The sequence below is a fragment of the Leucobacter faecis genome, assembly GCF_054456635.2.
In genome coordinates this window covers 1-57,671 of record NZ_JBTJEP020000004.1, presented here as the reverse complement: position 1 = coordinate 57,671, position 57,671 = coordinate 1, and the positions used below count along the sequence as shown (strand labels likewise).

Below are 57,671 nucleotides of genomic sequence, written 5' to 3'. Positions count from 1 at the left end.
GGGTTCGCCGGGTCAACAACCTCTCGCCAGTCTTGGAGCCGCAGGGCGACCGGTCGTTTGGGCGCCAGCTCGCGCTCGCGTACATCCATAAATCCATGCGGGTCAGCCACGGGTTGCCTCCAAAATCTCTGTCCATACTGTGCCGCCATCAGGATCGATTCCCGCGGCGTGTGCCCGCTCACGCACCTCGATGACGCGGGCATAACCGCGCGGCACAATGTGGGTAAAGCGAGCGAGGGTGCCTGCGCGATCGCGAGGGAGCTGAGTGAGCAGCGCGCGTGCTGCTGCGGATCCGGTTTGTTCAAGGTGCCGCGTGAGGAGGCCCGCGACGCGCGCCGCGAGGGCCCCATCCCCGCGAGCCTCCAGCTGCGCGAGGTTTCTGAGCCAGAGGGATCCGGATCCAAGCTCTTGGGCATTCACGTGCGTCTCGTCTAGGTCGAGCACCACGGCCTCACCACCCGACATACCCGCGCCGAGGTTGCGGCCAGTTGCCCCGAGGATGAGAGCGAACCCGCCCGTAAAGTATTCGAGGGCGTGGTCACCGACCCCTTCCACGACCGCGGTCGCGCCCGATCCTCGCACGAGGAATCGTTCACCGACTTCGCCTGAGATCCACAGGTGGCCGCTCGTGGCGCCGTAGCCGATCACGTTACCCGCGATCGTGCCTGCCGCGCCGTTCGCTGCCTCCGCGGGGTGCGGCCTGATGACGATCTCACCGCCCGAGAGGCCCTTGCCCACATAGTCGTTGGCATCGCCGGTCAGCCGCAGGGTAATACCGGCGGGCAGAAACGCGCCGAGCGACTGGCCAGCCGACCCGGTGAGTGAGATGTCGATGGTTTCTGGCGCTAAACCCTGAGCGCCCCACCGCCTCGTCACCTCCGATCCCAGCAGCGTGCCGACCGCGCGGTCAGTGTTGCCGACCGGCAGGTCGAAGATGCGTGGCTCACCCCGCTCGAGCGCGCCCGCGCAGTCTGCGAGCAAGCCAGCGTCAAAGTGCTGCTCGACGTCGTGTTCTTGCGCCACTCGAAACCGGCGGCCTGCGGCGCCCGTGTCTGGGCCGTGCAGCAGCGGTGTCAGGTCGAGGCCGTCTGCCTTCCAGTGCCGCACCGCTTCGTTGACGTCAAGGGCGGCCGTGTCACCCACCGCCTCGTCGAGCGTGCGGTAGCCGAGGTCGGCGAGCAGCTCCCGCACCTCCTCAGCTAGGAACATGAAGAAGTTGACGATGTGGTCGGCTTGGCCGGTGAACCGCGAGCGCAGCTCGGGATTCTGCGTGGCGACGCCCACCGGGCAGGTATCGAGGTGGCAGGCGCGCATCATGATGCAGCCCGAGACGACAAGCGGGGCGGTGGCGAAGCCAAACTCTTCGGCGCCGAGCAGCGCCGCGATGACGACGTCGCGGCCGGTCTTGAGCTGCCCGTCAACCTGCAACACGACACGCTCGCGCAGCCCGTTGAGCATGAGCGTCTGCTGGGCCTCGACGAGGCCGAGCTCCCACGGTGAACCCGCGTGCTTCAACGAGTTCATCGGGCTCGCACCCGTACCGCCGTCGTGGCCCGACACCAAGATCACGTCCGAGAGCGCCTTCGCGACTCCCGCGGCGACGGGGCCGATGCCCGATTGTGACACGAGCTTCGTTGAAATGCGTGCGGCCGGGTTTGCGCGCTTCAGGTCGTAGATCAGCTGCTTCAGGTCTTCGATCGAGTAGATGTCGTGGTGCGGGGGCGGCGAGATCAGCCCGACGCCGGGGGTCGCGTGCCTGGTACGCGCGATCCAGGGGTACATCTTTGTGGGCGGTAGTTGCCCGCCCTCCCCCGGCTTCGCGCCCTGCGCGAGTTTAATCTGAATCTCTTCGGCGCTGACGAGATAGGCGCTGGTGACCCCGAACCGGCCGGAGGCGACCTGTTTGATCTTGCTGCAGCGTTCGGGGTCTTCGAGGCGCTCGGGCGTTTCACCGCCCTCGCCCGTGTTGGACTTACCGCCTATTCGGTTCATCGCGATCGCGAGCGTTTCGTGCGCCTCGGGCGAGATCGAACCGTAGCTCATGGCACCCGTGGCAAACCGCTGAACGATCTCGGTCGCGGGTTCGACCTCAGAGATGTCGACCGCGGGGCGCTGCGGTGAGAACGTGAGCAGCCCGCGCAGCGTCATGAGCTTCGACGCTTGGTCGTTGACGCGCGCCGTGTACTGCGCAAACAGGTCGCGCCGCCCCGTGCTGGTCGCGTGCTGCAGCTTGAAGATCGTCTCGGGGTCGAACAGGTGGGGCGCTTCGCCGCGCCGAAACCGGTACTCGCCGCCCGTTTCGAGCCGCTTGTGAGCAAGCGGGGCGGCATCGTCGGGGTAGGCGGCGCGGTGGCGCGCTGCAACCTCGGCCGCGAGCACGTCGAGGCCGACGCCACCGAGCTTCGTCGCGGTGCCCGCGAAATAGCGTTCGACGATCTCGCTGTTCAGCCCGATCGCTTCAAATGCCTGGGCTCCGCAGTACGACGCCACGGTGGAGATGCCCATCTTGCTCATAATCTTGAGCATGCCCTTGCCGAGGGCCCGGATCAGGCGCGCGGTAGCCTCGGCCTCGGTGAGCCCCTCGATCACCCCGTCGCGCACGGCGAGCCCCACGGTTTCCATCGCGAGGTAGGGGTTCACCGCCGCCGCACCGTAGGCGATGAGCGCGGCCACGTGGTGCACTTCGCGCACGTCGCCCGCCTCCGCGATGAGCGCGACCCGCATACGCTCACCCGTGCGGATCAGGTGGTGGTGCACGGCCGACACCGCGAGCAGCGACGGGATGGGCGCGAGGTCTTTGTTCGAGTCACGGTCTGAGATCACCACGAACTCGGCGCCCGCGGCCACGGCCGCGCTCGCCTCCCGGCACATCTCTTCCACGCGCTCGGCCAGCCCCCGTGAACCGTAATCGACGGGGTACAGTCCCCGAATCGTGACGGTGCGCTCGGTGAGCGGGTCCTCCCCAAAGTGTTGAATGCGGGCGAGCAGGTCACCGTCGATCACGGGAAAGTCGAGGACCACCTGGCGTGCGTGCTCGGCCGACTGGGTGAGCAGGTTCAGTTGCGGCCCCATTCCGGCGCGTAGGCTCGTCACAAGCTCCTCGCGCAGGGCGTCGAGCGGCGGGTTCGTGACCTGCGCAAACTGCTGCACGAAGTAGTCGAACAGCAGCCGGGGGCGCTCGGCCAACACCGCGATGGGGGTGTCGGTGCCCATGGCGGCGATCGGTTCTATGCCGGTGCGCGCCATCGGTTCGATGAGCAACCGCACCTCTTCTTCTGTGTAGCCAAACGTGCGCTGGCGGCGCACAATCGACGCCTGTGGGTGCATGAGCGGCTCACGCTCGGGTTCATCGGCGAGCCGGATCCGTCCCTCACTCAGCCAGGACCCCCAGGGCGCCTGGGCCGCAAGCTCGGCCTTCACCTCGGCGTCTTCTCGTACCCGGCCGGTCTCGAGCTGTACTGCCAGCATGCGGCCCGGGCGCAACCGGCCGCGGCGCGCTACGCGCTCGGGCGCGATGTCGAGCACTCCGGTCTCGCTTGCGATGACGAGCAGTCCGTCGTGCGTTTCGAGTGTGCGGCCGGGGCGCAACCCGTTGCGGTCGGTCAACGCGACGAGCTCTTCGCCGTCGGTGGCGACCATCGCCGCGGGGCCGTCCCACGGCTCCATCACGAGCGAGTGGTACTCAAGGAAATCGACGAGGCCCGGGTCGAGGCTCGGCTCGTTCTCCCACGCTTCGGGCACCATCATTGCGAGCGCGTGTGGCAGCGACCGCCCCGCGCGTACCAGCAGTTCGAGTACTTCGTCGAAGCTCGCCGAGTCGCTGCCGCCTTCTGAACAGATGGGCAGCAACTGGCGTACATCGCCCAGCACTTCAGACTCAAGCTGAGCCTCACGTGCCCGCATCCAGTTGCGGTTGCCGCGTACGGTGTTGATCTCGCCGTTGTGCGCCACCATACGCAACGGCTGTGCGAGGTGCCACGACGGAAACGTGTTGGTTGAGTACCGCGAGTGCACGATGGCGAATCGACTGGTGAATCGCTCGTCAGTGAGATCGGGGTAAAACACGGGCAGCTGCAGCGTCGTCACCATGCCCTTGTACACGATCGTGCGCGCACCAAGCGACGGCAGATAGCAGCCGGTCTCGTGGCCAATGCGCTTACGCGCACGAAACGCTCGACGCTCTAGAGCAGCTTCGCCCGGCGGCGCACCCTCGGGCGCAAGAATCAGTTGCGAGATGTGCGGGGCCGCCCCGGCCGCCGCAACACCAAGCCCTTCGGGCCGCGTAGGCACCTCACGCCAGGCGACGAGGCTCAGCCCCTCCTCGGCGGCGATCGCCTCGATCCGGTATCGCATCGCGCGGCGCTCTGCCGCGCCCTGCGGCAGAAACGCGAGACCCGCGAGGTAGCCACGCGCGGGCGGCAGGGTGGCACCGGGGTGGTGGAGTGCAAGCTCGCTCCGGATCAGTGCGTCAGGGACGTCGGCGAGAATGCCAGCGCCGTCTCCGGTGCCCGCGTCGGAGCCCACGGCTCCGCGGTGCTCGAGGTGTTCAAGGGCCGAGAGCGCGAGCCGCACCGTCTCGTGCGATGCTGCGCCCGTGAGCGATACGACTGCCGCAAGCCCACAGGCATCTCGCTCGTCGTGCGGGTCATACAGGCCTTGGCGCGCCCCCGGTTGACGCGGCGTTCGTGCTGGGTCGACAGTCATCGCCGTCCCCCTTCTGGTGGTGGGACTGCGGCGGCCCGGTGTGGGGCTGGCGCGGCGCTCAGGACGTCGGTGTCGCGGCGAGGCGCGTCAGCGGGAATGCCACAGTAACACCAGAAAATTCGGCCGGTTGACCACTTTTGCCAACGATCGCGCATTAAAGGCGCGAAGCCTTTGTTTATGTGAAGATTGTTCGACGATTGACGTCGTGAGCCGAACGGCGCTCAAAACTGTAACGACCCCGAAACACTCCTGGCGTGTTCTCGAAACCTTCGAGAACACGCCAGGAGCGGGTCGCCACACCCATCTCGGTGGGCGGGCTGCGCCGAAGGATTACTCGGCGACGCCGAAGCTCGCCACATCGCCAACGAGGCGGGTATTGTCTGCGGGCACCGGCTCAACCGCGGCGAGAGCAACCTCGGCGGCAAACTCGGCCACGTTGTACAGTCGACCAGCCTGCGCACGTCGGTCTTCAATCGCGCCGGGGCTGAGGCGATTCAGCAGGGTCGCGGTGACCGTGCCCTCGATCATGTCGCCCGACACGACCACGAGGTCGATGCCGCGCTCTGCGAGCGCGGGGATCCGCTCTCGCAGCGCGTCTTCGCCCGCGCGCTTCGAGCGGGCGACGGGCTCGTACTCGGGCATCGTGGGGGTCGTGTTAATAAAGTGAGCCTGGTGGCTCGTGACGAACACGACGCGCCCACCCTCGCTCATGAGCGGCAGCGCAGCGTCGAGCACAGCGAGCTGCGCATCACGGTTGAGCTTGAGGGCGTAGTCCTCAGCCATGCCGCCCTCCATGCCTCCCGATGCGTTGAGCACGAGGATATCGAGACCGCCGAAGGCCTCGCGCACCGCGCCCATCATCCCGTCGAGCGACGCGGCATCGGTCAGGTCCGCCCCCTGCACCAGGGCTTCGACGCCAAGCTCACGCAGCTGCGTGGCGAGCTTCTCGGCCCGGGGGGCCTTATTGCGAAAGTTCACGACGACGTTTGCGCCGGCCTCGGCAAAGTAGCGCACGGTGTCGGCGCCCACTCCGCGGGATGACCCCGTGACGAGGGCACGCTTGCCAGCGAGACTGCCAGCTTCAAGAATCTGTGTCACCGAAAACTCCTCATTTTTTTGGTTCACGTCGCTTCAAGACTAGTGGACGGCGCATGCCAGCATCCCTGGCCGACGCCTGGGGCCTACCGCTTCTGCGTCGATGCGAGTACGCTGCAACAAACGGCAAAGGACGCACACCGCGTCCGAGGCGAGGAGGTCCGACATGGCCGATCGTACGCTTCGAGGTTCACGCATAGGCGCGACGAGTCTGCAGGGAGAGGAGGGCGTCAAGCTTTCTCCGCGTCGCGGCGTCGAGTACCTCACCGAGCGCGGCGTGAGATTCACCGTGATGTTTGACGCCGATGCTGAGCCCCCCGCAGAGTGGTACGAGCAGAAGTCGGGCGAGCTCGGGTTTCTTGATGACGATGCGGGCCGCACTGCACGCGCCGAGTTTGAAGATAAGGCTGCTTCACATCGCACCCCGTGGGACATGCTGATCGAACGCCGCTCGATCGAGGAGCTCGAAGAGCTGCTCGAAGAGAGACTAAAACTGCTGCGTGCCCGGCGCGGCTCCAAGAAGTAGCGCACCGGGCACGCCTGCTACTCGGCGCTCGCGGCCACGGCCGCGGGCGCCGGTTTTATTGATTCGCGCCATCGCCTCTTCGTACCGGCACTCAACCTCAGCCACGAGCGGTCGCGAATGAAGATCGCGTCAATCGCGATCATCGTGAGCGAGAACCAGGGCAGACCCATCACCACACCGATCGCGATGTGAAAACTCAAGATCCCCGCGAGCGCCACAAGCCGTGTCGGGCGCGTGAGCAGCATCAGCGGAAATCCGATCTGAATGAGAATCGAGCCCCACGCGGCGATCGTAACCGCGGGCCCCCACGTGGTCAGCAGGTCAGAGAGGATCGGCCAGGTGCCAAACCGCATGGTGTGCAGCGGGTCATAGACCGCCCAGCCGCCCGCCCACGGTGCGCCCTGCGCTTTGTAGAGCCCACCAGAAACGTAAACGAACGACACCTGCGCGACAAGTGCGACGAGCGCGAGATTGTGCAGCGCAGTGCCAAGCTGCTTGGGGCCGGATCCTTGCGGGAACCACTCCCCCCGCTTCGCCCTGCGGCGAGCGTCAAGCGACCAGCGCGCGGCGGGGTCAGCAAACAAGAGCAGGATCATAGCGATGCGCTGCATGTTGTCGCTCTGGTCACCCACCATGTCATTCATCTCGATGAAGCTCACCCAGCCGATGAAGAACAGCGGTAGCACGATGCGCACCCGCCAGCCGAGAATAAACAGCACAGCGAGGCCGATCAGCACGAGATAGCACGTAGTGAACAGGGCGTCGTTTGCCGCCACCTTGTTAAACAGACTGAACAACCAGATGTTGGGAAAGTCGCTGATCGGCTGAGCAATCTCGCCGTTCCAGGCGGAGCCCGACCCGAACGTGTACAGCCGCGTGCCAAAGTTTGACAGCAGCAGCCCGAGCATAGCGAGACCGAACACGATACGAGTGACTGCGAGACCGTAGAGTGCCTTCTTGCCGTCAAAGAGCCACTTGTCACACCACTCGATAGCGGCGCCCAGGCCGTCGAGTACCGCATTCCAGACCCCGCCAATCACGGAGCCCGCGAATACGCCCAGGCGAACGATGGGGTTATTTGTGCGTGGTGCGCTCACTGTGTGATCCTCTCGAACTGCGCACGGAAGGTGCGGCCGAAGTTCGCGTCGTTTTGCCCGGGCTCGGTGGTGAGCGCGCGTAGGCCAGACTCGGTCATCATGGGGGCCGGGCGCTCTGCCCCGGGCGTGTGCCGCTCGGCGAACGGAATGATGTTCTGTCGACTCACACGAAATTGCACCTGTTTCACTTCATCGCCCCAGATCGCTCGCGCGACCTGTGTGGCGTACGCCGTCGACAGATGCTCTTGCGCGATCAGTTCTTCGATCGCCGCCTCATCAGCATCATCGCCGAGCAGATCGGTGCCGTCTCCTTCGATCGAGCCAGCCAGCAGCGCTTCGCGCAGCTCGCTCTCCCAGTTCTCGCTCGTAAACGCGCTCGCCACCGTCTGCTTCTGCCCCTGGCCGAGAGCATCGTAGGCGCCCTTGTACTTTGACGCGACCTCAGACGACTGGATACCCGCGCGTGGCGGAAAAAGGTTGTATTCGATCATTGAGAGTTCAACATCGGTCGCACTCACCCAGCCGGTCTCGACGTCTTGGCCGTCTTCTTCGACGATGGCGCGTACGTTGAAGTGGTAGTCGCCGTTGATGGGTTCGGGAGCGAAGACACTCCACGACTGGCCAAAAAACGGAATCATGTACGACGTGAGCATGTTGCCCGGCACCACCTCGCGCAGCGGCGAGTAGGGTGCGATCCACAGGAACGAGGCGAACACCTGCCACGCGGTCAGCACTGTGGCGAGGCCAGCAACCACGCGCACCCACGGTTTCACGGTGCGTGCAGGCGCGATCTGCTGGGTCTCTTGGTTCGTCTCGGCCACCCCGGTGGACGCTGTTGTCGCTGCCGGATCTACCGGGTTCGCTGCACCTGCCCGCTCTACCGGATCTGCCGGTTCATCAATGGTTTCGGTCACCGTCCCTGGCGGCGCGGTCGCTGTGTCGTCGCTCATGGTTCCCCCTATCACTCGCTTCTCAGCCAGCGTACACAGCGCGCACAGCCCTCGCGCGCTAACCTGCGGCGTTGCGCAGCTTCGTCGCGACACTCGTCGCCGAAACCGCAAGGCCGGCTGCGCCGAGCACACACCACAGCGCCGCGATCAGACCGCCCAACTGTGACGCTGGGGTGTTGCCCTGTGTGAGCGGCACCTCAGCCACCATGGCGGCCGAGGTGAACGGGGTGAGCGAGGCCGCGTCGCTGCCGTCGGGCAGCACGATTGCACTCGTGCCGACCGTTGAAATGTTGACGAGCGCCCGGCCCGTCTCGACGGCGCGAAGCCGCGCGATCGCAAGCTGCTGCGCGCTCTCGTCGGTGCGCCCAAAGTCAGCGTTGTTGGTCTGCGCGAAGATCACCTCAGCGCCGTCATGCATCATCGCAACGGCCTGCTGGTCAAAGATAATGTCAAAACAGATCGCGAGGCCCGCCCGCACCGCGCCTGCCGCGGTATCGATGCTGAACGCCGCGGGCCGCTCGCCCGCCGAGTAGTCGAGCTGCACGAGGTCTACGAGCTCTGGCGCGAGCGCGCGAAAGAACTCGCGGTTGGGCATGTACTCGGCGAACGGCACCGGGTAGCGCTTGTCGTACCGCTGCTCAAGCGGCCCGTCTGCTTCCCACACGAGGGTGCTGTTGGTGTAGATCTCACCGGGGTCGCGCAGAATCGAGCCCACGACGATGGGTGCGTCAGCCCGCTTGGCTAGTTGCGCCACTCGTTGACTACCGAGCACGTTATCGCCGAGCGCAAACTCGGCGCTGTTCTCGGGCCAGACAATCACGTCGACCCGCTCATCTCGCGCTTCAAGCTCGTCAAGCAGCCGCTCGGTCGCTTCGATGTGGTCGGCGAGCACCGACCCCGATTCACGGTCATCGAAAATGGCCGACTTTGAGTTGCCCTGCACCGCAGCGACCCGCAGCTCTCCGTCACGTGCGGCGGGAGCCGGTGGCACGAAGGCGGCGAGCACAACGAGTGCGAGCGCGCCCGCACACCAGACGCCTGCGCGGCGGCGGGCGCGATCCGGCGCGAGAGCGCGCGCGTCACGCAGCCAGAACAGCGCGGCGCATGCGGCCGCGCACACGAACGCGACGAGACCCGTGAGCCCCGCGAATCCGAGCCACGAAACCGACTGCAGCAGCGGCCCGCTCGCCTGCGTGTGGGCGAGGCGTCCCCACGCAAAGCCGCCGTAGGGCACGAGACCCTGAAGCTGTTCGCGCGCAACCCACAGCCCCGCGACCGCGAGCGCTGGCCACGCGATGCCCGGCAGCTTGCGCGTCACGAACGAGGCGGCCGCCCCAAAGAGGCCGTACCAGGCGATCATCAGTGAGCTCAGGGCCAGCCAGGGCACCGGGCCGAGATAGAGCGTGAGCCACGAGATGTGCGGCAACCAGAACGCCGCCCCCGCGACCGCCCCAATACCGAGGGCGTCCCACGAGCGCTGGCGCCACAGCGCTGCAAGAATCAGGGTGACGGCCGGGAAAGCGGCCCACCACCAGGCGAGCCCCGGCGTCGCGGCGTCGAGCAGCAGCCCGCCCGCGAGCCCCGCGGGCCAGGCAAGCCACCAGCGCAGCGCGCCGCTGCTGCTCACGGCGCGGCTCACGGCGCCGGTCACGCGCCGCTCGAGGATTCGACGATGCCACGCCGGATCGACCGCTTCGCGGCCCGTGCCTGCGCACCAAGAGCGTGAAGCCTGTCGTAGTCCGCGCCCGTCGCGTTCTCGCAGGCCTGCGCAATCTGGTCGAGCAGGTCGATCGTCTGCTTCGCCCAGCGCACAAAATCGCCCGCGCCTATGCCCGCCGATTCGAGCAGCACTTCGATGGGCTGGCCGCTCGACCAACCGTGCATCGTCGCTGCGAGCCCGGTGTGCGGCATCTCGGTGCGCTGCAGCCGGTGGCGGTCTGCGAGGTCGTCGAGCCGCTCCCAAATCTCGAGTACCCGGTCGTAGGCGTGCGCGAACGGTGCGCCGCCCGGCAGCCTCGCTTCGCCCTCGTCGTCGCGGCGCGGCTCATAACTGAGCACGCAGCACATCGCCGCAAGGCCCGCCGTATCGAGACCGGCAAACGCGTCTTCGCGCAGCGCTTCGGCGACGAGCAGGTCACGGTCGCCGTAGATACGGCGCAGCAGCTGCCCCCACTCGGTGACCCGCGGATCTTGCGCCCGGCCCTCGAGGTAGCCGAGCTCGGTGAGCAGTGCGACCACACGGTCGAACGTGCGCGAGATAGTGCCCGTGCGGGCGGCGATCTGGCGCCTGCCGCGCTCAAGTTTGCGGCGCAGCTTGCGTGCGCGGTCTTCCCAACGCTTTTGATCGTTACCGTTTGCCCGTGCTGCGGCCGCGTCATAGCCGCTGAGGGAGTCCTGCATGGCACGCAGTTCGCGCGCCTCCCCCACAACAGCCCGGTCGGTCTGAAACTGCGCAAACGACAGCTCGAGCGTCTCGCGCACCTTCTCGGCGCTCATGCGCTCGAGCAGGTTCACCGCCATGTTGGGGGTGGGGCGAAAGCTCGAGCGCACCGGAAACGATCTAGCGCCGGCGAGGTGCGCGAGCTCATCGAGTTCGACCGCTTCGTGCCAGACCACCACCGCGTGCCCCTCGACGTCGATACCACGGCGGCCGGCGCGGCCAGTGAGCTGCGTGTACTCCCCCGAGGTGAGCGGCACGCGGCTTTCGCCGTTGAACTTGTCAAGCCGTTCGATGACGACCGCGCGCGCGGGCATGTTAATGCCGAGGGCGAGGGTTTCTGTCGCGAACACGAGCTTCACGAGGCGACGCTGAAACAGCTCTTCAACGACGGTCTTGAACGTGGGCAAGAGACCTGCGTGGTGGGCGGCGACACCGCGCTCGAGCCCCGCGAGCCACTCGCGCACACCAAGGACGCGGCGTTCTTCGTCACTCATATCGGCGACGGCTTCGCGGGCTCGGGCGCGAATCTCGGCGCGCTCCTCGCGGTTCGTCAGCGAGATCCCCTCAAACAGGCACTGGCGCACCGCCTGGTCGCAACCGTTGCGGCTAAACACGAACACGATCGCGGGCAGCAGGCTCGTCTCGTCGAGCGCGCGCGCGATGTCTGCGCGCGAAATGCGCCGCGTGCGGCGCACGGGGGGCCTACCCCGCGAGCGGTCGCCTCGGCCGCCGCGGCCGCGCCCGGCGCCCTCGAGCTGTCTCAGCTCGGGGTTAATTTTGCCTCGGGCGGCAATTTCACCGTCGCGGCCCACAAACAGGGGTGCCAGCTGCTTGCTCGTGAGCACGTGCTGGTAGAGCGGCACGGGCCGATGCTCTGACAGGATCACATCGGTGTCACCGCGCACCGCGTGCATCCAGTCGCCAAACTCCTCGGCGTTCGACACCGTCGCAGACAGCCCCACGAGGCGTACGTGGCGCGGCAGGTGCAAGATGATCTCCTCCCAGACCGCCCCGCGAAACCTGTCGCCCAGAAAGTGCACCTCGTCGAGCACCACAAAGTCAAGGTCTGCCAGCCGGCCCGTACGCTCGCCGCTGGCAGCGGCACCGCCTTGATCGCCGCTGAAGGCCTTGGCCGCATCTACACCGTCGGCGTAGATCATGTTGCGCAGCACCTCGGTCGTCATGACCACGATGGGGGCGTCGCCGCGCAGGTTGACGTCGCCCGTGAGCAGCCCCACCTCGTCTTCGCCGTACTGCGCGCACAGCTCGTGAAACTTCTGGTTCGACAGCGCCTTGATAGGGGCGGTGTAAATAATGCGGGCGTCTCTCTCGCGGCGCGCCAGAAACACCGCGAACTCTGCGATCGTCGTCTTGCCGGATCCGGTGGGGGCGGCCACGAGTACGCTGCGGCCCTCCTCCAAGCGCGCGCAGGCTTCACGCTGAAACGCGTCGAGACCGTAGGGCAGCCGACGTTCGAACTGTTCGAGTGCGGTTTGTGCGGGCGCGAGCGGCCCTGCTACCGGTGTGTCGCTCACGCTGTGCCCTCGGTTCGTGCGTCGTGTGCCTGCTCGTCGAGGTCGTACTCGGCGAGTTCCTTGGCCGCGCGCTTATCGGCCCGGCGATCATGCAGAATCGCGATACCCGCTGCGATGAAGTACAGCAGCACCATGGGGGCGGCCAGCAAGAACATGCTCATCAGGTCGGCGGCGGGCGTTGCGATGCCCGCGAACAAGATGATGCACAAGATAGCGACGCGCCAGCTCTTCAGAATCGACTGGCCTCGCAGCACTCCGATGAAGTTGAGCAACACGAGCAGCACGGGCATGACGAAGCCGATTCCTACGGCGAGAAGCAGTTTGATCGCAAAGTCTAGGTAGTTGCGCGCGTTCAAGAAGAACGCGTCTTGATCGGGCTGAAAGCTCGCCATGAGCCGCACGATGTTGGGCAGCACCATCCACCCTGCAAAGGCGCCGCCAAGAAACAGCGGCACGGCGGCGCCCAAGAAAGCGACGCCATACAGCTTCTCGCGTCGCGTCAGGCCCGGGGCCAAGAACGCCCAGACCTGGTATAGCCACACGGGCGACGCGATCAGGATCGCAATGAACAGCGAGATTTGCACCTTCGTGTCAAAGGCCCCGGTGATATCGCCGTAAGTGATCATTGCTTCGCGGCCCTGATCGCCAAGCTTCTCGATCGGCAGACGCAGCATGTCCCACACGAAGGGCGACAGCAGCCAGCCCGCCACGAGTGCCACCGCGATCGCGATCGCCGCGATCATGAGACGCTTACGCAGTTCAACAAGGTGCTGGCCGAGGCTCATGCGCCCCTCGGAATTGCGCCCCTGGCGCGCCTTAGTTGCCATTAGTTCAGTGTATCCCAGCGACCGGGGTGGCCACTGCAGGCTGCGCGATCATGCGTCGTATGCGGCGAGGGCGCGGCTGGCCCAATCGTGCACCGCCATACGAGCACGGGGCGGCGACTCGATCACGATGCGGCCCGGCGCGATGCGCATGAGCTGCAGCGGGAGCCCGCTGTGCCACGCGTCGATGGCCACCCGAAGCCTGCCCGCAGCGCTTTCTTCAATGACACGCGGGGCAAAGCTACTCAGGGCCGTAAGCGCCTCGCTTGGCACGGTGGCGATCAGCTCGTACGTGCCGGGAGAAGCGGTGCCTGGCGCGTTCGCTGGCGTCTGCCTTTGTGTAGTCTTCTCCCCTTCACCGGCGACACCCACCTCAGACATCTGCGCGACACGAAAGCTGCGCTCAGCCTGCCTCGTGAGGCAGAAGCCCCGCAGGTACCACGCATCGCCGTCTTGGTCGAGTGCAAGCGGCTTCACCACACGCTCTGAGACGTGGCCCGCTGCGTCGCGGTAACAAAAACGAAGCGTCGCTTCGTCGCGCAGCGCCTCAACGATGAGCGCCATGCGCGGATCTTGATGGTCTTGTTCGAGGGAGAGCGATGCGGCGGGCGTACCGAGAGCCTGAGCGAGCTTGTGCGAGAGCGTACGGGCACGTTCGGCGTCGGCCGCGGGCAGAACGGGTTCGAGCGCGTGCAGCCCCGCGATGAGCGCCGCGGTTTCTGCGGGTGCGAAGCGCGGCGCCTCGTCAACCGCGATCACGCGGGTGAGCCGCGCCTCGTCGCGCTCTTCGAGGGCGTCCCAGTCAATGTCAAAGAGGTCTTCGTGTTGATATCGCTCGGTGTCGCCCGGCACGCCCGCCGTGCCAAGAAACAGCATCAGCTCGCGCACCTCGGTCGGGGTGATCCCAAACCGCTTCGCGAGCTCTGCGACAGGCACAAAGTCGCGCTCACTCAGGTAACCGACGAGCGACAGCAGCATTACGACACGGTCAGCCGCTGTCGCGGCGGGCGGCGCAGTGGATTTCGTGTGTTTGCTGGGGCTCGCGGGCTTACCCGATCGTCTCGTGCTCACTCTGCGGCCCCTTTCTGGTGTGACGCGTCGCGTTGTGGCGTCGCCCCAGGCGTTCCAGCGTGCGCCGCGGTGATAGCGCGCAGTGCGTCAACAACGAGCGTGCGCAGCTCAGGGGGCGACACGACGGCAACGTCAGGCCCGTATTCGACCAGCTGAGCGGCAAGCAGGTGTGCATCAAGATACGGCACCTCGATCATTCGGTCGCGGGCTGGTTCAACAGGTTCGCCAGGTTCACCCGGTTCAAGCGCGCCATCGTCGCAGGTGCCGTCGCAGGTGCTGTCGCGGGCGCCCTGCAGGGCGCGGAGCCGGGCTTCGGCCACAGAGTCTGCCCGCACGCGCAACTGTGCCTGCTGCTTCGCGGCCAATTCGCCCAGCTCGGTGATCATGCGGGCCGTGATCTGGGTGCTCATCTCACGCAGGTGGGCACCGATCGCTGAACGCTCACGCCGCACCGGCCCCGAGATCCGGGCCAGCAAGAAGACCCGGGCGGCATCGCGCTCAATGTCCCAGCCGAGCAGGTGCCAGCGGCCGTGGGCGCGATGCAGCGCGAGCGGGGCGACGCGACGGGGGTGCGGGGCGTCGCGCCCCGGGTTCGTATAATCGAACGACACCGTACGCCCCGCATCGATTGCGCGCTGCAGGTCGCCAGCCCCCGGCTCGATCGGGCCCAGCTTGGGGGCGACGCCCAGGTGCCGCACATCGAGGCCTGCGCCCAGCGCCTCGAGTTTCACCACGGCGTGGCGCGAACCCTCGCTCATGCTGCCCTCGCTCCACGCGATCGCGGCGAGCCGCAGCAGGGTGAGCTCGTGCGCGTCGAATTGCAAACCGGCCGGAAACTGCAGCCTGTGCTTCGAAATGCGGTAGCGCGTGAGCTGGTTATTGCCTGGCTCGAGGGGCGAGTCGCGGGTCTCGACATGAATGCCGAGGGCGCGCAGTTGCTCCTTATCGCGCTCGAACTGCCGCTCGAGCGAGGCGTTTAACCCGCCAAACTCGTAGCGGTCGGCGTAACCGTGCACCGACCGCAGCAGGTCACGTTTGGTGACGCCAGAAGGGCTCACCACGAGCGCGAGCACGAGGCTAAATAGCCGTTGCTCGCTCGGCACCCGCTCGCGCGCCGACACTGTGGGGCCGCCTAGTTGACGCCGAGAATGTCGATGACGAGCACGCGGGGCGTGCCCTCTTCGAGGTTTTCGATGACGACGACCTGCGAGCCCACCTGCTGGCCGGTGAGAGCTGCGCGGTACGTGAAGCCAGACTGCGCGATCTGCTCTTCGTTGCCCAAGCCCATGAGGCCAGTCTCCCACGTGTTGGTACGTTCCTGGCCGTCCCAGCCAACCTCGAGCAGCTGCGCGATCACGTTGTTGTCTGCCGTGACCTCGGCGCCGGTGCCCGCGATGCGCACCGCCGACGTGGTGCCCTTGGGCGCCTCGCGCGGGGGCAGCACGACGCCCGGCCGACCCTCGTCGTTCGTAACGACAGCGGGGTAGCCGTTGGGCAGTCCCTGCGTCTTGCCCTGCACAGCGAGGGGGCTCACCGACTGCACGTCAACAATGCCGACGACGCTGCCCTGGCCGCTGCCGCCCAGCTGCGCCGAAAGCTGTGCGCCCTCGGCGGGACCCAGCGCGAGCACGGCGCGGTCGCCCGCGGCGAGGCAGCGCACCGACTCGCTCAGCGGGTTCGCCTGCGCTTCGTCCACGAGCAAAAACTCGGGCGAGGCGGCCGAACCAAATGCGGGGCTCTGGTAGATCTGCTCACCGGTCGCCGAATCAAAGAACGCCATGTTGACGCCCACGAGTGACTGCTCGCCCGCCACGACCGAGCGGTCGCTCGCCTCATCGATGACGGTGCGCTGCGACGTTTCGATGGTGATGTCACCCGGTACCTGCATCGCGGGTGCAGCGTCAAAACCACCGTCAACCGTCACATTGTCGCTCAGAGCGCCCGGTTGCATACCGGGGGTGCAGTCTGGCGCTGCCTGCTGCGCGCTACAACCGGTGATCCCGGCGATGAGCAGCGCAGACACTGCGGTGGCGGGAATGACTCGACGAAGCATGGGTACCTCTCGCAGAAACCTGTGGGAACTCGGCCATCCTATCGAACCGAGGCTGTGCAACATGACGGACTACTCGCCCGCGTCGGGATTCGTGGGCAGCGCCCCCCGCTCTTCGGCAAGCTTGACCGCTTCACGCGCCTTCTTGCGCAGAATCTTGTCGCTCTTCGACCACTGCCCGATGGCCTCGGGGGTCCAGGTGGCAGTTGCTTCTGCGCCGGGAGCGAGATCGGGCAGCCAGGTGCCCATATCTGCATCTGAGAACTCGGTCTTCGATGCGCGGCGCTTGAGCTGCGGCAGCTGTGTCCCCGGCGCGAGCCTGCGCGCGGTGATGAGAAAGCCCGTGTGCGCGACCATGCGATGGTCGGGTCGCACCGCGAGTCCTTCAACGTGCCATCCACGCACCATCGTCTCTGACGATTGTGGGTGGGTAAAGAGCCCGCTGCGCCGGATCTCTTCTGCCGTGCGCGACAACTGGGTGACCGTGGCGACATAGCAAATCAGCACACCGCCGGGCGCGAGGGCGTCGGCGGCGACGTCAACACACTCCCAGGGTGCGAGCATGTCGAGCACCACGCGGTCGATGCTGCCCGGCTCACACGAGCTCGGCAGAGTTTCTTGCAGGTCACCGACCGTCACCGACCAGTTCTTCGGCGCACCGCCCAAGAAGGCGGCTGCGTTGGCGCGCGCGACGTCGGCGAATTCTTCGCGGCGTTCGAACGAGAACAGGCGGCCCGTCTCACCGATGCCGCGCAGCAGGTGCAGTGAGAGTGCCCCCGACCCGACACCCGCCTCAACCACGCGGGCGCCAGGAAAAATGTCTGCGAGCGACAGAATCTGCGCAGCGTCCTTCGGGTATACGATCGCGGCGCCGCGCGGCATCGACATCACAAAGTCAGACAACAGCGGGCGCATCGCGAGGTATTCTTCGCCCGTGTTGTTGATGAGCACCGACGCGTCGGGCTTGCCCACGATCTCCTCGTGCTTAATCATGCCCTTGTGGCTGTGAAACTCGCCGCCGGGCACGAGCGTAATCGTGTTGAGCCTGCCCTTGGGGCCGGTCAGCTGCACGCGATCACCAAACCCGAGCGGGCCGCGCAGCGCGGGAATGCCCGCTGCCGCCTCGGGTGCTGCGGGCTTCTGGGCCGCCTCGGTGTTGGGGGTCTGGTCGCTCACGCGGTTTCTCCTGTCCCGGCGGGTGCGCCGGCGTTCAAAGGGTGGGTGTCGCGAACAGCGCGATAGCGCTGCGCAAGAGTGTGGGCAGAGTGGCCGTCGAGAGTGGGCCACACTTCGTGGGCGGGCGCGGCATCGAGCGCCAGCAGGTTGGGAATACCAATCGCAACGGCGCCCGAAGCGCGCGCCGAGGTGACGCCGGGCACCGAGTCTTCAAGCGCCACGCAGGCTTCAATGGGCACACCGAGTGCGCGAGCCCCCAGGTGGTAGGGCTCGGGGTGTGGTTTCTCGAACTTCACTTCGTCGCCCGCGATGACAGCTTCAAAGGTGCCCTCGGGCAGCAGCGCGATCACGGCGTCTGCGATGGGCCGCACCGACATGGTGACGAGCGCGCTGGGGATCCCCTGCTCACGTAGACTCGCCAGCAGCTCGACGGCTCCCGGGCGCCATTCGGGCTCGCTGGCTGCGAGGCCCGCGATGACACCGCGGGTCCACTCACCGATGATCTCGTCTTCGGTCATAGCGACGCCGAGCCCCTGAAACATGCGGGCGGCGGCGCGCAGCCCCGAACCGATGAGCTGGTTACGCACCTCTTCGGTCAGTTCAAGCCCAAAGCGGTCGAGCATCTCTACCTCGACATCGAGCCACAGCGGCTCGGAGTCGATCAGGGTGCCGTCCATGTCCCACAGCACCGCGGCGGGTGCGTCGTCAATGCTTGTCTTGATCATCCGCAACAGTCTACCGACCTCGGGCCGGTATCCTGGGTGCGGCCCCACACCCGATCGTGCGGGCTGCGACACCACCAAACTTCAGGAGCCTCGAGTGACAGATACCCTTCGCCCCACCCCGCGCGTGCTGCTCGCCGCATTTCAGGGCTGGGGTGATGCGGGAGAAGCCGCCACCGACACGCTGCAGCACCTAGCGGGGCTGCTCGGCGCCGAACCGCTGCACACCATTGGGGCTTCGGGATTCATTGACTTTCAGGCGCATCGCCCCAAGCTCACCCGGGCGCCTGGCGGGGCCAGGTCGCTCGAGTGGCCCGACACCCGCTTATTTGGGCCCGTCGCCCGCCCGGCTGACGACTGGCCCGTAGCGCAGCCGGCCGAACGGCCCGTCGACACAGCAGATGAGCCCACCGCGGAGCAGCCCGAGGAACCTGCCCAGAAACCCGCCGATGACGAGCGTGTGCGCCGCATTGACGGCTCACCGGTCACCGAGGTGTACCTGCTCGCCGGTTACGAGCCCGCCTACCACTGGCAGGATTTCGCCGAAGAAATCGTTGATTTGGTCGACACCTGGGCAATCGACACCGTGATTCTCATCGGGTCAATGTACGCAGAGGCGCCGCACTCGCGTCAGATCGCCACGACTATTACGTCTGAGAACGCCAAACTGCGCGAGGCAAGCGGCGCCGAGCTTAGCGGCTACGAGGGCCCCGTCGGCATTATGACGGTGATCGAGATGGCCCTCACTGCCGCAGACGTGCCGACGATGTCACTGTGGGCCCAGGTGCCCCACTACGTGCACTCGGCGCCCTCACCCAAGGCGACCCTCGCGCTGCTCGACAAGCTTGAAGAGCTGCTCGACGTTGTGATCCCCCGCGGCGAGCTGCTCGCCCAGTCCAACGACTGGGAGTCCCACATCAACCGCATCGCCGACGGTGACGAAGAAATGTCACAGTACATTCGCACGCTCGAACGCGCGCGCGACGAGGCGCTGGCCGCCGGCACCACGGGCGACGCCATCGCGCTCGAGTTCGAGAAGCTCTTGGGCGCGGTGCCCGGCGAGATCTTTCCCGGCGCCCCGCACCCCCGCGATGCCGCGGAGGGCCCCGATCCGGCTCGAGATCGGGGCCCCGATCCGGAGCAGGATCAGGGCCCCGAGGAGGCTGGGCCGCAGCCCTCGGGGCGCTAGAGCTCTACGCCCTCGGGGCGCTAGAGCTCGACGCCCAGCAGCGCGAGCACCGCGCTTCTGATGAGCGCGGGATCATCGACCCCGCGATCGAGCGCAGCATCGAGCGTCGCGAGCATCACGGTCGTGTCGAGGTCGTTCGCGAGGGCGGCACGCAGCTGCCCCAGCACCGTCGTAGCCTGCGCCGGATCGTCTCCCGTGCGCTCTAAGCCCGCGCGCCAGGCCTCGAGCCTGCGCGTGGCGGTGTCGAGGTCACTGTCGTGCCATTCCCACTCTGCACGGTAGTGGTGCGCGAGCAGCCCCAGGCGGATCGCGGACGGGCATGCGCCGCCGTCGAGCAGCTTCGACACGAAGACAAGGTTGCCGCGCGACTTTGACATCTTGTGGCCGTGGTACCCGACGAGGCCCGCGTGGCAGTAGGCGTGCGCGAGCGGCGTGCCCGACAGCGCGGTCGCGTGCGCGGCCGTGTACTCGTGGTGCGGAAAAATGAGGTCGCTACCGCCGCCCTGCACCGTGAACGCGCCGCCGAGCGCGCCCGTCGCGATGACCGAGCACTCAATGTGCCAGCCGGGGCGGCCTGCGCCCACCGGGCTCTCCCAGCTGGGTTCGCCCGCGCGTGCCGCGCGCCACAGCAGCGGGTCGAGGCCGCCGCGCTTACCCGGCCGCTGCGGGTCGCCGCCGCGCTCGGCACTCAGCTTGAGCATCTCGGCGTAGTCGTAGGGCGCCACATCACCCAGGCGCCACTGCGACTCGCGCTCGGCGGCGGCCGAGTCGAAGTACACGTCTTCGCTGCCCGCGTGGAGGGCGTCTGCGGTGGGTACGGTGTAGGCGAGACCGCGCTCTTGCAACTCGAATACGGCCTGCGCGATCTCGTCGATGTGTTCGGTGACCGCAATGTAGTGCTCGGGAGGAATCATGCCCATGCGGTGCATGTCAGAGCGGAATAGGCCGATCTGGTCGTCGGCGAGCTGGCGCCAATCGACGCCGGTGTCGTTCGCGCGCTCGAGCAGCGGGTCGTCGATGTCGGTGATGTTTTGCGCGTAGACGGTCTCGATGCCAGCGTCGCGCCAGGCGCGCTGCATGATGTCAAATGCGAGGTACGTGAAAGCGTGGCCGAGATGTGTCGCATCGTACGGTGTGATGCCGCACACGTAGAGCAGCGCACGCCCGTCGGCAATCGCGGGGTGTTCGAGCCGGCCGGTGGCCGTGTTGAACAGCTTGGGCACGGTGCCTACGCCGGGCAGCTCGGGAATCTCGGGCGGGGTCCAGGTTCTCACAGTGCGCCTCCAGCGGTTTGAGCGATAGCCGTGCCGCCCTCGGCGGTCAGCACGCCGGTGGCGAGCAGCACGATGATGACAATGCCGAGCAGCACGCGGTACACGACAAACGGCATGAAGCTGCGCTTCGAAATGTACTTCATGAACAGCCCGATCACGACGAGGGCGATGCCGAATGCGACAACCGTGGCGATAGCAGTGAGGCCCATGGGCGTCGTGTCGGTGGGCGACTTCAAGACCTTAAACAGCTGGTAGAAACCCGAGCCAAACACGGCCGGAATCGCAAGCAAGAACGAGTAGCGGGCGGCCGCCTCGCGCTTGTAACCCATGAGCAAGCCCGCGGTGATCGTGCCACCCGAACGCGAGACGCCAGGAATGAGGGCGAGCGCCTGCGCGAAGCCGTACGCCAGACCACGCTTCCACGTCAGATCCTTAATGTCGCGCTGCTTGCGACCAACACGGTCTGCGAGCCCCAGCAGCAGGCCGAACACGATGAGCGTGATCGCGGTAAACCAGAGCGAACGCAGGGTCGTCTCGATGTGGTCTTGAAACACGAGACCGAGCACAACGATGGGCACCGTACCCACGATGATCCACCAGCCCATCAGTGCGTCGGGGTCTTTGCGCGGTAGCTTGCCCGTGAGCGACTTGAACCAGGCACCGATGATGCGGGTAATGTCGCGCCAGAAGAACACCACGACGGCGGCCTCCGTGCCCAGCTGTGTGATCGCAGTGAACGCGGCGCCCGCGTCGCCAATGCCCATGAGTTCGCTCGCGACGCGCAGGTGCGCGCTCGACGAAACCGGCAAGAACTCGGTGAGCCCCTGAATGATGCCGAGGAGGATCGCCTCGAAGATTCCCATCGTGTCCTTTCAGCGCGCTGTGCACGCGTCGCCGCCTTCGTCCAGTGTGCGCAGGCGGCGTTTGGCTGGTGTTATGGCCGCGCACCAGACTAGCCCACCCGCGGCGGGCGCACACTGAACCGCGGGGTGTTCAGCAGGCCTGCGCCCGCGAGCTGCGCGACAAAATGCCTATGAGCTGCGCGACAAAATACCTAGTAGCTGCGCAGCAAATCGACGAGCACGTCGTGGCCAAAGTCGAGCGCGTCCAAGGGCACACGCTCGTCGACCCCGTGAAACATGCCGGGAAAGTCGAGGTCGGCGGGCAGCCTGAGCGGTGCGAAACCGTAACCCGTGATCCCGAGCCGCGAGAGCGACTTGTTATCGGTGCCGCCCGAGAGCAGGTAGGGCAACACGCGCGCTTCGGGGTCGTGCCGCTTGAGGCTCGCCGTCATCGCGTCGATCAGCTCGCCTTCAAAGGGCACCTCGAGTCCGACGTCGGAGTGCACGCGCTCGATCTCAATGTCGTCGCCCACAATCTGTTGTACGCGCTCGAGAATCGTGGCCTGCTCGCCCGGCAGCGACCGCACATCCACGAGCGCCTCGGCCGTGTCGGGAATCACATTGTGTTTGTACCCCGCGGTGAGCACCGTCGGGTTGCTCGTGTTGCGCAGGCTCGCCTGAATAAATCCACCGCCCTTACCCAGGCGCAGCACGAGTGTTTCGGGGTCGACGGTCTGCGGGTCTTCACCCAGAAGCTTCGCGAGCTCATCGATGAGGTCACGCGTTGTGTTGCACAGCGCGAGCGGCCACTCGTGTCGGCCGAGCGCAGCGATCGCCTCGGCGAGCCTGGTGACGGCGTTATCGTGCCACACGCGTGAACCGTGGGCGGCCGTACCGCGGGCCCGCAGCCTGATCCAGTCGAGCGCTTTCTCACCCGTCTGAATGAGGTAGGCGCGCTGCCCCTCAACGTCGATGGAGTAGCCGCCCACCTCGCTGATCGCGGTGCCAGCGCCTGCAAACAGCTCGGGGTGGTTGTCGACGAGGTAGCTTGACCCGTAGACCCCGCCCGCCTCTTCGTCTGCGAAGAACGCGAGGATCACGTCGCGGCGGGGCCTGTCGCCCGCCCGCAAAATCTCTGCCGTCGCGGTGAGGATCATGGCGTCCATGTCTTTCATGTCGACGGCGCCGCGCCCCCACAGCATCCCGTCTTTAATGACGCCCTCGAACGGGTCGACGCTCCACCCCTCGGGGTCTGCGGGTACGACGTCGAGGTGCCCGTGCAGCACAAGCGCTGGCAGCTCGGGCTGCGCGCCCGTAACACGTGCGACGACACTCGCGCGCCCCGGCGCCGACTCAAAGATCTGTGGCTCAAGGCCCAGGTTCTCGAGGTACGCGGCGACATACTCGGCCGCGGGCCTTTCGGGGTTCGCATCGCCCTCGCCGCGGTTGGAGGTGTCGATCCGGATCAAATCGCGCGCAATGCGCGCGGTCTCTGAGAGCTTCAGCGCGCTCGTGTCTTGGCTCATGCCTCCAGCGTAGCCGGATCCGTGCCTGTTTTTGCGGCAGCTGTGGCGCAGCACGACCCCATGAACCATAATTGACACGCGATTCAATTTTGTCGCGCTGTTTACGTCAGCGATAAGAAATGAGTGTCACCGATGACCACTGCCACTTCCACCCGCTCGTTTCCCCAGACCGGCCCCGAAGAGGTGCGGCTGCGCGTCGCGGGCGGCGTGGCAACGATCGAGCTTCGAGCGACCCAGCGCCGCAATTCGTTCACGACCCACTTCATGGACTGCCTACTTGAGGCCGTTGAAGCTGCGACGGGTGAGACGTCGGTGCGGGTGCTCATCGTCACCGGCGGCGATACCGTGTTTAGCGTGGGTGGCGACCTGCCCGAGTTTGCGGCGGGCGAGTTTGCCCCGGCCCACCTGAGCATCGAGGAGTCTGCCGCGGTGCTGAGACGGCACGCCCGCGTTTCGGAGCTGCTGCGCGGCAGCAGCCAGGTGTCCATCGCGGCCATCGCGGGCCCGTGCGCTGGGGCAGGGCTGTCGTTGGCCGCTGCCTGCGACCTGCGCGTCGCCGCGACTTCGGCCGTCTTTCGCACCGCCTTTCTTGACGCCGCGCTCGCGAGCGATTTTGGCGGGTTGTGGCTACTCACCGAGCTTCTGGGCGAGGCACGCGCGAAGTCCCTGTTTTTGCTCAACCCGAAAGTATCGGCCGAAGAAGCTCACGCGATAGGGCTGGTGTCACACGTGGTCTCCCCCGATGAGCTCGAGAGCCACACCGCAACGCTCGCAGCCTCACTGGCGTCGAAAGCACCGCTGGCGCTCGGCACGCTGAAACGCTTGACGATGCAGCGCGATCCCGATTTCTCGCGTGCCCTCGACCGCGAGTCACTCGCACAAAAGCGTTGCGCATATTCGGCCGATGCCCGGGAAGCGGCCGCCGCATTCGTCGAACGGCGCACACCTCGCTTCAGCGGCCGTTGAGCCGACGCGCGATCAAAAATAGTCGCGCCACGACGCGTGTTCTGCGCTACAATTTTTAATTGACCAACCAATCAGTTATGGGAGGTTGGACGCGTTCATCACTGATCAAGGAGGATCTATGACTTTCAATACGCGCTTCACCGAGACCTTTGGCATCGAGCACCCGATTGTGTGCGGCGGCATGACGGCCGTTGGCCGGGCTCCCCTCATCGCGGCCGTCGCAAATGCCGGTGCGCTGGGTTTTCTGTCTGCGCTCACGCAGCCCACACCAGAGGAGCTGACTCGCGAGATCGCGCGTACGCGTGACCTCACCGACAAGCCGTTCGGCGTGAACCTGACGATGCTACCGACGATCAACCCTGTCCCCTACGACGAGTACGCCGACGCGATCGTGCAGGCCGGAGTGCCGTTCGTCGAGACCGCTGGCAACAACCCCGAGCCTTTCCTCCCGGGGTTCAAGGCCGGCGGTGTCAAGGTGATCCACAAGGCAGTCACTGTGCGCCACGCACTCAAGGCACAGTCCATTGGCGTCGATGCCGTCTCAATTGACGGCTTTGAGTGCGCGGGTCACCCGGGCGAAGACGACATCGGCGGCCTCGTGCTGATCCCAGCGGCCGCCGACCAGCTGCACATTCCCATCATCGCGTCGGGCGGCATCGCCGATGCGCGCGGCCTCATCGCCGCACTCGCGCTCGGCGCCGACGCCGTCAACATGGGCACGCGTTTTGTGGCGACGGTAGAGTCTCCCGTGCACGAGAACATCAAGCAGCAGATCGTCGCAAACTCCGAGCGCTCGACCAACGTCGTGTTTCGTAAGTTCCGCAACTCGGCACGCGTGGCCAAGAACGCCGTCACCGACGAAATTATCGAGATTGAACAGCAAGATGGCACGACCTTCGCAGACATCGCGCACCTCGCTTCGGGAGCCCGGGGTCGCGAGCGCGCACTGCAAAACGGCGAGGTCGACGGCGGCGTCTGGTGGGCAGGCCAGACGCAGGGGCTCATCGGCGACGTGCCCACCACCGCCGAGCTGATAGAACGAATCGTACGCGAGGGCAGCGACATCGTACGCGACCGCCTGTCGTCGCTGCTTACCGTCTCGCAGCCGGCGTAGCGCAGCACCCAGCACACGCGAGGGGCGGTGCAGAGAATGTGTTCTCTGCACCGCCCCTCGCGTATTCTCGGCGCTAGTTGACCGGTGAGATTGGCGCACCCTGACTCGCGACGTGAGGCGTCCAGACATCGTGCGGCCAAAAGTGGGTGTTATCGGTCCTGATAACACCCACTTTTGGCCGCACGCCCACCCTCTCAACCGCAGACGCGGGCATGCGTTTCTCGCCCCGGGCGCGCGAGCACGGCGGAGTCCGAGGACCCCGCCGTGCTTACGTCCCATCCGCCGCTTCAAGTGCGGCGGATGCCCGGTGTCAGATCTGTGTCGACGATGTCGGCATAGAGAGCTACCGGGCGATGACTCATCGCGCGCTATCGCCGGTTTCTGGTACCAGGCGACTGTCTGCGGTCGCCCAGGTCATGAAGGCCTGCTCACCCTCGAGCGGTGCCTGGGTCGCGTGCGACAGCGGGAACCGGGCGACGATCGACTGACCCGACGCCGCGCGACCGTACACGACGACGTCGCTGCCCAGGTACACGCAGTTGTAGATCTTCACCGCAATCGAGTTGACACCGCCGCTCTCATACGCCACGCGCACGTGCTCGGGGCGCACCATCAGCAGGTCACCCGCACCCGCTGGGAGGTCAAACCGGTGCCCGTTCTCCTCCTCGAATCCACTACCTGCAGGCCGTCCCTTGAAGAGGTTCGACTCACCGATGAACTCGGCAACGTAGCGCGTTTGGGGGCTGTCATACAGTTCCTTCGGCGTACCGAGCTGCTCGATCCGGCCGTGCTTCAAGAGCGCGATGCGGTCTGACATTGTGAGCGCCTCGTGCTGATCGTGCGTCACGAAGATGAACGTGATGCCGAGCTCCTGGTGAATACGCCGAATCTCGAGCTGCATTTCTTCGCGCAGGAGCTTATCGAGCGCACCGAGCGGTTCGTCCATGAGTAGCACGCGCGGCTCAAACACGATTCCACGCGCGAGCGCGACGCGCTGCTGCTGGCCACCAGAAAGCTGATCGGGTTTGCGGTCGGCGAGGTGGCTCATCTGAATCATGCTGAGCACATCGTCGACACGCCGCTTCACCTCGTCCTTGGGGCGCCGCTGGCGGCGCAACCCAAACGCGACGTTCTCCCACACGTTCATGTGCGGAAACAGCGCGTAGTGCTGAAACACCATGCCGAGGCCCCGGCGGTGCGGCGGCTTGCGCGTAATGTCTTCGCCATCGACCTCGAGCCGGCCACCATCGGCCCGCGTGAAGCCAGACACAATATTCAGCAGCGTCGACTTACCCGAGCCGCTCGCGCCCAACAGGGTAATGAACTCACCAGCGTTAATATCGAGGCTCACACCGTCGAGCACCGTGAGGTTGCCGTAGGTCTTGCGCACATCAGACACCCGGATCGCGGCGCCGGTGTGCTGGTCAAGGGTTGAAATCTGTTCGGTGTACGTGAGTTGGCTCGTCATGCCAGATCCTCCTGGAGTGAAAAATTGCGCTTGTTACGTCGTCGCTCCCCGGCGCTCGAGAACAACTTGATGACTCCCTGGCCCGCGAACACCGCAAGAATCACCACGAGAGAGATGGTCGAGATGGCGGCGATCGTTGGATCGATCTGCACGCGAATGCCCGACCACATTTTGACGGGCAGCGTGGTCACATCGGGGCCCGAAAGGAAGATAGCGACCACGACCTCGTCCCAGCTTGTAATGAACGCGAAAAGCGCGCCCGCGAGCATGCCCGGAAGAATGAGCGGCAGTGTGATGCGAAAGAACGTGCCGATGGGGCTCGCTCCCAGGTTCATCGCGGCCATCTCTAGACGTCGGTCAACGCTGCTGAGCGAGGCCACCACGTTAATGAGCACGTAGGGCACTCCCAGTGCGGTGTGCACGAGCACGAAGCCAAGCGTGGTTTGTGTGAGCCCCAGCCCCAAAAAGGTGATGTACACGGCCAGACCGACGATCACAAACGGTACGATCATCGGCGCGAGCAACACGGCCATAATGGCGCCACGAAACGGAAACTGACCGCGCACGAGTGCGAGTGCTGCGAGTGTGCCCAGCACGACCGACAGCAGAGCCGACAGCAGACCGATCACGAGGCTATTGCCGAGCGAGCTCATCCATGCCGCGTCAGTGAAGAAGTTTTCGTACCACTGCGTCGTAAAGCCCTCTGGTGGAAATGACAGGTACGGGCTCTCAGACCACGACATGGGAATGATGACGAGCACGGGCATCAACAGGTAAATCGCAATACCGACCGCCAGCAGCCCCAGAAAGGCGCGAGTAATTACTTTCGTGATCATGATCGCCTCATCAATGCTTTCTCAAAGTTCAAGAACTTGCCCGCCAACCCCAACAACAGCAGCGTGATCGCGAGCAGCATCGTTGCAAGGGCCGCAGCAAAGCCGTACCTCAGCACAGCCGACACCTGCTGCACAATGAGCTCACCGATCATCGTGTTCTTGGGCCCACCGAGGAGTGCGGGGGTGATGTAGTAGCCGAGCGCTTGGATGAACGTGAGCAGTAATCCCGCGGCGACGCCAGGCACGCTCAGTGGTACAAAGATGCGCCAGAACGCCCCCGCGGGCCGGGCTCCCAGGTTTTGGGCCGCCAGTCCCAATCGTTTGTCGATGCCAGACATCGTGGCGTACATGGGCAGCACCGCAAAGGGTAGCGACACCTGCACCATGCCAAAGATCACGCCCGAGAAGGTACGCAGCATCGTGATCGGCTCATCAATCGCGCCCACTTCGGTGAGCATCGTGTTAATCACGCCCGTGTCGCGCAGCAGCACGATCAGCGCAAAGCTGCGCACCAGCACGCTCGTCCAGAACGGAATCAGCATGATGACCATCATGAGCGTGCGCCAAAACGGTGACACGAGCGTCATGAGGTACGCGTATGGGTACGCCAGCAGCAGCGTCACGAGCGTCACGAGCGTGGCCACGTAGAAGGTGTTGAAAATCACCTTCATGTAGAGCGGCTCGGCAAACACGGCGCGATAGTTTTCAAGGCCCAGCTCGGGGTCGGTAAAACTCTTCACGAGCATTGCCACGAGCGGAATCAAGAACACCACTACGAGAAAGATGAGCAGCGGCAGAACGAGCGCGCCCCACCCATCTATCGCAAAGTATCGGCGCAGCTTTGACTTGGGGGCGGCGGGGCCGGGAGCCGCGGCCCCGGCGGCGGCTCCCGATTCTTCGGTCTCGACCGAGACGCTGCCAGCGGTGACTGTGCTACTCACTCTGACATCCAAACGTTCATGCGCTCGGTGACGTCGGGATAGTTCTCGGCCCAGTATCCGTAATCGATCGTGGCCGACATCTTCGCGCTGTTGTCTGCGCTGTTTGCTAGCTCCTTCTGTTCGTCAGCGCTCAGCTGCTCAAGCGCTGCGGGTGTGACGGGACCGTAGCCCGTCTGACGCGAGTACGAGGCCTGTGCCTCGGGGTTCGAAAGCACCCAGACCATCCAGTCTTCGGCGAGGTCTTTGTTCGGGTAGCCGGCGGGGATCACGATCTGCTCGTAGGTGCCCAGCGCGTCGGCGTACTCGTTAGCGACCGGTTCGCCCTCGCTCTGCGCCTTAAAGATGCGGCCGTTCCACGCCTGCACGAGCGGCGCTTCGCCGCTCGCTACCAGCTGGGTCTGCTGGTCACCCGTGTCGTACCACACGATGTGATCCTTGATCGTGTCGAGCTTCGCAAATGCGCGGTCGAGATCGAGCGGGTAGAGATCTGCCGGGGCCACCCCGTCTGCGAGCAGGGCCGCTTCGAAAATGCCCCCCGTCGCGTACTTCCAGAACCCGCGCTTGCCCGGAAACTTCTCAACGTCAAAGAACTCTGCCCAGCTGGTCGGGTGGGCATCGGGGAATTTATCGGTGTTGTACCCGATCGTGAAGCCATACATCAGGATCGGAATACCGCAGTCGCTCATATACTGCGGGTCAACGCCGTTGTCTTTGGCCGCCTGCTTCACATCGTCGCTGAGCTTTTCGATCGTTCCATCAGCACAGGCCGTGTCGGTGAAGTTCGGCTCCACCTCGACCGTGCCCCAGGTGACCTTGCCAGCCTTCACCATGGCGTCAAGCTTGGCGTAGTCGGTGGGCTGATCCTCCTTCATCGTCACTCCAGCCTCTTCGGCCCAGGGCTTATAGAAGGACTCGAGCGCGACGCGCTGCGTCTCACCTCCCCAGTCCACCATGGTGAGGGTTTTATCGGAGTCACCCTCAGCGCCCCCGGCACACCCCGAAAGCACAAGCGCCGCGCTGGTAAGCCCCACGGCAGCTACGACAAGTTTCTTATTCATGAACGTCCTCCTTGACGTCACTTCATTAACTGAGTAGCCAGTCAATACTGACCACTATGTCAGGCACATCCCGTATTGGCAACAGTGACTTGCTACAGCGACATCCAAACGTTCATGCGCTCGTTGACCTCTGCGTAGTGTTCTGCCCAGTAGCCGTAATCAATGAGGGCCGACATCTTCTTACTGTTCTCAGCACTGTTCGACATTTCGGCCTGCTCAGCCTCGCTCAGCAGGTCAAACGTGGCCGGCGACACCGGGCCATAGCTGCTGCGCTTGGAGTACTCGGCCTGTGCCTCCGGATGCGAGAGCACCCAGACCATCCACTCCTCGGCGAGCTCGGTCTCTGCGTAGCCCCGAGGAATAACCATCTGCTCGTAGGTGCCCAGGTTCTCGCCGTACTCATTGGCCACGGGCTGCCCCGATTGCTGAGCCTGAAAGATGCGTCCGTTCCAGGCTTGCACGAGCGGGGCCTCACCGCTGGCCACCAACTGGGTCTGCTGGTCGCCCGTGTCGTACCACACGATGTCGTCCTTGATCGTGTCGAGCTTGGCAAACGCGCGGTCGAGGTCGAGCGGATACAGGTCGCCAGGCTCCACCCCGTCAGCGATCAGCGCCGCCTCAAAGATGCCCCCGGTCGGGTACTTCCAGAATCCCCGTTTACCGGCAAACTTGTCGGTGTCAAAGAACTCAGCCCAGGTCTCAGGGTGCCCATCAGCGAACGTGTCTGTGTTGTAGCCGATGGTGAAGGCATACTCGAGAATGGGAATCGCGCACTCCCCCATTTGAGCCGGGTCGACATCGTTGTCGATGGCAGCCTGCTTAACACTGTCACTGAGCTTCGTGAGTTTGCCCGCCGCGCACGCTGTCTCGGCGTAGTTGGGTTCCACTTCAACGATCCCCCAGCTCACCTTGCCCGCATCAACCATGGCGTCGAGCTTGGCGTAGTCGGTCGGCTGATCCTCTGCGAGCGCGATGCCCCGCTCGGCCGCAAACGGCTCAAACAGCGTCTCGGCACTGATCTGTTGCGAGACCCCGCCCCACTCAACGTGGGTGAGCGTCTGCTCGTCGGTGCCGCCAGCCGATGCCCCGCCGCCGCACCCGGTGAGTGCAAGGGCAAGCACGCCTGCACCCGAGACCATCAACACTGTGTTCTTCTTCACTTTCGTCCTCCTTGACGCATCGTGAATACCGCATGTACAGGATGTACTACATAAAAAGCCGCATGGGCACGTGCACGAGGGCAACCCCCTCGTAGGCGAGAGCCTCGTTCACCCGCGCTTCAAGCTCGTGGGCACTCGCCACGGCGAAGCCGCGCCCGCCGTAGGCGTCGGCAAGCAAGGGCCAGTTCGGCTGGGTCAGCCGCACGGCGATGGGTGGCATGTCCCGGTCCACCTCGTTTTGCTCGATTTCACCGTACCCACCGTTGTCGACACACACGACCGTGAGGTTGAGTCCCTGCTCAGAAGCGGTCTGCAACTCTGACACCGAGAACATCAGCGCACCATCACCGGTCACGCACACGACCGGCCGCTCCGGGCTTGCAAGCTTTGCGCCGATCGCCGCGGGAAGACCGTAGCCCAGCGTGGCATAGGTGGTCATATTGATGCTCTCGGCGGGGCCCGTCACGCGAAAGTGGCTCGCCATGCCGGCGTAGCAAATCTGCGACGAGTCCCCCGTGATGATCGTGCCCGGGGGCAGCGCAGCTGCGATCCGGCGCGAAACCTCGCCGATACCGGCGCCGTAGCGATCGGCCTCCGCGAGGCACTCTTTGCGCACCTGCGTAAGATCCCGCCACGGCACGCGCGCCTCGCGCGCAATGCTGGCGACGCCCGCCTCAAGCGCGGGCAGCGCGTCGCCCGCATCGCCCACTAGCAGGAGATCTGCCTGCAGGTTCACGCGCGCTTGAGCGGCATCAATGTCGATCCGGATCACGCTGCCCCCGGGCTGAAGCTCGCCCGCGGCAAACTCTCCCTCGGCCAGCTTCGTGCCCACCACCAGCAGCACATCGGCTTCATTGAGCAGCGACACCGCGGTCCCCAGCCGGAGGTCTGCGCCGATGGACAGGGCGTGCGACTCCGCAAGCACCCCCTTGCCGTTGGAGCTCGTGACCACGGGCGCTCCGAGCATCTCAGCGAGGCGTGCAAGCGACTCGCGGCCGCGCCGCGCGCCAGCCCCCGCGATAATGGCGGGGCGCTTCGCACTGCCGAGAAGCTCCGCCGCCTGCTGCAGATCAGCCTGCTGCAGGCCACCATGCACAGTCTCGGGCGTGACCGCGCGCGGCAGCAAGAGGCTTTCGTCAACATCAACGGCCTCCTCGAGCAGGTCGAGTGGCACCTCGATGTATGTGGGGCGCGGCCTGCCGGTTTGTGCGCGCGCGAAGGCCTCGTGCACCGCCTCAACAGCCTCGTGGACCGTGCTCACGCGCACCGCATGGTCGACAATCGCGGCGGCGGCGGCAAGCTGGTTCTTTGTCTCGTGCAGCATGCCGCTCGTGCTGCCCTCTCGCCCCCTGGGCACGCCGGGCGCCAAGATGAGCATGGGACGAGACTCACAATACGCGGTGCCGGCGGCCGAAAGCGCGTTGAGGAGGCCGGGCCCTGACGTGGTGAGAATGACCCCGGGCAGCCCGGTGCGCTGCGCCCAGGCATCAGCGGCGTATCCGGCGCCCTGCTCATGGCGCGAAGTCACGGCACGCATGCCGAGGCTCTCGACGGGACGGTAAAACTCAAGATTGTGCGTGCCCGGAATACCGAAGACCGTGTCGACACCGTAGCCGCGCACCGTGCGCATAATCGCCAGGCCAGTGTTGTGGGGATCGATAGTCATAGTGTTGCATTCCTTTCGTTTGCTTCCATGCGCGCTAGCCGCTCGTGCGACAGCTTGAGGGCAGCCTCCCTGGGCGTCACGCCGTCGCGGTCGGCAGCCCGCAGCACCTCGCTTGTGAGCTCGCCCAGGCGTGTATCGAGCATGGCTCGTGAGGACTCCCAGGTGCCGTCGATATCACCAAACAGCAGCCACCACCACCAGGCATTGGTGCCAGAATTGGCCACAAAGTCGGGGATCACCTCAACGTCGCGCGCGGCCAGGCAGGCCTCTGCCTCGGGGGTCACGGGCAGGTTGGCGGCTTCTACGATGATGCTCGCACGCACCTCGTCGCAGTTCTCCGCCGTCACGCAGCCCGAGATGGCCGCGGGCACCAGCAGATCGCATTCGACGCGCAGCCACTCAGCCCCAGGCAGCTCAGCGGCTCCGTCGGGTAGCCGCGTGCGATCGACAGAACCGAACTGGTCGCGGGCGGCGAGGAGCGCTTCGACGTCGAGCCCGTTCTGATCCACGATCACGCCGCCCGCGTCGACGACGCCTACAACCCGCACACCCGCACGGGCCAAGAATCGCGCCGTAGCGCCGCCCATTGACCCCAGGCCCTGTACCACCGCGCGCACCCGCTCCGGGGCGAGACCCCGCGCTTCAAGGGCGGTGAGTGCAGCGACGGTGACACCGTATCCGCCGACCATCTCGTCTTGTGAAATACCATCGACGTGCACGGCAAAGGCGCGTGCCATGCGCGTGTCGGCCACTGCGGCTTGGTCGCCCAGCAGCGCGCGCACGGGCGCCACGGAGCTGCCCCAGCCTCGGCGCTCAAAGATCTCGTCGATGTCGAGCTGGCGCACGCCCAGGTCTTCGCCCACGGCCCAGTAGCTGCGCAGGATCGGTGTCAAGCTGTCAAGAAACCGTTCGAGCACCCCCGTTGCGGCCGGGTCTCGCGGATCAAAGTTGATGCCGCCCTTCGCGCCTCCCACCGGCACGTAGGCCATGCCCTCGCGCAGGTGCACTGATTCTTTCTTCGTCATCGCCTGCGCCAGGCCTCGCACTTCGTCGAGCGTGCACCCCGCCCGCATGCGAAGCCCCCCGCTCGACACCCCGCGCAGGAGGCGGTCAATGACGACGTAGCCCACCGCGCTCGTTTCATGGTCTTGCCAGGTGATCTCCATAAAGGACGGGCGAGATTTCACGGTCGCTTGCTGCATTCGATACTCCTCTTTGAGATCGGTGATGTGGGTGCGAAACCGTCTAGATCATAACTAAATGACGGTTCAGTTAATGAGTGTGCACGACTCGCTACGTCGCGTCAAGCGAAATCTCGAGCTGGCGCACCAGGTACTCACGCACCCACTCGGTAAGCGTCACGTCAGGGATCACCTGCGGCGCGGTCAGGCGGCGAACGACGAGGCCGTTCATAAAGCTGACAAGCTGTTCGGTGGCGGCGGCCACCCCCCGCTCCCCCGGTTCGACCGCCCGCGCAAGTCCCCGGTCGCTGCAGGCCCGCACCGCCGTCGCAAACAGTTCGCGCCAGTCGTCATCACACGCCCGAATCACGCTCGCAAACTGCTCGTCGAACTGACTCGCGGCCCAGCCATCGAGCCACAGCCTCCAGCTGCGTGCCCCCGCACTCGTCGGTAGATACCAGGCCGTCAGCTTCACGAGAGCCTGAGTGGGGTGCCCGCTCTGCGCCAGAATCGCGCGGGCCGCTTCAAGATCTCGCCCCGCTTCAGATGCAAACGCGGCTGCAAGCAGTGCCTCTTTCGTGCCGAAGTGATACATCACGAGCCCTGCACTCACCGATAATTTGCGCGCCACATCAATGACGCGCACCGCCTGATGCCCGCGCTCGCCCACGAGCTCCACCGTGGCCTGCAGAATCTCATCACGCCGCGCCTCGCCACTCAATCGCTGCCTCATTGCGCCTCCACCATCCGTCTCAACAACTGAACCATTGATCAGTAACTCCAATATCGATAGCGTAAGCGCATGTCACTCAAAGCAGAGGTCGAACACACCATCACCGCTCAGCGATCAGAGTTTGTCGAGATCAGCCACCAGCTTGCCGACCACCCAGAGCTGGGAATGGAGGAGGTAGGCGCCGCAAACTTGCTCGCCACCTCACTCGAACAGCAGCAGGGGGTGAGCGTGCAGCGTGCGCTAGCCGGGGTACCCACCGCGCTGCGTGCGACCGCGGGCTCGGGCGACCTCGTCATTACGCTGTGCGCCGAGTATGACGCGCTGCCCGGGATTGGCCACGGGTGCGGGCACAATCTCATCGCCGCTACAGCCTACGGCGCGTTCACCGCGCTCGCTCCCCTCGCCGATCGACTCGGCATCACCGTTCAGCTCGTAGGCACTCCGGGCGAAGAAAACGCGGGCGGCAAAATCATGCTGCTCGAACGGGGAGCGTTCGCAGGCACTCACGCGGCGCTCATGCTGCACCCCGGCCCGCGCAACTACGGCTCGATGACGCCGCTCGCCTCAACCGATATCTCGGTGAGCTTCACCGGCGCGCCAGCGCACGCTTCGTATGCGCCGCACCTCGGGCGCAACGCGCTCGACGCACTCACGGTCATGATGACGGCCGTAGGGCTCGCCAGGCAGCAGCTCGAACCCTGGCAGCAGATTCACGGGGTACCCGTATCTCCCTTTGGCGCCGCGAATGTCATTCCGGCCGCCGCTGAGTCTTCTTGGATGGTGCGCGCCGCGACCCTCGAGAGCATGCACAGGGCCGTCTCCACGCTCGAGCGGTGCGCGCGAGCTGGCGCGATTGCCGCGAACTGCGAGTTCGAGTTCTCGGTGAACCCGGTCGCCTACGCCGAACTCGAGGCCGATGCCGATCTCCTGGAGTTCTATCAGCGCAGCGCCACCACCGTCGGCGTGGCAGGTCCGCTCTTCGAGCCCCGTGGTGGCTCGACCGATATGGGCAACCTGTCACTCCATGTACCCGCGATTCATCCCATGCTGCAGCTGGGAGACGGGAGCGCCGGGATCCACACCCGCGAGTTTGCGCAGGCGGCCCGCGGCAGCGCCGGAGACGACTTTGTGGTGGCGGGCGCCACCCTATTGAGCCACGTCGTCATTGATGCCGCGCAGCACCCCGACGTGCGCGCGCGACTACTGCGACAAGACCGCAACACTCAGCCCTGGAGCTAGTGGCGCAGCGAAGCGGTGTGGGGAGCGTACGCCGCTCCCCACACCGCTTCGCTGTTACGCGTTATGACTACGCGTGGCGTGTATTACTGTGCCATCCACACGTTGAACCGCTCAGTCACCGGGCCATAGTTGTCGGCCCAGTAGCCGTAGTCCATGGTCGCAGCCGCCTGGGAATTGACGGCCTCGCTGCCCGCGAGCTCGGCCTGCACGTCCTCAGGAACGAACTCGAGCGCCAGCGGTGAAGCGGGCCCGTAGCCCGACTCGACCGCCTGGTTGCCCTGCGCCTCGGGGTTCGACAAGAACCACACCATCCATTCCTCGGCAAGCTCGGTGTTGGGGTAGCCCTTTGGAATCACCACGTGTTCATACGTGGTGAGGTTCTCACCAAACTCGTTGGCGACGGGCTGGCCGTCGGCTGCTGCCTGGGTGATGCGTCCGTTCCAGGCCTGCACGAGAGGCGCCTCACCGCTCGCCACGAGCTGCACCTGCTGGTCACCCGTGTCGTACCAGACGATGTCGTCTTTAATGGTGTCGAGTTTTGCAAATGCGCGGTCAAGGTCGAGCGGGTACAGGTCGGCCGGAGCCACCCCGTCGGCAAGCAGCGCCGCTTCAAAAATGCCGCCGGTGGCGTACTTCCAGAACCCTCGCTTACCGGGGAACTTCTCGGTGTCAAAGAACTCTGCCCACGTGGTGGGGTGAGCGTCGGCAAACTTGTCGGTGTTATACGCGATCGTGAAGGCGTACTGCAGAATCGGAATTCCACACTCGCTCAAGAACTCGTCACTCACCTCCGCCTCTTTCGCGGCGTCAAACACGGCGTCGCTCAGCTTGGTGAGGGTGCCCGCCTCACAGGCGGTGTCGGTGTAGTTGGGCTCGGTTTCAACGATGCCCCACGAGACCTTGCCAGCCTCGACCATTGCGTCGATCTTGGCATAGTCCGTGGGTGAGTCCTGGCGAATCGTCACCCCGTTCTCTTGCGCCCACGGCTCGATCACGGTGCTCACGTGAGCATCTTGCGCCCCACCGCCCCACATTGTCACCGCGAGGGACTTTTCGTCGTTGCCGCCGCCACCTCCGCCCGCGCATCCGGTCAGGGCCAGCCCCGCGATCGCTACGGCGGCGACCGCGCCCCGCGCCTTCTGAGATGTAAACATTGAGCGTCCTCCTCGACGTCTATTACGTTCTATCCGTGAAATTCCTACCACTTTAGTGATCCGGCACTTCAATAATGAGCGCGTCTCCCTGACCACCGCCCCCGCACAGGGCTGCCGCCCCGATACCGCCGCCGCGGCGGCGAAGTTCGTAGGCGAGCGAGAGCACGATGCGCGCTCCGCTCATGCCCAGGGGGTGGCCGAGCGCGATCGCACCGCCGTTCGGATTCACACGATCGAGGTCGACTCCGAGTTCACGCGCAGACAGCAGCGCAACACCCGCGAACGCCTCGTTCAGCTCGAACAGGTCGAGCTGCCCGACATCGATGCCCGACGTCTCGCACGCGCGCTCGATCGCGCGCGCGGGCTGCAGCAGCAGTGACGTGTCGGGGCCAGCGACCGCCGCACTCGCCCGCACGCGTGCAAGCCACTTGAGGCCGCGCCGCTCAGCCTCAGACCGCGACATGAGCACAAGCGCACAGCCGCCGTCAGACAGCTGTGAGGACGAACCGGCCGTGATGATGCCGTCTTGCGCAAATGCTGGCCGAAGACGAGCAAGCCCCTCGGCGGTCGTATCGTCACGAATACCCTCGTCGTGCTCCACGACGCTGGTGCCGCGTCGTCCCACGATTTCATAGGGCGCGATCTCTTCGGCGAATGTGCCTGCGTCTCGGGCACGCGCGGCACGCGCATGCGACCGAGCCGCGAACTCGTCGAGCTCTTCGCGCCTCAACCCAAAGGGCTCTTGATGCTGTTCGGTGGCAGCGCCCATCGTGCAGTGGTCAATCGCGCAGAATAGGGCGTCCCTGTTGAGCGTGTCTTCTAGCGCGCCGTCACCGTACGCAAAGCCTGCACGCGCGCCACGCACGACGTGCGGTGCACCCGTCATCGACTCGAACCCGCCGGCCACCGCGACAGCGCGCTCACCGAGCCTAATTGCGCGATCGAGCACCGATACGGTGGCGAGCCCCGAGGGACACAATCGGTTGAGCGTGGTGGCTGAGGCGCCCAAACCAATTCCGGCGGCCAGCGCAGCCTGCCGGGCCGGGTTCGGGCCGAGCCCGGCCTGAATCACATTGCCCAGCAGCACCTCTTCAACGTCGCCCGCAGAAACGTGCGCGCGAGAGAGCGCCGCGCGTATGGCGTGAGCGCCGAGGTCGGGGGCGGCAATCTTGCCGAGGGCACCGCTTAATCGACCGACCGGGGTGCGCGCGCCCTCGACGATAACGGTTTCTTCCATGTGGGACTCCTGTCTCAGCGCCGAAACGGCGGGGTATTACGCGGGATCGGGGCGGGGCGACTGGTGCCGCTCCCGCCCCGAATGCACTACAGGTTGCGCGAGATCACGAGGCGCATAATGTCTGAGGTGCCCTCCTCGATCTCTTCAAGTTTCGCGTCGCGCATCCACTGCTCAACCGGGAACTCGCGCGAGTAGCCCCAACCGCCCAGCGTCTGCACCGCAGCCCAGGTGCTGTACGCCGCGGTTTCTGAGGCCTGCAGCTTTGCCATCGCGGCCTCACGCGCGATCGGCTTGCCCTGGTCGAACATCTTGGCGGCGCGCAGCGTCTGCAGCCAGGCGGCGTCGATGCGGGTCGCCATATCAGCAAGTCGAAACGCGACGGCCTGGTGCTCGATGATGGGCTTGCCGAACTGCACGCGCTCACGCGCGTAGTTCAGCGCGTACTCGTAGGCCGCGCGCGCGCAGCCCGTGGCGGCGGCGGCGAGCACGATACGCGAGGCATCAAACGTCTTCATGAGGCCAAAGAAGCCCTGCCCTTCTTCACCCAGGCGGTTCTCCTCGGGCACGAACACGTCGTCGAAGAACAGTTCGCGGCAACGAATCGCGCGCTGCCCCATCTTCTTCATGGGTTCGCCCATCGTGAAGCCGGGGGCGTCCTTCTTGACGAGAAACGCACTAACCCCGCGCGAGCGCTCGTTCGGATCGGTCTTCGCGAACACCACGTACTGGTCGGCGTAGCCCGAGTTCGAGATCCAGGCTTTCTGGCCGCGCAGCAGGTACCCGCCCTCGGTGCGCACGGCCTGGGTGACGATCCCCGCCGCGTCTGATCCGGATCCAGGTTCGGTGGTGGCGAGAGCAGTGAGCACCGGGTTCTCGCCTGTGAGCGGGCGCAGCCACTTCTCCTTCTGCTCGGGGGTGCCCAGCACGAGTAGTGGATCGGCGAAGAAGCCGTTGGAGCACAGAAAGTTGCCGATGCCCAGGTCGCCCCAGCACAGCTGCTCTTGCACGAGGCACTGAGTGAACAGATCAGTAAACCCGCCACCACCGAACTCCTCGGGAATCATGAAGTCGGTGATGCCCACCTTTGCGGCTTCTTGGAACAGGTCGAGCGGCGAACCGTCGTCGGCCTCGTCGACTTCGCGGCCGCGGGGACGCACCTGCTCGGCCGCAAAGTCGCGGCAGAGCTCGACGATTGCCTCCTGCTCGTCGGTGAGCTGCCAGATGCTGCGGGTGCTTTCCAAAAGATCCATCGGTGGTTCCTTTCGGGGTTTCGACGAGCGCGAGGTTGCGCTGGCCGGTGATTGATGAAGTGGTGATACGTGCAGGTAAGTCTGAGTTATTCGGCGAGGCAGTCGACGATGATCGCCGAGTCTGGCCCCACGCGCACCGGGTTGAGTTCGATTTCGCCTACCGCCGGGCTTGCGGCCAATACGTGGCTCAGGTCAGAGACCACGCGGGCCAATGCGTCGCGGTCAAGTGCGGGCCGGCCGCGCCAGGGTGCAAGCAGTTTGGCGCTGCGCAGCTCGTCGATCATGCCGTGGGCTGTTTCGAGCGAGACCGGCGCGAGCTCGACGCGCAGGTCTTCCCACACCTCGGTCTCGGTGCCGCCATAGCCCACAGAGATCACGGACCCAAAGGCCTGATCGCGACGTGCGGCGACGATGAACTCGGCGACGTGTTCACGAGTGTCTTGCGCTTCGATCGTGTATGCGCCGTCGCCGATTCGAGCGTGCATGCTCTCGAACGCCGCTGCGGTGGCCTCGGGACCCGTGAGTCCCAGCGCCACGCCTCCCGCCTCTGTTTTGTGAGCGAGCCACGCGGCCTTCAGCACAACTGCACCCCCCAACTCGTTCGCGGCGGCGGCCGCCTCGTGGGCGGTGCGCACCGTGCGCACAACCGGAAAGGGAAACCCCGCCGTCACAAGTGCTGCGCGTAGGTCGGCCTGACTGCCACCCGCGATTGGTGCGACCTCCTGGTGAAGCGCAGGGCGTGCAGTGGCAGGGTCTTTGATCCGGCTCGTGCGGGCCGCGAGCTCGTATGCCGCCGTGATGGCAAGCAGGGCGTCTTCGATGCGCCCGTACACCGGAACGCCGGTGTCACGCAGCTGCTCGGCCACTCGGCTGTCTGCTGCCATCGCGTGCACAACGACCGGGGCGCCCGCGATTTCGGTGAACCGTGCGGCGACGGTCGCCTCGGCTTCGTGCAGCGCCGGGGTGTCGTGACCATAACTACAGAAGTACCCCGACACGACCACCGCATCAACCTCCCCGCTTTCTGCGAGCAGTCGCGCAAGGTCGACATAGACGTTCAGGTTCGCTTCGCCCGACCCCGCGAGGTCGATCGGGTTGCGCGTCGATGCCTGCTCCGACAGCATCGCGTGCATGCGCGTGCGCAGTGCGTCGCTGAGCGGCGGCAGCTCGAGGCCGAGGTGCGACGCCTGATCGGCCGCGATCCCGCCTTGTCCGCCGCTGTCGCTGATCACCGCAATGCGCGGCCCCTCGGGCGCTTCGACACGATCAAGATACGACGCGATCTGCACCAGGTCGCTCGGTGTACTGACCCGCAGGGCGCCGGCGGCTCGGCAGGCCGCGTCGACCAAATCCATGGGCGACGTCATGGCCCCGGTGTGCGATTGGGCCAGTTGCCTACTCGCGGCGCTCTCACCCGTGGTGAGCAGCAGTACACGCACGCCAGCGGCGGCTGCCTCGCGTACGGCCGCAAACAGCTCCCCCGCTCCCGCGAAGTCTTCGAGGTAGAGACCGATCGTCTTGGTGCGCGAGTCGCCCGCAACCGATCGAATGACCTCGGTGGCGTGCACGTCTGTTTGGTTACCCAGCGATACAAAGCGCGAGATCCCCACGCCGGCACGCACACCGAGCGCGGCGATCTCGCTCCCGAGCTGCCCACTCTGGGAGATGATCGCGAGCGACCCCGGGCGCATGCTGCCCCACATCAGCTGCAGCTCGCCCTCGGCTGAATAGATCCCGAGACTGTTCGGGCCGATCATGCGCGCGCCGTACTCGCTGAGCAGCTGGGCCGCGGCGGCTTCGTCGTGCATCTGCGCGGCCACCACCAAAAATGCACGCACTCCCTTGCTGAGGGCATCGCGCATCACCTCGAGCACCAGGTGCCCTGGCACCGCAATGGCGAGCAGCTCTGGCACCTCGGGGAGACTGTCGAGCGATGGGTAACTCTGCATCCCTGCGATCTCACCCCCGGCGCTGTTGATCAGGTACACGCGCCGGCGTGTGCGCCCAATCCCGGCCCCCATCGCGAGCCAGTGCCCCCACTTGGCGGGGTTTGAGGACGCCCCAATGACCGCCACCGAAGCCGGGTCATGAAATGCGTTCAAGTCGTGTGTTACCCGAGGGTTCACGTGCTGAAAGTCTTGCGCGGAAAGCAACATCTTCGTCCTTATTCCGTGGCGTCATTGCCATTAATTGATTCACCAGTTAATTTACGGGATACGGGTTAGCCCGTCAAGGATTGTCTTCAAATATCGTGGGCGATTATTGAAACACGGCTCACTTGCCGCCGGCGCGCAACAGGTCGCGCACAAACTCGGCGCACAGCCGCTGCATCTTATCGACCGTAATCACGGTCGATCCCAGCAGCGCCTGCACGGCAAGACCGTCGAGCATGGCAATGAGCTTGTTCACCGCCGACGCCGGATCAGGGCTCATAAACACCCCCTGCTCAACACCCTCGTCAATCAAGCCACCAATGAGCCTGCGCCATTCGTCGTATGCCGCGTCGTTGACGCGCCGCAGCTGCTCGTCTTGAAGCGCCCCCACCCACAGCTCAAGCCATACGTGCCACGACTCGCTCGTGACATCGTCTTTAGGCACATAGGTGTCGAGCAGGAGCTGCAGTTTTTCATCAACGGGTAGTTTTTGCGCCAGCAGTGAGGCGCGCCGCTCAACTGAGCTTGCAAAATTATCTTCGAACGTCTCTCGAATAAGGTCGTCTTTGCTCGCAAAGTAATAGTGCACGATCCCCGGCGATACTTTTGCTTCGCGCGCAACATCTGCGACCCGCAACATGGCGACACCACGCTGCACCATGACGCGACGCGTCGCGGCCATTATTTGAGCTCGCCGCTCATCTTCAACACTCGGGCGTACCATCGCGGCACTTCCTCTCAAAACTGTTGCGGAAATTGAGTTTCATCGTAGTGCCTGCGTGATTCCTCTTACGCACAGGCCTTGACCCGATGCACTACAGCAGCCCCAAAACTTCTTCTGCGGCACGCCTACCCGAAGAGACCGCGCCGTCGATGTATCCGTTCCACCTGCTCGCGGTTTCAGTGCCCGCCCAGTGAATCGCTCCGGTCGCGGCACGCCACCCCGCTTGGCCATGCTCCACCCAGGCACCGGGGGTCGGGTTCGCGGCGTAGGCGCCACCGATAAACGGCTCGACCGCCCAGTCCTTCTCGACGTAATCAACGCATGCGCGCGCATCGCTGCCGAAGAGCTCTACGAGCTTTGCGAGCACTTCTTCGCGGCGATCAGGCGCGGGGAGTGCCCGCCACCGCGCAATCTTGTCGGCGTAGATAAAGCACACCAGCACCCCGCGGCGCGCATCGTGGGGCGAGTTATCAAACACAAAGCCGAGCGCGCTGTCATCGTAAATCGTGGCCTCTCCGCTCAGGTCGCGTGAGCGCCAAAATGGGGTGTCGTAGCTCACGTGAATCTTGATCACGTCACCCATCGGCGATTTGGCCAACCACCGACGGCGCGGGACCGGCAACTCGGGCCGAAACACTATCTGCGCCGTGGCGGGCGGCGGTGTCGCTACGATCACGCGCGCGGCATGCACGGTGAGTGTGCCTGTTTCTACCGTCACACCCTGCTCGGTCTGCGTCACTGCGCGCACCGGCTGATTGAGGTGCACCCGTGGCCCGAGCACACTGGCAATATCAAGTGCGATCGACTGCGCTCCGCGCTCAAAGCGCGTCTCCTGTGCACACCCCTCAGCTTCCATGAGCTGTTCAAACCCACCCGCCGACGCGATATAGAACAAGAAGTGCAGCAGCGAGATGTCGCGCGGCTCTACCGTCCAGACGCTCTGCACCGCGAGGCGAAATCTCAGGCGGGCGTCTGCGCTCGGCACGGTGCGCTCGAGAAAGGAGTGCACCGTCTCACTATCCATTGCCTCTGCGCCCGGCGTCAGGGCCGGATCATCAAGATTGACCGCGAGCGCTAGGCGATCGATGTGCTCCATCGCCGCCAAGTACTCGGGCATTCCCGGCGCTCCATCGGGCCCTGCGACCTGAAAGTGCCGCTGCACGCCGTCGCGCCAGAGCTCAATGTTGTGACCAGCCAGGTACGTTGGAAACGTGGGCGCACCGAAGCGCTTCACCAGCGCATAAAAATCATGCTGGGTGGGGCCAATCCACTGACCGCCGTGATCTATCACCACACCCGCGTCGTCTATGGCAGACAGCGTACGACCACCCACCCGCGCACCAGCTTCGAGCACTAACACTTCTACCCCGCGGTCATGCAAAGCCAGGGCAGCCGATAGGCCGGCATAGCCAGCACCCACCACGACCACTGCCGTTTCAACGTGACAACCCATCGCTGCGCTTCCTTGCGAGTCCATATTCCTCAGCATAATGGGTTAACTGGTCAGTCAGTCAAGAACAATTTTCACTTGACAACACCCGTCCATTCCTCCATGCTCTCGTATTGATTGGTTCACCAATCAGAAATCGAGGTCAATGTGGACAACGAACACGCGAGTGACGAGCTCGAAGCCGAGCTTGAGCGCCGTTTGGCGCGCATGGAATCACCCGGCTGCGGCGGAATGGTGCAATCAAACCTGCCCTGGAAGGACTTCCTGATTGCCGCCGGAGGCTTGGTACTCGCATCAGCCGCACTGCTGTGGTGGGCGTTCTGATGGTCGACAAGATCTACACCGAAAGCCTGCCGGCTACTCGCGTACCAGAGGACGCAAGCCTCAACGAGCTACCGTTGCTGCCTCGCGAACGCATCTGGGGATTTTGGAACTTTACGACCGTCAATGTCGGCTTGGCGATCGCTACGTGGGCATTCTTGCAGGGCGCAACGGTGGCGTACTATGTGGGCGCGGTCGAGGCGATTGTGAGCGTGTTCGTGGGGTATGGCGTAGCCGTTCTACTCGTTGCGCTTTCGCCCGTGCTGTCATCGGCAAAGTACGGCGTAGAACAGTTTGTCATGCTGCGCAGCATCTTCGGCCACGGTGGCGCACGCCTGGTCATGGTCACCACCTCGACTATCTTCGCCGCAGGCTGGTCTGCAATACTCGCGATCATGCTCGGCCACGGGCTCGTCAACATCATCAACACTATGTTTGGCGTATCGCTCAGCAAAACTGGCGCAGCCGTGAGCGTCCTCGCCCTCATCGCCATCATCACCTCGTGGCTCATCCTGTCGCGCGGCCCGATCTCGGTGGAGCGCGTAAGCAACGTAGTCGCCCCGCTCCTCCTCCTCATTCTCATCGCCATCACCGTCGTAGTCTTCACGCGTGTGTCTTGGGAGGAGCTCACAGCGATCCCAGCGCTAGACCCCGAATCAAACCCGCACACGAGCTTCATGCTCGCAATAGAACTCGGCGTCGCTGGTGGATTCGCTTGGTGGCCCAACATGGGCAATCTTGCCCGCCTCACCCGCAGCGCACGCAGCGCGTTCTGGCCCAACTGGATCGGCATCTTTGGCGCCTCGGTGTTTGCTGCCATCGTAGGAGTATTTGCCGCGCTCGTTCTTGAAATCACAGAGCCCACAGACTGGCTGATTCCGCTCGTCGGCACAGTGTTCGGCGTGATCGCGCTTGTCGCCATTGCGCTGGCAAACATTACCGCCATTCTGTCCCAGGGGTACGGCTCCATGCTCGCGCTACGCAGCGGAGGGGGCAAGCTTTTTCAACGAATGGCTTGGCCCATGATGGGTGTCATCATTTTGGGGCCGGCGGCCGTACTCGTCTTCTTCCCCGCGACTGTCTACGAAAACTATGGCCGCTTTCTCTCCTGGGGTGCAATCTTCGTAGCGCCACTAGCCGGAATCGGCATCGTCGATTACTTCGTACTCAGGCGCACGCGGGTGCCCATCAGAGAACTCTACAAACCCGCCCACGAGTCAGCAGTCGGCTATGTTCACGGATGGAACCCCGTCGCGTTCATCGCGCTCGGCGCCGGAGCGCTGGTGTACACCACGCTTCTGCACCCCATCACCTACGCTCCGTCGGCGCTGTTCTCGTACACGACCGCGTCAGTTCCGTCGTGCCTCACCGGCGCCCTCGTGTTCTGGATTCTCACAAAAACCATCACCCAACCCCGCGGCCGTGGCGGATACCTCATCGAGACTCCAGTCTCCACCGGCATCATCAACGCGCCGGGCCTCACCCCCGCTAACCCCTCATCAAAGGACTGAGATGAAGATCATCGTGCTTGTTAAAGAAGTCCCCGACACCTACGGGGACCGAAAACTCAGCCTCGAGACCGGCCTTGCTGAGCGAGACGCATCCGAGAAAGTACTCGACGAGATCTGCGAACGCGCCCTCGAGGTGGCACTCTCGCACGCGGATACAGCGGGCGACACAGAAATCACCGTCCTCAGTATGGGCCCCGACAGCGCCGCCGCAGCCCTGCGCAGGGCCCTATCAATGGGCGCACACGCCGCCATACACATCACCGACGACGGACTCATCGGAGCCGACCTCGGCCTCACGGCGCGAGTGCTCGCCGCCGCGATTACGCGACAGCCCTATGACCTTGTACTCACCGGTAATCTCTCAACCGACGGCGCAGGCGGTACGGTGCCGGCGATAATCGCCGAACTGCTTGCCGTACCGCTCGCGAGTGGGCTCAGTGAGATCACACTCACGGAAGACGAACTGTCGGGCGTGCGCCCCTTTGACGGAGGCACGCAACGGCTGCGGGCCACCCTGCCGGCGGTGGCGTCAGTCACCGAGGCATTTCCTGACGCACGGTTTCCAAACTTCAAGGGCATTGTCGCCGCCAAGAAGAAGCCGCTCGAGACTCTGGGCCTCAGTGATCTCGGCATCGAAGCCGAAGACTGGTCTGTGCCGCACGCCATCATGCTCAGCGTGGCCGAACGCCCCGCACGCTCAGCCGGCGTCAAGATCGTCGACGAGGGCGACGCTGGCCAAAAGATCGCCGAGTTTCTTGTCGCGAATCGCCTGAGTTAGAAAGCGCAGCATCATGATCGATCACACCCCACAGCCCATCCTCGTAGCACTTGAAACCCTTCCTTCCGGTGCGCTTTCACCGGCCGCGGCAGAGCTTCTCGGAGCTGCCGCGAACATTGGCACCCCCATCGCCCTGGTCGACACCGAACCCGCGGCCGAGCACGCCGCGGCGCTCGGCGCATCGCGGGTGTTGATCGCGGTGGATCCTGACACGAGCCGTTTTTCGGCGCACTCGGTGGACGCACTCAGCGCGGCAGCGGCGCATATCGACCCGGACGCGATTCTCGTGTCCCACTCATTGGACGGCCGCGACACTGCGGGGGGTTACGCCGCGCGCTCGGGAGCTGCGCTACTGGTCGACGCCGTGGACGTTTCACGCGACCCCCAGGGCGTGATTGCAGGGCACTCGGCGTACGGCGGCGCTTACACGCTCGAGTCTGCTCCCACGTTCGGTGCCCCCATCATTACGGTTCGCCAGGGTTCCATCGAGGCCCGAGCAAAGGCGCAGCCCCTCGTCGCCGAGCAGCTTGAGGTCTCGAGCTCGTCGAAGCGCAGCGCGGTCATCGAGTCCATCGATCTCACAGCGGCAGTGTCGTCGCGCCCCGAGCTTCGAGGCGCAAAACGGGTGGTAGCGGGTGGCCGCGGGCTCGCGTCACGCGAACAGTTCGCGCTCGTCGAGCAGCTCGCCGATAGTCTCGGCGCGGCGATCGGATCATCACGAGCCGCCGTCGATTCTGGCTTCGTGGATGCGTCTACCCAGGTGGGGCAGACAGGCGTACAAGTGTCACCACAGCTGTACATTGCGCTCGGCATCTCGGGTGCGATTCAGCATCGGGCGGGCATGCAGACGTCCAAGACAATTGTCGCGGTCAACAAAGACGCCGACGCACCCATCTTTGAGGTCGCCGACTTTGGTGTCGTCGGTGACCTGTTCACTGTCGTGCCGCAGCTGGTCGCGGCGCTCGAAGCTCGAAAGCAGTAGCTCATGGCTCAGCTCATTCAACCGCTCCGTCGCGGCCTCCCCCGTGTCGTGGGCGGCGCCCCCTGGCCCATCTTCGAGGGTGAGCTAGTCGAGGGCGAGGTAGTCGAAGGCTCGGTAATCGAAAGCTCGGTAATCGAAGGCTCGGTAGTCCAAGGCCCGCAGGCACCGGCTCCCCCGTCAGGCCATTCACCGTTGACGGCAACGCGCGGCCAGAACCTGCGACGGGGGCTGCCCCGTTGGGTCGGCGGCGAGGCCTGGCCGCCAGCATCGGCGAGGCCTGCTGCAGCCGAAGTGTCACTACCCGCAACGGGCGGCATAGCGGCAGCTCCCGAGGTGAAGCCCGCGGCAGAGCCCGCACCGATCCCCAAACCTGCGCTACACCCCGAGGTCGAAATCTTCCCTCAGGCAACGATCCAGCAAGCGGCTCCCCCGCAAGCTCCAGCTCCCCCACAAGCTTCAGCTCCCCCGCAAGCTTCGGTAGCGCCGGTCCCCGCTGCGGCCTCTGATCCGGGGCCAGATGAGGCCCCGCGCGTCGTGCGCAAAGCGGTCCTTTGGGCCGTGGGGCTCGTCGCCGCGGCAGGCGTCATTGTGCTGGCGGCGAGGGGCGTCACCACCCTGCCAGGCGTGCCCGAGTTCATTGCGCGGTACCCGGGAGAGTATGCGCTCCCGGCGTTTGTCGCAGACGGGTTTCCGGCCTGGGCACGCTGGACTCACTTCTTGAATTTCTTCTTCATGGCCTTGATCGTGCGCACCGGGCTGCTCGTGCGCCACCAGCAAACCCCCCAGGCGTTCTTTACCCCGCGCCGCGGCGGTAAGAAGATTTCGCTCTATCTGTGGCTGCACACGAGCGTTGACGTGCTGTGGATGGCCACAGGCGTAACCTTTGTGGTGCTGCTGTTTACGTCGGGGCACTGGGCGCGCATCGTTCCCACGAGCTGGGAGGTGTTTCCGAACGCGGCGTCGGCCATGCTGCAATACCTCACACTCGAGTGGCCGATCGAAGACGGCTGGGTGAACTACAACAGCCTGCAGCAGCTCATGTACTTCACGGTCGTCTTCATCGCAGCCCCGCTCGCGATCATCTCGGGCCTGCGCATGAGCGAGTGGTGGCCCAAGAGCACCGCTCGGTTGAACCGGCTTTACCCACTCGAGGTCGCTCGCGCCATTCACTTCCCCGTCATGCTGTTCTTCGTACTGTTCGTGATCGTGCACGTATTCCTCGTACTCACTACTGGCGCGCTGAAGAACCTCGGTCACATGTACGCGGGGGTATCAGAGCCCGGCTGGTTCGGCTTCTGGATGTTTGCTGCGAGCCTGATCGCCACCGCCGCGGTCGTGTGGGCCGCGCGCCCGCTGGTCGTGGCACCCGTTGCCCAGCTGTTCGGCCGCGTGAGCGCGCGGTGAGAGCTGCCGAGACTGCTCAGGCTACTCAGGCTGCCGAGCCCAGCAGCGTCACGGGGTTTCTCTTTGCAATCGGGTCGGCCGCCCTGTTCGCGATGTCGGGTATTTTTGCATCGTCGTTGATGGCGGCGGGCTGGTCGGCGGGGGCCGCCGTCACCGTGCGGGTGCTGCTCGCTACCGCGGTGCTCGCAGTGCCCACCGTCCTCGCGCTGCGAGGCCAGTGGCGCATGGTGCTTGCAGCGTGGCAACCGGTGCTGCTGTTCGGTCTCATAGCCGTCACGCTGTGCCAGCTCGCCTACTATTTCGCGGTGCAGTACATCGCTCCCAGTTACGCCCTGTTGATCCAGTACATGGGGCCAGTGCTGCTTGTGCTCTGGGTATGGGCACGGCTGAGAAGCGCCCCGCACGCGCTCACGGTGCTCGGCGCATGCGCGGCCGTGCTCGGGCTCGTCGTGGTCTCGGGCATCGGTACGGGCGGCGCACTGCACCCCCTCGGAGTCATGTTTGCGCTTGCCGCCGCTGTGGGAAACGCCGTCTTCTATGTGTTGAGCGCCGACGCAAACCACGGCATCGCGCCGCTGCCGCTCGTGGGGCTCGGCCTCGGTGTGGCCTCTGTCGCACTCGTGGTTTCGGCAGCCATCGGCGTCATGCCGTTCACGATCGGCCAGGCAACCCCCGTAATTGCGGGGGCCAGGATCCCGGTGGCCGTCGTACTCGCCTGTTTGGCACTCCTATCGACCGTACTCGCTTACCTACTCGGTGTTGCCGCGGTGCGACATCTCGGCGCCACGGTCGCCAGTTTCACCGGGTATTCAGAGCCCATGTTTGGCATTGTCTGGACTATTCTGCTGCTCGCTATTGTGCCCACGGGTGCGCAGTGGATCGGTGCCGCCCTCATCATGGCGGGAGTCGTCACCGTCAAGCTCGGCGAGGTGCGCCAGGCGCGACGCCGGGGCTTCACGGCTTGATCAATGAGCCGTGTGACACACGTCGCCAAGCGTGCCGACCGAAAAGCGCTACGCTCGCACCTGTGAGCGTTCATCGAAGCCCGCTCGCGAAGGAGAGATCACGGTGACTGGTGCGGTGCGGCAGGCAACCCTTTCTGGGTTTGTGCTCGCGGTCGGTTCGGCGGCAAGTTTTGCACTGTCGGGTATTTTTGCGAGCTCCTTGATCGTGGCTGGCTGGTCTGCGGGGGCCGCTGCTACGGCCCGCATCTGCGTCGCAGCGCTCGTGCTCGCTGTGCCCACAGCCTTAGCCTTGCGCGGTCAGTGGCGTCAGGTACTGCGGGCATGGCGCCCCATTCTCATGTTCGGTCTCCTCGCGGTCGTGGCGTGCCAGCTCGCGTTCTTCTTCGCGGTGCAGTTCATCGCGCCCAGCCTCGCGCTACTCATCGAGTTCATGGGGCCCGTGCTCCTGATGCTGTGGATCTGGGTGCGCAGCCGCGTCGCCCCGCCGCCTCTTACACTCGTGGGAGCCGGTGTCGCGGTGCTCGGTCTCGTGACGATCTCGGGGCTCGCCGCGGGCGGTTCCCTGCACCCGCTCGGCATCGCCTTCGCGCTCATCGCGGCCGTCGGCAACGCCGCGTACTATGCGGCGGGGGCCGCGTCGGATCACGGTATCGCGCCGCTGCCGTTTGTGGGTCTCGGGCTAGCGGTGGCGGCGGTGAGCCTTGCGATCGTGAGCGCGGTCGGCCTCCTACCGTTCACCGTGACGAGCGTAGACCCCGTCATCGCTGGCGCCGAAGTCTCACCGGTGTTTGTGGTCGCGGGCATGGCACTCATATCGACGGTGCTGGCCTATGTGCTCGGGGTGTCTGCTTCTCGCAGGCTCGGTGCGACGGTCGCGAGCTTTACTGGTTACTCTGAGCCGCTCTTTGGCATCGTGTGGACGATCGTGCTGCTCGCGATTGTGCCCACCGGTACGCAGTGGCTTGGCGCCGGCCTCATCTTGGCGGGCGTGGTCGCGGTGAAACTGGGCGAGCTGCGGGCCGTGCGGCGAGCCGCAGGGTTGCCGCTGCGGTAGTGACGAAGCGGGCGTAATGCCCGGGCCATAAGGCTCTTTCGATCGTGATGACCGCCTGCGCGTTCAGCGAACTATTGGGCCTTTCCCGAGACATACTCCCGCAGGCCGGGCACGGCAAATTCTAGGAGCCCGCGCCCCGCCGGCTGCACAAGCCCCGCATCGATAAGTCGAGCCCGATAGTTGCCGATCGTGTTCCTCGCAGCCCCGAGACGTCGCCCGATGTCTGCAGTGTTTGACGGGCCATCATCCTCTGACATTGCGCGCAGAAAGTCGAGATCCTTGGGTGACGCCGTAGCCAAGGCCGCAGCAAGCACCACACGAGTGTTCCTTCGATGTGCGGCGGCCAACGCTAGATCGACGTCTACCTCTTCCAGCGGGCCGCTTTTCGCCTCGGCCATCTGCCATAAGTGATAACCCACGAGCTGAATAAGAAAGGGGTAGCCACCGGTGGATGTGGCCGCCTTTCGCACAAACTCCCGAGAAATTGGGGGCTCCAGGTTTGCGAACGTTTCTTGGTAGGAGTCTTCGACTTCGCGAACTGCTGCGGCATGCAAATCAATGCGATCGGCTCGACGCAGGAACGTTGCGACGCCCTCGTTGAGCAGGTCGGATACGGCGGCGGGCAGACCCGCGAACAATAGGGCGATGGGAAGCCCGTCACGGATAAAGTGCTGCACAAAAGCGGCCAATTGCGCAAGCTCGTCGCGGTTGGCACCGTGAATCTCATCAAGGGTGATGACCAACCCTGTGCGTTTTTCCTCAAGCAAATGCAGCAGCTGTTCTCCGACTTGCCGCCACCCCAACTGCTGGGCCGGGGGCAACTGAGAAGTGATTGAGAATCCAGCTGCTCCGATGCCCGTAATCCGCCGAACCGCGGGCCCCGGCCCGAGCTCTTCAGATGATGAGCGCATGGCTTCACCAATTCGGCCCAAGAAGCCTGTCGTGGCCGTCTCTGAGATCACCAGCCACCCCCGGGTGCGAGCGATGTCTTCGGCTTCTCCGAGCATGACGGTCTTCCCTATTCCGCGGGCGCCGGTGAAAATCGTGAGTAGGCCAGGGGCACCGGATCGGATGTGCAGACCGTAGGAGAATTCGTCCAACAGTCCCGCTCGACCAATGAGCTGCGGCGGCTCGGCCCCTGCTGTGGGCCGAAAGGGGTTCTGAGTTATGTGCCGATCGATCACGGATACTCCTATGAATAGCTGTGTGCCCAGTGTACTCCTGTGTACATTGTGAACAAGAGTGAATTGCTTCGGACCAGACGTGGCGAGCGAGTATCGGGCGAAGCTGTCAGCTAGTCTGATGGTTGTTGGAGGTGAATGTAGTGGAGAAGCGTTGGGCGTCGATGAAGCTCACTTTGCTGTTGCTGTATTTGGGCGTGCTGCCGCTGACTCCAGATGTTCCACTTCCATTCGCCTTCGTGCTCTTAGCGCTCGCGCTGATCGCTGCGGTTCCACTCATCCAGCGTTTCGCGCGCACCCTGTGTCACCGGCACTTCACGCCTGTTCAACAGTCGATTGTTCATACGGCAACGCTGGGCGCTTGGCAGCTGCTTCGCCCCGTCGCTCCGGGCACCAGCGGAACAGTACGCTCGCGTGCCCCCTCGGGCTTGCTCGCTGCCCACTGCTAAATAGCTCGATTCTCGCTCCCCCTCACCCCGGGCGCTGAGCGTTCGCTGCACTGTCGTGGGTGGCATCAAATCAATTCAGATTGCCAGCAAGCGACCAAAGGCGAATTGTGCACCCCAAAAATTTCCGTACGAACTATCCGGTTCCCCCATTTACTCCAGAATCACAGTGTGCCGATACCTCACCGCGTCTTCAGCCGCCACTCATCAAGGTTGACGCGGCAGGCGTGACGGCTGGCGACACAACTTTGCTCCCACCAACAACGTTCCAGGCAAGTCGGGGCCAAATCGTAGTGCTGCGCGGCGAGAACGGGGCAGGTAAGACAACGCTCCTACGCATCTTGGCGGGACGCATTCAACAGACAACGGGCACAGTTCAGGTGAGCGGCCAGCCGGTGAATGAACGAGACCCCGAGTTTCGTCGCAAGATGGCGGTCATGATCGGCTTGCCGCCGATGGCATCTGACCTAACCGTGTTCAACCATGTCGCACTCGTGTCCTCAACCTGGGAATCGGACCCCGAATCAGTGGAAGCAGCCACCCGCCGCGTGCTCGCTGAGTTCAGTCTCACCAAATTAGGGTCGCGGTTTCCTCATGAGCTCTCCTCAGGGCAGACCCAGCTGTTCGGGCTTGCGCTGGTGTTCGTACGCCCCTTCGAGGTGCTCCTCATTGACGAACCCGAGCAGCGACTCGACCCTGGCCGGGTCGAGCTGCTCGCTCAAGCGATGCTGGAACGTCGAGCAGCCGGGGCAACCATCATTGCGGCTACGCACAGCAGCAGTCTTGCTACGCGTGCCGCTGATCTCGCCATCACGCTCGGTTCTCACACATGAGCGCCCCACAGTTGTCGGCAGCTCTAGGCATTTGGCGGGCACGGCAGGAACGATCCGGCGCGGGCAAGGTCTACTCGCTCTATGTCTTTCTCCTGGTCGCTGTGATCGTGACCGTGCCCATTATCCGTGCACTGTGGGTTGTCTTGAACACCCCGGCCGGGCGTGCCGTCCTTTCCTCCGCGTACGCTCCCGACGCAGTTTCAATGATCGTTGCGGTGCTCTGGGTCGGGGCATTGCTGGTGGGGCGAAAGCGCGGCCCGGCGCTCTTGCCGCCGTTTCTGCTTCACGCGCTAGCAGGCAGCGGCATCCGTCGTGCCCTCGCGCTCCGGCCCCCAATGCTCCACTCCGCGACGGTCTTCGCTGGAGCGTGCGCCGCCGCCGCGGGGCTTGTGGGGATGGCGCTGATGGGTGATGGCCACGCACAGTCCGAGCACGTGATCGTGTTTGTTGCTTCTGCTGTCTCCACTGGCGTCGTAACCGCAGTGTTGTGGCTTGTTGGGCAGGTCTACCCCCAAGCGGCACTCGCGGTTTCGTTGATCGTGCTTGTGCTTTCGGGAGTGAGTCTTGCGAGAGCGGAGGTGCTCGCGTTCACGCCCTGGGGGTGGGTGGGAGCGACTTACCCGTTCACGGGATCGAGTGCCCTGTCACCATTTGGTACGGGTGCGCTTGCCGCCGCATCCATCGTCATGGCTCCAGCACTGCTGGGCCGTCTCACCCAGATGCAACTCAGCACGCAGGCCGCGCAGTGGGAACGGGCCACGGCATTCTCATTCTCGTTCGACTTCGACTCAGCGGCTGCCCTCTACGAACCTAAACCTCGCCTTGGGCGCGACATTCGTTTCATCACCCCGAGCCGACGACTGTGGGCGACGTTCTTGCTGCGAGACTTGGTCGGACAGGCTCGAACGCCCGGCCGCCTACTCGGAGGCATCACAGGTACCGCTGCGTCTGGAGTCCTGATGACGCTCTCGCTCCTACCCGGCACTCCATCGGCACTTCTGGCTGGCGCAGCTGGGATCGTGATCTACGGTGCGGCTGGCCCGCTCGCCAAAGGACTTCAGCACGCCGCAAGTGTCGCGGGCGACTACCCGTTGTATGGCATCAGCGACCGGCGCCTCCTACTCCTGCATGCTCTCTTTCCCCTCGTTGCGCTGCTCACCACCCTCATCACGTTTGCAACTGTCACCGCGTGCATCAACGGCGTGCCACTTGCAGTTGCACTTCCCGGAGTGAGTACGATCGGCGTCCTGGCGTTGGCACTTCGTTTAAGTAACGCGTTGAAAGGGCCGCTACCTCCGAGCCTGCTCACGCCCGTCAATACGCCGGTGGGTGACTTCAGCATCGTCATGCAAATTGGCTGGGCAATCAGTGAGCCGCTGATCGCAATCCTCGGTGCACTCACTGTGACTTTGCTTCTCCTCACACCAATCCCGCTCGCAATGCTGGCGCTAGGCGTTGGGGCACTCCTCGTGATTCGATGGCAGAAACGACGATGAATCAATAGTGGTGGAGCCCCCGGGAAACGTCAGGCCCGAACCTCAAAATCGGTCTCGACCTTCATGTCATATCTAACGCTTGCAATCATCGCCCGGAGCGTTGTGCGGCAAAAAACAACTCGGCGTGATGGGTGTTTCGCATTCTAGTAACTGGCGCATTCGACTCAATATTTGGGGCGAATGCGCCACACGCCTACGCCTGCTTGCGCCGCGAGGCGAGCACCAGGCCAACTCCAACTAGCACGAGGAGAACGGCTGCCGCAATAGACGACGCAGGATCGCTGCCCGTGTGGGCTAGGTCCTTTGCACCCACCGAGTCAACGACTGGCGGAACCATCGGGTCAGTGGCTGGCGGCGTCACCGGATCAGTGACCGGTGGTTTCACCGACGCTGAAGTCACGGTCAAGGTCGCTGCGGCGCTCGTCACCGAACCGGCACTGTTCTCAGCTGTTGCCCGATACTGGGTTCCCGACAACGCCTCCGTCGCCGCAACGGTCAGGGCCTTCCCGTCACTACTGACCGTGCCATCGGTTACGGTGACCGCATCCCAGGTAGCACCATCGTCGGCACTGAACTCCCACAACAAACTCGGCTCAGGCGCACCCGTCGTATCGACCGTAAACGTGGCATCATCTCCCGCGGTCACAGACTGATCCACCGGGTCAGTCACCGTCGGCGCTACATCGGGAGCGACATAGGTGAACGCGCCTGCATAAGCGATGTCGGGTTGCGCCACACCGTTCAGCTCCCACGACACAACGACATCAACGGGGCCGGCAGTGTGGGGTGGGGTGGTGGCCGTCCACGATCCGTCGCCGTTATCCACGAGATCGGTTGCGCTGATCCTATCAAACGAAACTCCCGTTACAGTCGTCTGTGTAAGCACCCGGACCGGCACATTACGGTTCACGAATGTGCCGTCACCCAGCTGCCCGCTGCTGTTGCTTCCCCAGGCATACGCGGTACCGTCTCCAGCAACCGCGACCGAATGCGAACCGCCGGCGCTCACCTGCTTGAAGGTCACCCCCGCAGGAAACTCCACCTGCACCGGCACATTACTGCCCGTGTTGGTAGCGTCACCCAGCTGCCCGAAGACGCTGCTTCCCCAGGCATACGCCGCACCGTCTCCAGCAACCGCGACCGAATGCGAACCGCCGGCGCTCACCTGCTTGAAGGTCACCCCCGCAGGCAACTCCACCGGCACCGGCACAGTACTGCTCGTGTTGGTGCCGTCACCCAGCTGCGCGGAGAGGTTGTTTCCCCAGGCATACGCGGCACCGCCCTCAGCAACCGCGACCGAATGCCAGTAGCCTGCACTCACCTGCGTGAAGGTCACCCCCGCAGGCATCTGCACCGGCTTCGGCACCGGCACAGTACTGCTCGTGTTGGTGCCGTCACCCAGCTGCCCGGAGAAGTTGTTTCCCCAGGCATACGCGGCACCGCCCTCAGCAACCGCAACCGAATGCGAACCGCCTGCGCTCACCTGCGTGAAGGTCACCCCCGCAGGCATCTCCACCAGCACTGGCACATTACGGTTCGTGGCTGTACTGTCACCCAGCTGCCCGGAGCCGTTGGATCCCCAGGCATACGCGGTACCGTCTGCAGCAAGCGCGACCGAATACGAATTGCCTGCACTCACCTGCGTGAAGGTCACCCCCGCAGGCATCTCCACCAGCACTGGCACATTACGGTTCGTGGTTGTACTGTCACCCAGCTGCCCGGAGCCGTTGTATCCCCAGGTATACGCGGTACCGTCCAAAGCAAGCGCGACCGAATGAGAAACGCCTGCACTCACCTGCGTGAAGGTCACCCCATCAGGCATCTCCACCGGCACCGGCACATTACTGCCCGTGTTGGTACCGTCACCCAGCTGCCCGTTGCCGTTGCTGCCCCAGGCATACGCGGTACCGTCTTCAGCACGCGCGACCGAATGCAAATAGCCCGCACTCACCTGCGTGAAGGTCACCCCTGGAGGTGGTTCAATCGTGACCTCGGTACCCCCTGTCACAGGCCCACTCGCCGGATCCGGCACCGCTTTCGCTACGGACCCCACCCCGACAAGCCCCAGCACCACACTGACAGCGAGCAATCCTCGCAACACGTTACGCAACATCATTCAACGCCTTTCCCCAGTTTCATTCATATGCTGGCTCGGCCCCGTTCCGGGGCGAATGCGCCACACACCTAGGCATGCCTACGTCGCGAGGCAAGCAGGAGGCCAGCTCCAATTAGAGCAAGGAGAGGAGCTGCCACGATAGACGACACAGGATCGTTGCCCGTACGCGCTAGGCCCTTTGCACCCACCGATTCAGCGACAGGCGGCACCTCCGAATCGGTGACCGGCGGTACCTCCGGATCGGTGACAGGCGGCGCCACCGGCGCTACAGACACCGTCAAGGTCGCTGCGGAGCTCGTCACCGAACCGGAGCTGTTCTCGGCCGTCGCCCGATACTGGGTGCCCGACAATGCCTCCGTCGCCGCAACCGTCAACGTCTTCCCGTCACTACTGACGGTGCCATCGGTTGCGGTGACCGCATCCCAGGTAGCACCGTCGTCGGCGCTAAACTCCCACAACAAACTCGGCTCCGGTGTACCCGTCGTATCGACCGTAAACATAGCCGTCTCGCCCGCCGTCACAGACTGATCCGCCGGGTCAGTGACTGTCGGAGCCACCGGTGCTGCAGTCACCGTCAGCGTCGCGACAGCACTCGTCGCCTCACCGGCGCTGTTCTCAGCCGTCGCACGATACTGGGTTCCTGACAATGCCTCCGTTGCCGTGACAGTCAGGGTTTTCCCGTCACCACTGACCGTGCCGTCGGTTGCAGTAACCACGTTCCAGGTAGAGCCATCGTCGGCGCTGAACTCCCAGGTGATCACAGGAGTGGGTGTCCCGTCCGCATCGACGGTGAACGTAGCATCATCACCCGCCGTGACTGTCTGATCTGCCGGGTCAGTGACCGTCGGCGCTACATCTGGAACGACATAGGTGAACGCGTCCGTATAAGTGACATCGAGTTGCGCCACACCGTTCAGCTCCCACGACACAACGACATCGACGGGGCCGGCAGCGTGGGGTGGGGTGGTGGCCGTCCACGATCCGTCGCCGTTATCCACGAGATTGATTGCACTGATCCCGCCAAACGAAACCCCCGTTACAGTCGTCTGCGTAAGCACCCGCACCGGCACATTACGGTTCACGAATGTGCCGTCACCCAGCTGCCCGCTGCTGTTGCTTCCCCAGGCATACGCGGTACCGTCTGCAGCAACCGCGGCCGAATGCGAACCGCCGGCGCTCACCTGCTTGAAGGTCACCCCCGCAGGAAACTCCACCTGCACCGGCACATTACTG

The 57,671-nt window shown here is 64.7% G+C and carries 47 protein-coding genes and 1 pseudogene (1 of these 48 running past the window's edge); 15 read left to right on the top strand and 33 right to left on the bottom strand.

The features are described 5' to 3' along the window. From ACXR2T_RS04560 to ACXR2T_RS04550, 3 genes are all read right to left on the bottom strand, one after another. A protein-coding gene (locus ACXR2T_RS04560; protein WP_458837733.1) for a glutamate synthase subunit beta crosses the window boundary here: on the bottom strand, positions 1-110 show its start. It extends 1,336 nt beyond the left edge of the window; only the first 110 of its 1,446 coding nucleotides appear in the window; it begins with the start codon at positions 108-110; its stop codon lies beyond the left edge, outside the window. Continuing rightward, positions 103-4,704, bottom strand: coding sequence for a glutamate synthase large subunit (gene gltB, locus ACXR2T_RS04555; protein WP_458837731.1), 4,602 nt, complete (start codon positions 4,702-4,704; stop codon positions 103-105). Before gltB ends, ACXR2T_RS04560 begins: the two co-directional genes overlap by 8 nt. Positions 4,705-5,034: 330 nt before the next feature. Further along, positions 5,035-5,802, bottom strand: a complete 768-nt coding sequence (locus ACXR2T_RS04550) for an SDR family oxidoreductase (RefSeq protein ID WP_458812382.1) — start codon at positions 5,800-5,802, stop codon at positions 5,035-5,037. Between the two features lie 163 nt (positions 5,803-5,965). On the opposite strand from ACXR2T_RS04550, the gene ACXR2T_RS04545 reads away from it, so the two are divergent. Then, positions 5,966-6,325 carry an RNA polymerase-binding protein RbpA gene (locus ACXR2T_RS04545; protein WP_458812379.1) on the top strand — a complete coding sequence of 120 codons (360 nt, stop codon included), beginning with the start codon at positions 5,966-5,968 and terminating at the stop codon, positions 6,323-6,325. A 17-nt stretch (positions 6,326-6,342) separates the two neighbouring features. Here ACXR2T_RS04545 and ACXR2T_RS04540 read toward each other — a convergent pair whose 3' ends face one another. From ACXR2T_RS04540 to ACXR2T_RS04495, 10 genes are all read right to left on the bottom strand, one after another. Then, a complete protein-coding gene (locus ACXR2T_RS04540) occupies positions 6,343-7,422 on the bottom strand; it encodes an HTTM domain-containing protein (protein WP_458837729.1) in 1,080 nt (359 codons plus the stop codon). Beyond that, positions 7,419-8,372: a DUF5819 family protein gene (locus ACXR2T_RS04535; RefSeq protein WP_458837728.1), complete on the bottom strand. Its 954-nt coding sequence runs from the start codon at positions 8,370-8,372 to the stop codon at positions 7,419-7,421. The genes ACXR2T_RS04540 and ACXR2T_RS04535 overlap by 4 nt, the downstream gene beginning before the upstream one ends. A 58-nt stretch (positions 8,373-8,430) precedes the next feature. After that, a complete protein-coding gene (lnt, locus tag ACXR2T_RS04530) occupies positions 8,431-10,023 on the bottom strand; it encodes an apolipoprotein N-acyltransferase (RefSeq protein WP_458837727.1) in 1,593 nt (530 codons plus the stop codon). After that, the gene (locus tag ACXR2T_RS04525; RefSeq protein WP_458837726.1) at positions 10,020-12,347 is read right to left on the bottom strand and encodes a DEAD/DEAH box helicase; all 2,328 of its coding nucleotides are present in this window, start codon (positions 12,345-12,347) and stop codon (positions 10,020-10,022) included. The genes lnt and ACXR2T_RS04525 overlap by 4 nt, the downstream gene beginning before the upstream one ends. Then, on the bottom strand, positions 12,344-13,174 hold the full coding sequence (tatC, locus tag ACXR2T_RS04520; protein ID WP_458812364.1) for a twin-arginine translocase subunit TatC: 831 nt from the start codon (positions 13,172-13,174) through the stop codon (positions 12,344-12,346). The genes ACXR2T_RS04525 and tatC overlap by 4 nt, the downstream gene beginning before the upstream one ends. Positions 13,175-13,222: 48 nt before the next feature. Beyond that, complete coding sequence (locus ACXR2T_RS04515) at positions 13,223-14,242, bottom strand: helix-turn-helix transcriptional regulator (protein ID WP_458837724.1); 1,020 nt, start codon at positions 14,240-14,242, stop codon at positions 13,223-13,225. After that, on the bottom strand, positions 14,239-15,363 hold the full coding sequence (locus ACXR2T_RS04510) for a helix-turn-helix transcriptional regulator (RefSeq protein ID WP_458837722.1): 1,125 nt from the start codon (positions 15,361-15,363) through the stop codon (positions 14,239-14,241). Before ACXR2T_RS04510 ends, ACXR2T_RS04515 begins: the two co-directional genes overlap by 4 nt. An 11-nt stretch (positions 15,364-15,374) precedes the next feature. Continuing rightward, positions 15,375-16,295 (bottom strand): peptidylprolyl isomerase, encoded by a 921-nt coding sequence (locus ACXR2T_RS04505; protein ID WP_458837720.1) that lies wholly within the window; start codon positions 16,293-16,295, stop codon positions 15,375-15,377. 69 nt (positions 16,296-16,364) lie between these two features. Then, complete coding sequence (locus ACXR2T_RS04500) at positions 16,365-17,402, bottom strand: tRNA (adenine-N1)-methyltransferase (protein ID WP_458837804.1); 1,038 nt, start codon at positions 17,400-17,402, stop codon at positions 16,365-16,367. 62 nt (positions 17,403-17,464) lie between these two features. Beyond that, on the bottom strand, positions 17,465-18,193 hold the full coding sequence (locus tag ACXR2T_RS04495; protein WP_458837718.1) for an HAD family hydrolase: 729 nt from the start codon (positions 18,191-18,193) through the stop codon (positions 17,465-17,467). Between the two features lie 94 nt (positions 18,194-18,287). Here ACXR2T_RS04495 and ACXR2T_RS04490 point away from each other — a divergent pair, with 94 nt between their 5' ends. Further along, a complete protein-coding gene (locus ACXR2T_RS04490; protein WP_458837716.1) occupies positions 18,288-19,379 on the top strand; it encodes a PAC2 family protein in 1,092 nt (363 codons plus the stop codon). A gap of 20 nt (positions 19,380-19,399) precedes the next feature. Here the strand turns inward: ACXR2T_RS04490 and mshC are convergent, their stop codons facing one another. The 3 genes from mshC to ACXR2T_RS04475 form a co-directional block, all read right to left on the bottom strand. After that, positions 19,400-20,653 carry a cysteine--1-D-myo-inosityl 2-amino-2-deoxy-alpha-D-glucopyranoside ligase gene (mshC, locus tag ACXR2T_RS04485; RefSeq protein ID WP_458837714.1) on the bottom strand — a complete coding sequence of 418 codons (1,254 nt, stop codon included), beginning with the start codon at positions 20,651-20,653 and terminating at the stop codon, positions 19,400-19,402. Next, positions 20,650-21,516, bottom strand: a complete 867-nt coding sequence (locus ACXR2T_RS04480; protein ID WP_458812343.1) for an undecaprenyl-diphosphate phosphatase — start codon at positions 21,514-21,516, stop codon at positions 20,650-20,652. The genes mshC and ACXR2T_RS04480 overlap by 4 nt, the downstream gene beginning before the upstream one ends. A 191-nt stretch (positions 21,517-21,707) precedes the next feature. After that, positions 21,708-23,021 carry a M20/M25/M40 family metallo-hydrolase gene (locus ACXR2T_RS04475; protein ID WP_458837712.1) on the bottom strand — a complete coding sequence of 438 codons (1,314 nt, stop codon included), beginning with the start codon at positions 23,019-23,021 and terminating at the stop codon, positions 21,708-21,710. A 132-nt stretch (positions 23,022-23,153) separates the two neighbouring features. Here ACXR2T_RS04475 and ACXR2T_RS04470 point away from each other — a divergent pair, with 132 nt between their 5' ends. Both ACXR2T_RS04470 and ACXR2T_RS04465 read left to right on the top strand, forming a co-directional pair. After that, on the top strand, positions 23,154-23,987 hold the full coding sequence (locus ACXR2T_RS04470; RefSeq protein ID WP_458837710.1) for an enoyl-CoA hydratase/isomerase family protein: 834 nt from the start codon (positions 23,154-23,156) through the stop codon (positions 23,985-23,987). A gap of 118 nt (positions 23,988-24,105) precedes the next feature. Further along, the gene (locus tag ACXR2T_RS04465; RefSeq protein ID WP_458812334.1) at positions 24,106-25,101 is read left to right on the top strand and encodes an NAD(P)H-dependent flavin oxidoreductase; all 996 of its coding nucleotides are present in this window, start codon (positions 24,106-24,108) and stop codon (positions 25,099-25,101) included. A gap of 358 nt (positions 25,102-25,459) precedes the next feature. Here the strand turns inward: ACXR2T_RS04465 and ACXR2T_RS04460 are convergent, their stop codons facing one another. The 8 genes from ACXR2T_RS04460 to ACXR2T_RS04425 all read right to left on the bottom strand — a co-directional run bounded on the left by ACXR2T_RS04460 (position 25,460) and on the right by ACXR2T_RS04425 (position 34,144). Then, positions 25,460-26,569: an ABC transporter ATP-binding protein gene (locus tag ACXR2T_RS04460; protein ID WP_458812331.1), complete on the bottom strand. Its 1,110-nt coding sequence runs from the start codon at positions 26,567-26,569 to the stop codon at positions 25,460-25,462. Then, positions 26,566-27,405 carry an ABC transporter permease gene (locus ACXR2T_RS04455; RefSeq protein WP_458812328.1) on the bottom strand — a complete coding sequence of 280 codons (840 nt, stop codon included), beginning with the start codon at positions 27,403-27,405 and terminating at the stop codon, positions 26,566-26,568. Before ACXR2T_RS04455 ends, ACXR2T_RS04460 begins: the two co-directional genes overlap by 4 nt. After that, complete coding sequence (locus tag ACXR2T_RS04450; protein ID WP_458812325.1) at positions 27,402-28,346, bottom strand: ABC transporter permease; 945 nt, start codon at positions 28,344-28,346, stop codon at positions 27,402-27,404. Before ACXR2T_RS04450 ends, ACXR2T_RS04455 begins: the two co-directional genes overlap by 4 nt. Further along, complete coding sequence (locus tag ACXR2T_RS04445) at positions 28,343-29,404, bottom strand: ABC transporter substrate-binding protein (RefSeq protein ID WP_458812322.1); 1,062 nt, start codon at positions 29,402-29,404, stop codon at positions 28,343-28,345. The genes ACXR2T_RS04450 and ACXR2T_RS04445 overlap by 4 nt, the downstream gene beginning before the upstream one ends. Positions 29,405-29,496: 92 nt before the next feature. Further along, complete coding sequence (locus ACXR2T_RS04440; protein WP_458837708.1) at positions 29,497-30,564, bottom strand: ABC transporter substrate-binding protein; 1,068 nt, start codon at positions 30,562-30,564, stop codon at positions 29,497-29,499. A 46-nt stretch (positions 30,565-30,610) separates the two neighbouring features. After that, on the bottom strand, positions 30,611-32,230 hold the full coding sequence (locus ACXR2T_RS04435; RefSeq protein ID WP_458837706.1) for a thiamine pyrophosphate-binding protein: 1,620 nt from the start codon (positions 32,228-32,230) through the stop codon (positions 30,611-30,613). Then, positions 32,227-33,432, bottom strand: coding sequence for a Glu/Leu/Phe/Val dehydrogenase dimerization domain-containing protein (locus ACXR2T_RS04430; protein ID WP_458837704.1), 1,206 nt, complete (start codon positions 33,430-33,432; stop codon positions 32,227-32,229). Before ACXR2T_RS04430 ends, ACXR2T_RS04435 begins: the two co-directional genes overlap by 4 nt. 91 nt (positions 33,433-33,523) lie before the next feature. Continuing rightward, positions 33,524-34,144 carry a TetR/AcrR family transcriptional regulator gene (locus tag ACXR2T_RS04425; protein WP_458837702.1) on the bottom strand — a complete coding sequence of 207 codons (621 nt, stop codon included), beginning with the start codon at positions 34,142-34,144 and terminating at the stop codon, positions 33,524-33,526. Between the two features lie 69 nt (positions 34,145-34,213). Between ACXR2T_RS04425 and ACXR2T_RS04420 the strand changes: the two genes are divergently transcribed. After that, positions 34,214-35,383: a M20 family metallopeptidase gene (locus ACXR2T_RS04420; RefSeq protein ID WP_458837700.1), complete on the top strand. Its 1,170-nt coding sequence runs from the start codon at positions 34,214-34,216 to the stop codon at positions 35,381-35,383. Between the two features lie 83 nt (positions 35,384-35,466). On the opposite strand, the gene ACXR2T_RS04415 is transcribed toward ACXR2T_RS04420, so the two are convergent. The 6 genes from ACXR2T_RS04415 to ACXR2T_RS04390 form a co-directional block, all read right to left on the bottom strand. Next, positions 35,467-36,537, bottom strand: coding sequence for an ABC transporter substrate-binding protein (locus ACXR2T_RS04415; protein WP_458837698.1), 1,071 nt, complete (start codon positions 36,535-36,537; stop codon positions 35,467-35,469). A 52-nt stretch (positions 36,538-36,589) separates the two neighbouring features. Next, complete coding sequence (locus ACXR2T_RS04410; RefSeq protein ID WP_458837696.1) at positions 36,590-37,774, bottom strand: acetyl-CoA C-acyltransferase; 1,185 nt, start codon at positions 37,772-37,774, stop codon at positions 36,590-36,592. 86 nt (positions 37,775-37,860) lie between these two features. Continuing rightward, positions 37,861-39,024 carry an acyl-CoA dehydrogenase family protein gene (locus ACXR2T_RS04405; RefSeq protein ID WP_458812298.1) on the bottom strand — a complete coding sequence of 388 codons (1,164 nt, stop codon included), beginning with the start codon at positions 39,022-39,024 and terminating at the stop codon, positions 37,861-37,863. Between the two features lie 86 nt (positions 39,025-39,110). Continuing rightward, positions 39,111-41,150 carry an acetate--CoA ligase family protein gene (locus ACXR2T_RS04400; protein ID WP_458837694.1) on the bottom strand — a complete coding sequence of 680 codons (2,040 nt, stop codon included), beginning with the start codon at positions 41,148-41,150 and terminating at the stop codon, positions 39,111-39,113. A 148-nt stretch (positions 41,151-41,298) separates the two neighbouring features. After that, positions 41,299-41,901 carry a TetR/AcrR family transcriptional regulator gene (locus ACXR2T_RS04395; protein WP_458837692.1) on the bottom strand — a complete coding sequence of 201 codons (603 nt, stop codon included), beginning with the start codon at positions 41,899-41,901 and terminating at the stop codon, positions 41,299-41,301. 91 nt (positions 41,902-41,992) lie between these two features. Further along, positions 41,993-43,378: a flavin monoamine oxidase family protein gene (locus ACXR2T_RS04390; protein WP_458837690.1), complete on the bottom strand. Its 1,386-nt coding sequence runs from the start codon at positions 43,376-43,378 to the stop codon at positions 41,993-41,995. Positions 43,379-43,498: 120 nt separating this feature from the next. Here ACXR2T_RS04390 and ACXR2T_RS04385 point away from each other — a divergent pair, with 120 nt between their 5' ends. From ACXR2T_RS04385 to ACXR2T_RS04355, 7 genes are all read left to right on the top strand, one after another. Further along, the gene (locus ACXR2T_RS04385; RefSeq protein ID WP_458837688.1) at positions 43,499-43,675 is read left to right on the top strand and encodes a hypothetical protein; all 177 of its coding nucleotides are present in this window, start codon (positions 43,499-43,501) and stop codon (positions 43,673-43,675) included. Then, the gene (locus tag ACXR2T_RS04380; RefSeq protein WP_458837686.1) at positions 43,675-45,183 is read left to right on the top strand and encodes a purine-cytosine permease family protein; all 1,509 of its coding nucleotides are present in this window, start codon (positions 43,675-43,677) and stop codon (positions 45,181-45,183) included. The genes ACXR2T_RS04385 and ACXR2T_RS04380 overlap by 1 nt, the downstream gene beginning before the upstream one ends. Position 45,184: 1 nt before the next feature. Then, a complete protein-coding gene (locus ACXR2T_RS04375; RefSeq protein WP_458837684.1) occupies positions 45,185-45,961 on the top strand; it encodes an electron transfer flavoprotein subunit beta/FixA family protein in 777 nt (258 codons plus the stop codon). A 13-nt stretch (positions 45,962-45,974) separates the two neighbouring features. Beyond that, entirely contained in the window at positions 45,975-46,943 is a 969-nt protein-coding gene (locus ACXR2T_RS04370; RefSeq protein ID WP_458837682.1) for an electron transfer flavoprotein subunit alpha/FixB family protein, read from the top strand. 3 nt (positions 46,944-46,946) lie between these two features. Further along, positions 46,947-48,347: a cytochrome b/b6 domain-containing protein gene (locus tag ACXR2T_RS04365; RefSeq protein WP_458837681.1), complete on the top strand. Its 1,401-nt coding sequence runs from the start codon at positions 46,947-46,949 to the stop codon at positions 48,345-48,347. Next, a complete protein-coding gene (locus ACXR2T_RS04360; protein ID WP_458837679.1) occupies positions 48,344-49,312 on the top strand; it encodes an EamA family transporter in 969 nt (322 codons plus the stop codon). Before ACXR2T_RS04365 ends, ACXR2T_RS04360 begins: the two co-directional genes overlap by 4 nt. A 103-nt stretch (positions 49,313-49,415) precedes the next feature. Next, positions 49,416-50,366, top strand: a complete 951-nt coding sequence (locus ACXR2T_RS04355) for an EamA family transporter (protein ID WP_458837677.1) — start codon at positions 49,416-49,418, stop codon at positions 50,364-50,366. A gap of 71 nt (positions 50,367-50,437) precedes the next feature. On the opposite strand, the gene ACXR2T_RS04350 is transcribed toward ACXR2T_RS04355, so the two are convergent. Then, a complete protein-coding gene (locus ACXR2T_RS04350) occupies positions 50,438-51,550 on the bottom strand; it encodes an ATP-binding protein (RefSeq protein WP_458837675.1) in 1,113 nt (370 codons plus the stop codon). Between the two features lie 140 nt (positions 51,551-51,690). On the opposite strand from ACXR2T_RS04350, the gene ACXR2T_RS04345 reads away from it, so the two are divergent. The 3 genes from ACXR2T_RS04345 to ACXR2T_RS04335 are packed head-to-tail and all read left to right on the top strand — an operon-like array spanning position 51,691 to position 54,322. Next, positions 51,691-51,996: a hypothetical protein gene (locus ACXR2T_RS04345; protein ID WP_458812266.1), complete on the top strand. Its 306-nt coding sequence runs from the start codon at positions 51,691-51,693 to the stop codon at positions 51,994-51,996. A gap of 59 nt (positions 51,997-52,055) precedes the next feature. Beyond that, positions 52,056-52,826, top strand: coding sequence for an ABC transporter ATP-binding protein (locus ACXR2T_RS04340; RefSeq protein WP_458837673.1), 771 nt, complete (start codon positions 52,056-52,058; stop codon positions 52,824-52,826). Then, the gene (locus ACXR2T_RS04335) at positions 52,823-54,322 is read left to right on the top strand and encodes a hypothetical protein (protein ID WP_458837672.1); all 1,500 of its coding nucleotides are present in this window, start codon (positions 52,823-52,825) and stop codon (positions 54,320-54,322) included. The genes ACXR2T_RS04340 and ACXR2T_RS04335 overlap by 4 nt, the downstream gene beginning before the upstream one ends. A gap of 193 nt (positions 54,323-54,515) precedes the next feature. Here ACXR2T_RS04335 and ACXR2T_RS04330 read toward each other — a convergent pair whose 3' ends face one another. Together ACXR2T_RS04330 and ACXR2T_RS04325 are read right to left on the bottom strand one after the other, a co-directional pair. Beyond that, positions 54,516-56,438 (bottom strand): RCC1 domain-containing protein, encoded by a 1,923-nt coding sequence (locus tag ACXR2T_RS04330; protein ID WP_458837671.1) that lies wholly within the window; start codon positions 56,436-56,438, stop codon positions 54,516-54,518. Positions 56,439-56,506: 68 nt separating this feature from the next. Next, a pseudogene (locus ACXR2T_RS04325) lies at positions 56,507-57,671 on the bottom strand (hypothetical protein); the annotation flags it as partial.

What these genes read in the sequence shown, in the direction of transcription:
- ACXR2T_RS04365 (WP_458837681.1), top strand. Translation starts at nt 46,947, where the DNA reads ATGGCTCAGCTCATTCAACCGCTCCGTCGCGGCCTCCCCCGTGTCGTG.
- ACXR2T_RS04390 (WP_458837690.1), bottom strand. Translation starts at nt 43,378, where the DNA reads ATGGACTCGCAAGGAAGCGCAGCGATGGGTTGTCACGTTGAAACGGCA.
- ACXR2T_RS04435 (WP_458837706.1), bottom strand. Translation starts at nt 32,230, where the DNA reads ATGACTATCGATCCCCACAACACTGGCCTGGCGATTATGCGCACGGTG.
- ACXR2T_RS04460 (WP_458812331.1), bottom strand. Translation starts at nt 26,569, where the DNA reads ATGACGAGCCAACTCACGTACACCGAACAGATTTCAACCCTTGACCAG.
- ACXR2T_RS04445 (WP_458812322.1), bottom strand. Translation starts at nt 29,404, where the DNA reads ATGAATAAGAAACTTGTCGTAGCTGCCGTGGGGCTTACCAGCGCGGCG.
- ACXR2T_RS04330 (WP_458837671.1), bottom strand. Translation starts at nt 56,438, where the DNA reads ATGATGTTGCGTAACGTGTTGCGAGGATTGCTCGCTGTCAGTGTGGTG.
- ACXR2T_RS04535 (WP_458837728.1), bottom strand. Translation starts at nt 8,372, where the DNA reads ATGAGCGACGACACAGCGACCGCGCCGCCAGGGACGGTGACCGAAACC.
- ACXR2T_RS04410 (WP_458837696.1), bottom strand. Translation starts at nt 37,774, where the DNA reads ATGGAAGAAACCGTTATCGTCGAGGGCGCGCGCACCCCGGTCGGTCGA.
- ACXR2T_RS04475 (WP_458837712.1), bottom strand. Translation starts at nt 23,021, where the DNA reads ATGAGCCAAGACACGAGCGCGCTGAAGCTCTCAGAGACCGCGCGCATT.
- ACXR2T_RS04420 (WP_458837700.1), top strand. Translation starts at nt 34,214, where the DNA reads ATGTCACTCAAAGCAGAGGTCGAACACACCATCACCGCTCAGCGATCA.
- tatC (WP_458812364.1), bottom strand. Translation starts at nt 13,174, where the DNA reads ATGGCAACTAAGGCGCGCCAGGGGCGCAATTCCGAGGGGCGCATGAGC.
- ACXR2T_RS04505 (WP_458837720.1), bottom strand. Translation starts at nt 16,295, where the DNA reads ATGCTTCGTCGAGTCATTCCCGCCACCGCAGTGTCTGCGCTGCTCATC.
- ACXR2T_RS04370 (WP_458837682.1), top strand. Translation starts at nt 45,975, where the DNA reads ATGATCGATCACACCCCACAGCCCATCCTCGTAGCACTTGAAACCCTT.
- gltB (WP_458837731.1), bottom strand. Translation starts at nt 4,704, where the DNA reads ATGACTGTCGACCCAGCACGAACGCCGCGTCAACCGGGGGCGCGCCAA.
- ACXR2T_RS04430 (WP_458837704.1), bottom strand. Translation starts at nt 33,432, where the DNA reads ATGCAGCAAGCGACCGTGAAATCTCGCCCGTCCTTTATGGAGATCACC.
- ACXR2T_RS04425 (WP_458837702.1), bottom strand. Translation starts at nt 34,144, where the DNA reads ATGAGGCAGCGATTGAGTGGCGAGGCGCGGCGTGATGAGATTCTGCAG.
- ACXR2T_RS04335 (WP_458837672.1), top strand. Translation starts at nt 52,823, where the DNA reads ATGAGCGCCCCACAGTTGTCGGCAGCTCTAGGCATTTGGCGGGCACGG.
- ACXR2T_RS04380 (WP_458837686.1), top strand. Translation starts at nt 43,675, where the DNA reads ATGGTCGACAAGATCTACACCGAAAGCCTGCCGGCTACTCGCGTACCA.
- ACXR2T_RS04495 (WP_458837718.1), bottom strand. Translation starts at nt 18,193, where the DNA reads ATGATCAAGACAAGCATTGACGACGCACCCGCCGCGGTGCTGTGGGAC.
- ACXR2T_RS04375 (WP_458837684.1), top strand. Translation starts at nt 45,185, where the DNA reads ATGAAGATCATCGTGCTTGTTAAAGAAGTCCCCGACACCTACGGGGAC.
- ACXR2T_RS04405 (WP_458812298.1), bottom strand. Translation starts at nt 39,024, where the DNA reads ATGGATCTTTTGGAAAGCACCCGCAGCATCTGGCAGCTCACCGACGAG.
- ACXR2T_RS04455 (WP_458812328.1), bottom strand. Translation starts at nt 27,405, where the DNA reads ATGATCACGAAAGTAATTACTCGCGCCTTTCTGGGGCTGCTGGCGGTC.
- ACXR2T_RS04480 (WP_458812343.1), bottom strand. Translation starts at nt 21,516, where the DNA reads ATGGGAATCTTCGAGGCGATCCTCCTCGGCATCATTCAGGGGCTCACC.
- ACXR2T_RS04545 (WP_458812379.1), top strand. Translation starts at nt 5,966, where the DNA reads ATGGCCGATCGTACGCTTCGAGGTTCACGCATAGGCGCGACGAGTCTG.
- ACXR2T_RS04470 (WP_458837710.1), top strand. Translation starts at nt 23,154, where the DNA reads ATGACCACTGCCACTTCCACCCGCTCGTTTCCCCAGACCGGCCCCGAA.
- ACXR2T_RS04415 (WP_458837698.1), bottom strand. Translation starts at nt 36,537, where the DNA reads ATGTTTACATCTCAGAAGGCGCGGGGCGCGGTCGCCGCCGTAGCGATC.
- ACXR2T_RS04395 (WP_458837692.1), bottom strand. Translation starts at nt 41,901, where the DNA reads ATGGTACGCCCGAGTGTTGAAGATGAGCGGCGAGCTCAAATAATGGCC.
- ACXR2T_RS04465 (WP_458812334.1), top strand. Translation starts at nt 24,106, where the DNA reads ATGACTTTCAATACGCGCTTCACCGAGACCTTTGGCATCGAGCACCCG.